Source organism: Occultella gossypii, from assembly GCF_019947135.1.
GTDB classification, from domain to species: domain Bacteria; phylum Actinomycetota; class Actinomycetes; order Actinomycetales; family Beutenbergiaceae; genus Occultella; species Occultella gossypii.
This window is the reverse complement of sequence record NZ_JAGSHT010000027.1, coordinates 1-57,671: the sequence shown is the minus strand read 5'-3', so window position 1 is coordinate 57,671 and position 57,671 is coordinate 1. Positions and strand designations below refer to the sequence as shown.

The window sequence follows — 57,671 nt, the reverse complement described above, 5'->3', positions numbered from 1 at the left end:
CCAGCTCCGGGTCCAGCCGGACGGTGACGGCGCCGTTGGAGCAGACCGCCCACCCCGTCGCCAGGCCCAGGTGCGCCAGGACCGGGGTGACGGCCTGCAACGACCGGCCGGTCGCGAGCACGACGTGCGTGCCGCTCGCGGCGACGTCACCGACCGCGGCGATGACGGCGTCGGACATCGTGTTGTCGTGACCGAGGATGGTGCCGTCGATGTCGAGGGCGACGAGCAGCTGCGGCCCGGGACTGAGGTCCGCCAGCGCCTCCGGCGTGAACGCGACGCTCATGCAGTGACCGATCCGCCGGCCGGTTCGAGGACCTCGAGCCCGCCGAGGTAGCCACGCAGGCCCTCGGGCACCCGCACCGAGCCGTCGGGCAGCTGATGGTTCTCCAGGATCGCGACGATCCAGCGGGTGGTCGCGAGCGTGCCGTTCAGCGTCGCGACCGGACGGGTCTGGCCCGACGGCGTCCGCTCGCGCACGCCGAGGCGGCGGGCCTGGAACGTGGTGCAGTTCGAGGTGGACGTCAGCTCCAGGTAGCGGCCCTGGGTGGGCAGCCAGGCCTCGCAGTCGAACTTGCGGGCGGCGCTGGTGCCGAGATCCCCGGCTGCGGTGTCGATGACCCGGTACGGCAGGCCCGCGGCGGCGAGCATCTCCTCCTCCCAGGCGAGCAGGCGGGCGTGCTCGGCCTCGGCCTCCTCGACCGGCACGTAGGAGAACATCTCCACCTTGTGGAACTGGTGTACCCGGATGATGCCGCGGGTGTCCTTGCCGTAGGAACCGGCTTCCCGGCGGTAGCACGCGGACCAGCCGGCGTACCGCTTCGGACCGGCGCTCAGGTCGAGGATCTCGCCGGAGTGGTACCCGGCCAGGGCCACCTCGGAGGTGCCCACCAGGTACAGGTCGTCGGCCTCGAGGCGGTAGATCTCGTCGGCGTGGGCGCCGAGGAACCCGGTGCCGGCCATGATCTCCGGCTTGACCAGCGTGGGCGTGATCATCGGGGTGAAGCCGGCACCCACGGCCTTGTCGATCGCGGCGTTCAGCAGGGCCAGCTCGAGGCGGGCACCGATGCCGGTGAGGTAGTAGAACCGGGCACCGGAGACCTTCGCGCCGCGCTCGGTGTCGATCGCGGCAAGCAGTTCGCCGATCTCCAGGTGGTCGCGCGGGGTGAACCCCTCCGCGGCGAAGTCGCGCGGGGTGCCCTCGGTGCGCAGCACCACGTAGTCGTCCTCGCCGCCGGGCGGGACGCCGTCGAGGACGATGTTCGGGAATCCGGCGAGCAGCCGGTCCAGGTCGTCGCGAGCACGGTCGGCGTCCGCCTCGGCCGCCTTGACGTGGTCGGAGAGCTCCTTCGCCCTGGTCAGGATCGTCGGGCGCTCCTCGGGCGTGGCCTTCCCGACCGAGCGGGAGACCTCCTTCTGCTCGGCGCGCAGCTGCTCGAACTCGGTGAGCAGCGAGCGCCGCTTGGCGTCGGCATCGAGGACCTTGTCGACCAGCGCGGGCGACTCCCCGCGGGCCCGCTGGCTCGCTCGTGCGACGTCCGGATCCTCGCGCAGGCTCTTCAGATCAATCACACGCACGAGCGTATCGGTCCCGAGCACCGGAGCGCGCGGGGCGGATCGGGCCGGGCCGCGCGGTCGGGGCTACCGTGCAGCCATGACGTGGGAACAGGTGGTGAGCGTCGTCGCGCTCGTCCTGGCGGTCACAGCGGTGGTGGTCGGCCTGGTACTGCTGCGCCGCATCTCCGAGCGCAACCAGCGCGTGCCCTCCCTCGGCGCGGGCACCACCGAACCCACTCGGCCCACCGGGCCGCCCGCCTTCGTGGTGAACCCGATCAAGGTGACCGACCCCCGCAAGCTGCGCACCGCCGTCGAGCAGGTCTGCGCCGACGCCGGCCTGCCCGAACCGCTCTGGTACGAGACCACCGTTGCCGATCCGGGTCTGGGTCAGGCACGGCGGGCGCTCGCCGACGGGGCGTCGGTGGTGGTGGCCGCCGGGGGCGACGGCACCGTGCGCGCGGTCGCGATGGCGCTGGTCGGCACGAGCACACCGATGGGGTTGCTGCCGCTCGGCACCGGGAACCTGCTCGCCCGCAACCTCGACCTACCCGTCGACGGCACCCGCAGCCTGATCCGCACCGCGCTGACGGGCACCGACCACCCGATCGACATCGGCTGGGTCCGGCCGGACCGGTTACGCCCCGCCCGCGAGGACCAGCCCGGATCCGGCTCTGACGCTGCGATCGACCCGGCCGTGGACCCCGAGGAGGACGAGCACCTGTTCCTGGTGATGGCCGGCGTCGGGTTCGACGCGGCGATGGTGGCCGGTGCGGGCGACGAGCTCAAGGCCCGGGTGGGCTGGTTCGCGTACTTCCTGGCCGGCGCCAGGCACCTGCACGGGCGCAAGGTCCGGCTCCGGATGACCGTGGACGAGGCGCCGGGCCAGCACCTGCGGCTGCGCAGCCTGCTGTTCGCGAACTGCGGCCGCCTGCCCGGCGGGATCGTGCTGCTGCCGGATGCCCAGATCAACGACGGCTGGCTGGACATCGCTGCCCTGGACACCCGGGGCGGGCTGTTCGGCTGGGCGTCGCTGTTCGGGCAGGTCGTCGGGCAGGGCATCGGGATCCGACGGCAGTTGCCGAACAGTCCGAGCACGATCGAGTTCTGGCGCGGCAAGCAGGTCCGGGTCCTCATCGAGGAGCCCGCGCACGTCCAGGTCGACGGCGATCTCATCGGTGAGGCGGTCGGGCTGCGGGTGCGGGTGGAGCCGGCCGGGCTGTACGTGCGGACCAACAATGTCGACGAGTCCGGTTCGGGCGCCACGTCTGCCCCGAACGCCTCGCCGTCGAACTGAGCCGAGCCGGGCCGCCGCCGTCGTCCATTGCGCCGAAATGCGCGAAGCGCACCACCCCCGAGGGGATGGTGCGCTTCGCAGAGTTCGAACGGGGGGCTCAGACGGCCCCGCGAGTCAGACTCAGACGGGACGGATGTCCGAGGCCTGGGGACCCTTGGGGCCCTGCGTCACCTCGAACTCGACACGCTGGTTCTCCTCGAGCGTGCGGTAGCCGCTCGTGGCGATGGCGGAGTAGTGCGCGAACACGTCGGCGCTGCCATCCTCGGGGGCGATGAAGCCGAAGCCCTTCTCGGCGTTGAACCACTTCACGATTCCGGTAGTCATAATGTTCTCCTTCGGGAGTGTTGTCGCGGGCCCGCTTGTCGAGCTCGCGGCCACGGTGTCGTTCGTCACTCTCCGGTAAGAAGAACGACGCCGACCTGCTAAGGCCGACGTCAAGACGTGCGATGCACTGCAACCTCAAGCCGTAACAGTACCGGACGGCTCCCACGCACGCTAGAGCCGATGTCCGCGGATCGCCGAGAGCGCAATCACACCCTGGGCGAACGAGGGCCCCGATGGGGGCCGGGCGCACGAATTCCCCGCACCCGGGCACGATTCCTCCGCATCACGCCTCTACGCTGAGCCTCGATGACCTCGAGCACTCCGAACCCGGCCGCCGCGACGACACGGGCACCGAGCGCCCGCACCGTGGCGCGCCTGGGGCGCGCCCTGGTGGTGACACTGTGCGCCGTGGTGCTGCTCATGCTCGCCCCACCGGCCGGCGCCGGTGCAACGCCCGACGGCGCAGGGTCGCCTTCGCCGGTCGCGGCCGGTTCCGGCGGACTCACCCCGGCGATCGAGCCCGCGCCGGCGGGCGCGGCACCGCGGGAGGTCGGATCCGACCGGCCCGTCGTGGTGATCGGCGTCGCCGGCCTGGCCTGGGCGGACGTGACCCCGATGACCCCCGCCCTGTGGTCGCTGTCCCAGGACTCGGTCGGCTCGCTCGTGGTCCGCAGCGTACGGACCAGCTCCTGCCCGGCGGACGGCTGGCTCGCGATCTCCGCCGGAACCCGTGCCGCGGACGCATCGGGGCCGTGCCGGGACCTCCTCGAACCCGACCCGGATGGGTCGGTGCCGGGCTGGGCCGACTACCGGGCCGCGGCCGCCGAGGAGAACTTCGATGCCCGGCTCGGGCTGCTCGGAGACGCGGCGGTGGGCACCGAGACCCCCGCGACGAGCATCGGCCCGGGCGCCGCGATCGCCCTCGCCGACGCCGCCGGTCACACCGCCGACCACATGCGCCGGCCCACCGGCGCGCAGGAGTGGACCGTCCAGACCACCATCGCCCTGGAGCGGTCCCGGCTCGTCGTCATCGACGCCGGCGAGATCCAGGACGCGCCCGGACCGGTCACGACCCAGCAGTACCACGACAACCAGGTCCAGGTCGCGGACGAGCACGTGGCCGCCATCATCCAGGGGATCCGCGACTCCGGGACCGACCCGGTGATCATCCTGTCCGGGATCTCCGACTCCGGGTCCGGCCCGGGGCTGCGGGTGTTGGCGCTCAGCGGCGCGGATCAGGAGCAGGCGCTGCTCACGTCCTCCTCCACCCGGCAGGACGGCTATGTGCTCGCCACCGACCAGCAGGCCACGATCACCGGCCTGCTCGGCATCACCGCGGCGATCCCCAGCGGCGTCACCATCGGCGCACCGGCGCGGGCCCTGCCCGATGCGAGCACCGCGGCCGAGCGCATCGACGTCCTGCTCGACGACGAGCTGCACGCGCAGGCCGTCCGTCCGCTGGTGGCGACCTACTACCTGATCCTCGTGATGCTCAACCTGGTCCTGTTCGCGGCCGTGGCACTCGGTCTGAAGCGTCCGGCCGCGACCCGGATCCGCGCGTTCATGGCCCGGCGTTTCCCGCGCCGGCGCGGCCGGGCGGACGAGAACCTCGTGGTCGCCAGGTCCGGGGTGCTTCGCCTGCTCCGGGTGGTGGCGCTGTCCATCGGCGCGCTCCCGGTCTCCTCGTTCCTGGCGAACCTGCTGCCGTGGTGGCGCGCCACGCCACCGGCGCTCGGCCTGGCCGCGATCACGCTCGCCTGGGTGGCCCTGATCGTCGCGATCGCGCTCGTGGGCCCGTGGCGTCGGCGCGTCCTCGGCCCGGCCACCTGGGTCGCCGCGGTCACGGCGGGGGTCCTGACGGTGGACGTGATCACCGGGGCCACCCTGCAGATCTCCGCCGTCATGGGCGTGCCGACCCTCGTGGCCGGCCGGTTCTACGGCATGAACAACACCTCGTTCTCACTGTTCACCGTCTCCACCCTGCTGGTCACGGTCGCCATCGCGAACCCGTTGGTGCGGGCCGGACGGCGCAAGCTCGCCGGGGTGATCGTGCTCGCGATCGGGGTGTTCGCGGCGGCCATCGACGGCGCCCCGGGGATCGGCGCGGACTTCGGCGGGCCACCGGCGCTGCTGCCGGCGTACGGGCTGCTCGCACTGATGGCGGCGGGCATCAGGCTCACCTGGAAGCGGGTCCTGGGGGTCCTCGCGGTGGCCGCGGCCGCGACGATCGGCCTCGCGTTCATCGACTGGTTGCGGCCGACCGATGACCGGACCCATCTGGGCCGGTTCTTCCAGACGGTGCTCGACGGCGGCCTGTGGCCGGTGATCGCCCGCAAGCTGGACCAGAACATCACGATCCTGTTCGGGAACCGGCCGCTGACGATCCTGGCGATCTGCGGCGTGCTGACCGTCGTGTTCGTGCTGGCCCGGCCGATCCGCGGCGCGATCACCTCCCCCGGTGGTGGCGGGTACGACTGGCTCTCCGCCGGCACCCCGATCTCCAGGATGGGCCGGGACGCCCCGATGCTGCCGCCGGGCATCATCGCGATCGGCGTGGCCCTCGGCCTCGGCCTGGTGGTCAACGACTCCGGGATCGCCATCCCGGCCATCGGGGTGTCCGTCACGGTGCCGCTGCTGCTCGCGGCGTGCGCCACCTGGATGCTCGCCCTGGAACCGGCCGACCTGATCCGGTCCAACCAGGAGCCGCGAGAGCCGGTCAGGACTCCGGCGGCTGCGCCTGCCCGGCCTGCCCTGAGGGTCCGGGTGCCTCGCCGGGGTCGTCCCGGCTGACCTTCTGCTTGTAATGGCGGAAGCGGCGTGCGGCCACCGCCATCGCCACGTCCCGGTACTGCGCCGCCCGGTGCAACTGGCCCTTCAGATCGCTGCCGGAGGCCCGGTGCCGTAGGTCGCAGGGCACCTCCACCACGGCGAAGCCCTGCAGCAGCACGTCGATCGTCATCCCGGTCTCCACACCCCAACCGCGGGCGAGCGGGGTGGCCGCGTCGAAGGCGGCCCGGGTCAGGCAGCGCTGCCCGGAGAGCGGCTGGGCCGGCGCCCACCCGGTCGCAGCGTGGATGGAGCGGCGAGCCAGGCCGGTGACGATGCCCCGGCCCGCGGCGCCCGCCTGCTTCGGCAGGGTCGCGATCGACATGTCCGCCTTGCCGTGCAGCACCGGCGGTACCAGTGGGGCGGCGTTGACGGCGGTGGCGCCGAGGTCGGCGTCGACGAACAGCAGCAGCCGCGCCGGGCCGGTCTCGGCGTCGCGCATGGCCACCACAGCGGCCCCGGTCTCCATCGCGGAGGCCTTGCCACGGTTGTGCGAGTGGCGGACCACCACGGCCCCGGCGCCCCGGGCCAGGTGCTGGGTGTCGTCCTCGGAGCCGTCATCGACCACGAGCACCAGGTCCACGTGCGGGATCGCCCGCACCGCGCGCACGGTCGCGGCGATCCGCTCCGCCTCGTCCTTCGCGGGGATCACCACGGCCACTCGCTGCTCGTCCGACGCCGACGGCACGGCGCGCCGTGAGATCTCCGGGGCGCGGCGGCGGATCACGCGTAGGGAACCACTGCCCCCGGCCGACTCGCTGCTCACTTCTTTACCCTAACGCGATTGGAGCGTTCAGACCCATTGACCCTCCCACTACCGGAGCGTCACCTGCCGAGACACGATCCCGGCCCGAGCCCGACGCTCGTCCGCGTTCAGCGGCTCGCCGACCGCGAGCGCCGCGACGAGTCGTTCCTGGTAGGGCCCGAGCAGGCCCTCGATCTCCTCCGCCTCGGTGCCCCGGGCAAGCTCCCACACCGGCACCACGAGCCCACTGGAGCGGAACGCCCCGATGAACCGGGCGTCGGAGTCCAGGCCGGACTCCCGCTTCGCGTGCAGCCGGGCGAGCGCGTCGAGCAGCTGCTCCTCGTCCTCGGTCCGCGACCAGCGCAGGAACTCCCGGGCGCCCATCCGGCACCAGTATGCGGCCTCCACGCCGGGCACCTTCACCGTGGGGATGGTCAGCTGGGCGAACTCCTCCAGCGCGGCCTTCAGCTCCGGCTCCGGTTCGACGCCCTCCGGCACCACGAAGTCGAAGCCCTCGTGCACGGTGACCTCGAACGGGTGGTCGGTGTCCAGGACGTCCTGCAGGCGCGGGCCCGGGCCGGGCAGTTCGAAGTGGTCGAGGCTGGTGCCGGGCTCGGTCTCGAGGATCTCGATGAGCGCGGCGGCGACGTCCCGGCTCGGGTCGCCGCTGGTGGACGGGGTCTGCAGCGCCACCATGATCACGCCGTCGGTGCGGTGCAGCGCCGGGAGCATGCCCGGTATCAGCGAGGCGACCACGATGTCCTTCGAGCCGTACTCGGCGTTCGTGCGCGCGGTCGCCGTGGCGGCCGGCACCACCTCGCGCATCGCGACCCAGTCGGCCTCGCCCGGCAGAGCGGCGAACGCGCGCCGGACACCGTCGTCGGCAGCAGTCGGGCCGCCCGCGGCGTTAGCCGCCTGAGCCGCCTTGCGCGCGGCGCGACGGGCCGCGACCTTCTCATTGACGCCGTCGGACTTCTTGCGTTTGGCCATGGCGGCCACCCTACCGAGCGACGGGGCAGGCGATCGACCCGGCGCCGAGCCGGGACCCGACCCGGCAGCGCACCCGGTCGCTCGCCAGCCCGCCCTGGCGGTGGCAGGATCAAGGGCATGCATGAGCGCGCTGGGCAGGTCGCCCTACCCGAGGACCTCATCGACGTCGACGCCGTCGTCTCCGCCTACTACGACCGGACCCCGGACCCGGACGAGGTGAGCCAGCAGGTGGTCTTCGGCACCTCCGGTCACCGGGGGTCGAGCCTGGACACCGCGTTCAACGAGGCGCACATCGTCGCGATCACGCAGGCGATCCTCGAGTACCGCACCGCGCAGGGCACCGACGGCCCGCTCTACCTCGGCCGGGACACCCACGCCCTCTCCGAGCCGGCCACCCGGACCGCGCTCGAGGTCCTCGCCGCCGCCGGCGTGGATGTGCGCATCGACGCGCGCGACTCCTACACCCCGACCCCCGCCGTGTCCCACTCGATCCTGCGGCACAACGGCGCCGGCTCCGCCGAGGGGGTCCGCACCCACGGGCCGGGCCTCGCGGACGGCATCGTGGTGACGCCGTCGCACAACCCCCCGCGCGACGGCGGCTTCAAGTACAACCCGCCGCACGGCGGCCCCGCCGACTCCGACGCGACCGGGGCGATCGCCCGCCGCGCGAACGAGCTGCTGCGCTCCGGGGTCGGTGCGGTCGCCCGGGTGCCCTACGAGCGCGCCGTCTCCTCCGAGACCGTGCACAAGCACGACTTCCTGCTCACCTACGTCGACGACCTCGACTCGGTCCTGGACCTCGACGCGATCCGCTCGGCCGGCATCCGGATCGGCGCGGACCCGCTCGGCGGCGCCGCCGTGGACTACTGGGCCGCGATCGCGGACCGGCACAGCCTGGACCTGACCGTCGTGAACCCGGTGGTGGACCCGCGCTGGGCGTTCATGACGCTCGACTGGGACGGCAAGATCCGGATGGACTGCTCCTCGCCGTCTGCGATGGCGTCCCTCGTGCACATGATGCGCGCCGACGGTGCGGCCGCGCCGTATGACATCGCGACCGGCAACGACGCGGACGCCGACCGGCACGGCATCGTCACCCCGGACGCCGGCCTGATGAACCCGAACCACTACCTGGCGGTGGCGATCGCGTACCTGTACGCCCACCGCGAGGGTTGGGGTCCGAACACCGGGGTCGGGAAGACGCTGGTCTCGTCCGCGCTGATCGACCGGGTCGTCGGGGGCCTGCGCCGCACGCTCATGGAGGTCCCGGTCGGGTTCAAGTGGTTCGTGCCGGGCCTGCTGGACGGCTCCGTCGGGTTCGGCGGCGAGGAGTCCGCGGGGGCCTCGTTCCTGCGCCGGGACGGCTCCGTGTGGACCACGGACAAGGACGGCATCCTGCTCGCGCTGCTCGCCTCCGAGATCCAGGCCGTGACCGGCCGCTCCCCCAGCCAGCTGCACGACGAGCAGGTCGCCGAGTTCGGGGAGAGCTGGTACGCCCGGGTCGACGCGGCGGCCACCCGGGAGGAGAAGGCCAAGCTCGGCGCGCTCTCCCCCGAGGCGGTGTCCGCGACCGAGCTCGCCGGGCAGCCGATCACCGACCGGCTCGTGGCCGCGCCCGGCAACGGCGCCGCGATCGGAGGGCTGAAGGTGACGACGGCGGACGCGTGGTTCGCGGCCCGGCCGTCCGGTACCGAGGACGTCTACAAGATCTACGCGGAATCGTTCGTCTCCGCCGAGCACCTCACCCAGGTGCAGCAGGCGGCCAAGGACGTGGTGGGCCAGGCGCTCGCCGACTGACCGTACTGAGCCCGGCCGACCGTGGACTTGTTGGCTCCTACACACGCGAGCGGGCCAACAACCTCGCGTTCGGCGACGGTGAGCGTTCGAGCGGACCCGGCCACCGCCGTCGGGCATTCTGCTAGACCTCGAGGAACTCCCCGACCGCGAGCGCGTCGTACCGACCGCCGGCCGCCTCGGCGGCTCCGCCGACCAGCCGGCCGGCCAGTTGCTGCCCGACGGCGGAGGCGTGGGACTCGTGGATCGGCACCACGTGCGCGGCTGCGACCGCGGCGACGAGGTCCATCACCTCACCGGTCTTCAGCCACGGCCCGCTGATCGGGGCGGCGAGCACCGGCACCCCGGTGACGGCTGGCTCCACCGAGTCGCCCGGGTGGTAGAGGACGTCGTTCACGCTCACGCCGACGTTGTCCGCGGCCGGGATGGAGGAGTGGATCCGGGCGTGCACGCCGCCGTGGAAGGTCAGGTCGAAGGGGCCGACGCGCAGCGACTGCCCGGCCTGCACCACCTGGACGGGGGTGCCCGCGATGGCGGCCGCGACCGCCGGCGGGCCGAGGAACACGGCGTCGGGGTAGGCCTCGTGGAGCGCGGTCATGTGTTCGGGGTGCGCGTGATCGGCGTGCGCGTGGGTGAGCACCACGGCCACGACGGGGCCGATCCCAGCCAGGTCCGGCAGGGTCGAGAACGAGCCGGGATCGATGACCAGCGCGGCGCCGTCGGACTGCACGATCAGGCAGGAATGTTCACGCTTCGTGATCCTCATCACCGCACCGTACCCCGGCGTCAAATCCGGTTGGGCGTCGGTGCAAGAATCAGGCGTGCTCGCCCCCTACCGCCGCGTGCTGAGCAGGCCCGGCGCCCTCGCCTTCTCCACCGCCGGTGTCCTCGCCCGGCTCCCCATGTCGATGGTGACAATCTCGATCGTGCTGATGATCTCCACCGTCTACGACACCTATGGGCTGGCCGGGCGGGTGGCCGCCGCATACGCGCTGGCCCAGGCGGTGTGTGCGCCGCAGATCGCCAAGCTCGTGGACCGGTTCGGGCAGGCGAAGGTGATGCGCAGGTCGCTGGCGGTCGCGATGGTCGGCCTGATCACGATCACGGTCGTCGGCAGCATCCGCGCGGACGAGGTCTGGCTGTACCTGGCGGCCGTGCTCAGCGGCGCCACCGTGGGTTCGATGGGCGCGATGGTGCGGGCCCGATGGAACCGCGTGGTGACGAGTCCGCGTGAGTTGCACACCGCGTACTCGCTGGAGTCGGCGCTGGACGAGCTGGTGTTCGTGGTCGGGCCGGTGCTCGCCACGTTCCTGGCCACCTCGATCAGCCCGACGGCGGGACTGGTCACCGCGATCGTCGCCGCCGGCGCCGGCGGGTTCTGGTTCCTGTCCCAGCGGGCCACCGAACCGCCGCCGTCCGGCCGCCCGCCGCACGGCGAGCACCGCTCGGTGATGCGCTCGTGGCCGATGGTCGTGATCGCGCTCGTGTTCGTGGCGATGGGGATCATCTTCGGCGCCTCGGACGTGGCCACGGTGGCGTTCTCGGAGGCCCACGGCGCGAAGGCATGGGCCGGCGTGATGCTGGCCGTGATGGCGGCCGGGTCGCTGCTGTCCGGCCTGCTCTACGGCGCCCGGGAGTGGGTCTCGCCATTGTGGAAGCGGTTCGTCGGCGGCGTGATCCTGCTCGCGTTCGGGGTCTCGCTGTTCGTGTGGGTGGACTCCCTGTTCGTGCTGGCACCGGTGATGTTCGTGACCGGGTTCGCGATTGCGCCGACGATCATCACCGGGAACGCGCTCGTGCAGGCCCTGGTGCCACGGTCCCGCCTGACCGAGGGCCTGACCTGGGTGGGCACCGCGATCGGGCTCGGCTTCGCCTTCGGGACGTCGCTGTCCGGGCAGGCCATCGACTCCTTCGGCCCCCGCGGCGGGTACTTCGTGGTGATGGGGGCGGGCATCACGGCAGCCGTGGTCGCCCTCGCCGCCAGCGCGACGATGCGGGCGGCGGAGCAGTCCCGGCCGCTGCCGGCCCCGGAGGACGACCGGCTCTGAACGCAAGGGCCCTTGCGGTGTGGTTGCGACGTACCCGGTACGTCGGAGCCGCACCACTAGCGCTGAGCGGAGTCCGCGCAGAGGCTCAGGTCTCCACCCCGAGGTAGGCCTGCACCACCCGGTCGTCGTCCAGGAGCTCGGCGGCCGGCCCGCTGTGCACGATCTCCCCACCGGCCAGGACGTACCCGTGATCGGCGGCCCGCAGCGCCCGGCGGGCGTTCTGCTCCACCAGGACCACGGTGGTGCCGGAGGCGCGAATCTCGCCGATCACTCCGAACACCTCGTCCACGACCCGGGGCGCCAGCCCCATCGACGGTTCGTCGAGCAGGATCAACCGGGGCCGGGTCACCAGGGCGCGCCCGATTGCGAGCATCTGCTGCTCGCCGCCGGAGAGCGACCCGGCCTGCAGTCGCCTCCGCTCGGCCAGGACCGGGAACCGCTGGTAGACCTCGGCGATGCCGCGTCGGCCGGGCGAGCCGAGCTGGAGGTTCTCCTCCACGGTGAGCGTCCCCAGGATCTGCCGGCCCTCGGGGACCTGGACGAGCCCGGAGGCGACCAGCCGGTGCGCGGGGGTCCGGGTGATGTCCCGGCCCTCGAACGTGATCCGGCCGCCGCGCGGGCGCACCATGCCGGAGACGGCGTTGATGATCGAGCTCTTGCCGGCTCCGTTGGCGCCCACCAGCGTCACCAGCGATCCTGGGGCCGCCTCGAAGGTCACCCCGCGCACCGCCTCCACCCGGCCGTACCGGACGCGCAGGTCGTCGACCGTCAGGATCAGTTCGGTCACCGTGGCTCCTCCTCGGTCTCGGCGCTGCCCAGATAGGCCTCGACCACCTCGGGGTTGCCCGCGATCTCCTCCGGTGTGCCGGTCGCGAGGACCTCCCCGAAGTTCAGCACCACGATCCGGGTGCAGGTGCGCATCACCATCCCGACGTTGTGCTCGATCAGCAGGATCGTCAGCCCGTCCCGCCCCAGTGCGCCGATCAGGTCGGAGAGCTGCTCGGCCTCGACCCGGTTCATGCCGGCGGCGGGCTCGTCCAGGATCAGCAGGGACGGGTCCGCGGCGAGCGCCCGGGCGATCTCCAGCCGTCGCTGGTCGCCGTAGGACAGCGCCGAGGCCACCACCGCGCCCTTGTCCGCCAACCCCACCCGCTCCAGGCACCGGGCCGCGTGCTGGAGCGCCTGCCGCTCGTCGTGCCGGGCGGACGGCAGCCAGAGCAGCCGGCGCAGGAAGGTGGGCCGGGCCACCACATGGCTGCCCACCAGGGTGTTCTCCAACGCCGTGAGCCGCGGGAACAGCCGGGAGTGCTGGAAGGTGCGGCTCACCCCGGCGGCCGCGATCCGGTGCACGGCGGTGCGCCCCGGCCGCACCCCCAGGACCTCGACCGTTCCCGAGGTGCCGCGGACCAGGCCGCTGATCATGTTGACCAGGGTGGTCTTGCCCGCCCCGTTGGGGCCGATGAGTCCGACGATCTCACCACCGGTGACCTCGAGGTCCACGTCGCGCACGGCGTGCACGCCACCGTAGTCCTTGCTCAGCCCGCGCAACCGGACCACCTGTTCGCCGGCGGCGGGGTGCCGCCGGGGGTCCAACCCGGCCACCGCACTGCCGAGGTCGGTGCCCGTGATGGCCGGCATCCGCACCCGCCGCGGGATCAGGCCGGCGAGACCGCCCGGTAGGAACAGGATCACCAGGAGCAGCAGCAGGCTGGCCAGGAACGGGCGGATCCAGCCGGCGTCGATCCCGATCGCTCGTTGCAGGTCCGGCACCAGGGTGAGGAAGACGCTGCCGAGGATCGGGCCGACGAAGAGCGTCGACCCCCCGACCACGGCCGTGACCAGGCCGTCGATCGCCGTCGTGAAGGAGAAGTCCTCCGGCGCGATCAGCCGCACGAAGTACGCCCAGAGCACGCCGTAGAGCCCGGCCACGGCACCGGAGGTGACGAACGCCTGCAGGCGGTGCCGCCCGACGTCGATGCCCATCGCCCGGGCGGCCAGCTCGTCCTCACGGATCGCGGCGAGCGCCCGGCCGTACCGGGACGGACCCTGCCGCCAGAACCAGTAGGCCACCAGCACCAGGAACACCCAGGCGATCGCCGGGGTGACCACCTTCGGCACCGACATCCCCTGAGCGCCGCCGAGCGACTCCGTGTTGATGATGAGGATGCGCACCGCCTCCGCGAAGCCGAGCGTGGCGATGGCCAGGAACACCCCGCGCAGATGCATGGTGGGAAGGCCGAGCACGATCGACGCGAGCGCCCCCACGGACATCCCGATGGCAACGGCGATCAGCAGTGCCGGGATCTCCCCGACCTCCGACGGCGCCGGCGCGAGGCTGGCCGAGCCGAACGCGGCGATGGCGGCGAAGCCGGCCTGGCCGAGGCTGAGCTGCCCGGCGACCAGCACGGCGTAGAAGGAGAACGCGAAGATCCCGCCGATGGCGATGAACACGAGGGTGGCGTCGCCGGGCATCAGACCTCCCGGACCTTCCGGGTCCCGAACAGGCCCTGGGGCCGCGCCACGAGGATCAGGAACAGCAGCCCGAAGGCCACCAGGTCGCGCCAGCTCGAGCCGATGTACTGCACGGTGAAGACCTCCGCGAGACCGAGCAGCAGGCCTCCCACCAGCGCGCCGGGCAGTGACGCCATCCCGCCCACCACGATCACGGCAAGCCCCTTGAGCTCGATCGCGCTGCCCATGCCCAGCTGCGCGCTGTTGACGTTCATGGCGAACAGCGCGCCCGCGACCGCCCCGAGCGCGGAGGAGATGGCCAGCGTCGTCGCGCTCACCCGGTCCACGTTGATGCCCACCACCCGTGCCGCCGTCGGGTTCTCCGCGGTCGCCCGCATCCCGCGGCCGAGGCGGGTCCGGCCGACCAGCAGGTGCAGCCCGACGGCGAGTACGACCGTGATCAGCAGGATCGCGACCTGCACCCCGGTGACCTGGGCGCCGAGGACCTTGTACGTGGTCTCCGGGAAGGACTCCGCGGGGAACCGCTTGGTGTCCGGTCCGTAGCGCCACTGCAGCAGCGCGATGAACATGCCCGCGAGCGCGATCGAGGAGATCAGGCCCGCGAAGTGGGCATCCGGCCGGCCCTTCAGCGGCCGGAACGCGACCCGCTCGATCACCAGACCGAGCAGGCCGCCCACCACGAACACGACCGGCAGGGCGGCCCAGATCGAGAGCCCACCGACCTCCACCAGTTCGATCCCCACGAAGGCCGCCACGGTGAAGACCGCCGGATGCGCCAGGTTCAGGCGGTCCAGGACGCCGAAGACCAGGGTGAAGCCGATCGCGAACAGGGCATAGATCGAGCCGATGAACAGCCCGTTGAGGAGCTGCTGGATGTCCATCGGAACGGGGTGCCTCAGCCGAGGACGGCGAAGGCGCCGTCCTGGACCACCTGGACGACCGCCTCGTGCTCGGCGTCGCGGTCGTCGTTGATGGTCAGCGTGCCGAGCACCGTGGGCAGGTCGACGATGTTGTTCAGCCCGTCCTGGATGTCGTCGCGCTCACCCGAGCAGTTGTGCCGCACGGCCACGTCGATGATCGTCATCGCGGCGTACGCCTGGGCGGCGAACTGGTCCGGTGCCCGGCCGAACTCCTCTTCGTACGCCGCGAGGAACTCGACGTTCTCGGGGATGTCGGAGGTGGAGTTCCAGGCGGCGCCGACCACCACGCCCTCGGCCGACGCGCCGGCGTCGGTCATCAGCTGGGGGTTGTTGAAGCCGTTCCCGCCGATGATCGGCACGTCGATGCCGAGGTCGCGGGCCTGGGTGACCAGCGGGATGGCCGCCTCGATGAGACCGGACACCACGAGTGCGTCGGGCTCGGCCGCGAGGGCCTCGGTGAGCAGCGGCCGGAAGTCCGTGTCCGAGACCGAGAAGGTCAGGGTGTCGCTGACCTCGACCCCTTCCTCCTCGAGGGAGGAGGCGAACACCTCGTACCCGGACTCGGTGAACGCGTCGTCGTTGCTGTACATGACCACCACCTGCTCCAGGTCGTAGGTCTCGGCGGCCAGCGCGATGGTCTGTGGGATCACCTGCGCCTCGGTCAGGGAGTCCCGGAAGATGTAGTCACCCTGCTCGGTGATCCCTGCGGCGGTGTTGGAGATGGCCAGCACCGGCACCCCCGACTCCTGCGCGATCGGCTGGGCCTGGAAGGCGCCGTTGGACAGCGTGGGTCCGATGATGATGCTGGTGTCGTCGCCGACGAAGTTCTCGAAGACGGTGATGCCCTGGCGCGGGTCGGTCTGATCGTCCTCGACGGTCAGCTCGTAGGTGATGCCGTCCTGCTCGTTGAGGTGCGCCACGGCCAGCTCCAGGCCGTTGCGCTGCGACTCGCCGTAGCTGGCGGCTCCCCCGGTCAGCGACAGCGCAGCCCCTACCGGCACCGCCGCGTCGATCTGGCAGTCCGCCCCGCTGCCCTCGCCGACCAGGGCCCCGTCACCCGATCCGGTGTCCTCGTCGCCCGAGCCGCAGGCGGCAACGGTGAGCGTGAGTGTGATCGCGGCGGTTGTCCCGATGATCCTTGGTGTGCGCATGATTCCTCCCCGTGTCTGCGCAACCGGGTCCGTACCCGGCCGGTGTTCGCGGGGGTTCCTTGCCGGCGTGGCCCAGGCCGCCGTCAGTCCCGAACGGATCCGCCGACATCGGTGCCGCCGGACCCTGGTCTCCCCCGTTAGAAGGCCATGGGAGGCGACGATAGCCCGGGGCGCGCCGAGGCCGAAAGCAATTCTCGGACATCGACCCGAACCCGCCGGTGGACCACCGCGGGTGCGCCACACCCCGGCGAGGTGAGACGGTGGAGCATGGCGAATCGACTGGCCGCAAGCACCTCGCCCTATCTCAGACAGCACGCGGACAACCCGGTGCACTGGCAGGAGTGGGGTCCCGAAGCCCTGGCGCAGGCGCGGGAGCGGGACGTGCCGATCCTGCTGTCCGTCGGCTACGCCGCGTGTCACTGGTGCCACGTGATGGCGCACGAGTCGTTCGAGGACGACGCCGTGGCCGCGGCGATCAACGAGCACTTCGTCGCGATCAAGGTGGACCGCGAGGAGCGCCCGGACATCGACGCCGTGTACATGCGGGCCACCCAGGCGATGACCGGCGCCGGCGGGTGGCCGATGACCTGCTTCCTCACCCCGGCAGGCGAGCCGTTCCACTGCGGCACCTACTACCCCAGGCCCCAGTTCCTCCAGCTCCTGCAGGCCGTGACCGAGGTGTGGCGGGACAACCGGTCCGCGGTCGTGGACGGCGGCGCGAAGATCGCCGACGACCTGCGCGCGTTGGCCGACGTCGGCGCACCCATGCCGATCGAGGAGTCCCAGCTCGCGGACGCCGTCGCGCACCTGCGGCTCGACTTCGACCCCCGCCGGGCCGGCTTCGGCTCGGCGCCGAAGTTCCCGCCGTCGATGGTCCTCGAGTTCCTGCTCCGGCACGCCGCCCGGACCGGATCGGAGCGGGCCCTGGCGATGGTCGAGGCGACCTGCACCGCCATGGCCCGCGGCGGCATCTACGACCAGCTCGCCGGCGGCTTCGCGCGCTACTCGGTCGACGCGGCCTGGGTGGTGCCGCACTTCGAGAAGATGCTCTACGACAACGCCCAGCTGCTGCGCGTGTACCTGCACCTGTTCCGGGCCACCGGCTCCGAGCAGGCCCGGCGGGTGGCCTCCGAGACTGCCGAGTTCCTGCTCCGAGACCTCGGCACCGCCGAGGGCGGCTTCGCCTCCGCGCTGGACGCGGACACCGACGGCGAGGAGGGCCTGACGTACGTCTGGTCGCCTGCCGAGGTGGAACAGGTCCTCGGGCCCGACGGCGTCGCTGCGGCCGAGCTGTTGGGCGTCACTGCCGAGGGCACGTTCGAGGCGGGCCGCTCGACGCTGCGGTTGCTCGGCGAGCCGCCGGAGCAGTGGCCCGCCTGGCGGTCGGCGCTGCTCGCGGCCCGGTCCGCACGGCCGCAGCCGGCCCGCGACGACAAGGTGGTCACGAGCTGGAACGGCCTGGCGATCGCGGCGCTCGCCGAGGCGGGTGCGCTGCTGGAGCGGCCCGAGTGGGTGGCCGCTGCGAGCCGGTGCGCGGACTTCCTGCTGGCGGTGCACGTGGTGCCGGGCGAGCCGGACGCGGCGAGCGCCGGTGCGGCCGACCCCGCGGACCCGGCTGCGCCGACCGCGGGCTCCCGGCTGCTCCGGACCTCCCGCGACGGCGTCGCGGGTCTGGCCGCCGGGGTGGCCGACGACTACGGCAATCTCGCCGAGGGTCTGCTCGCCCTGCACCAGGCCACCGGCGAGCGGCGCTGGCTGGACGCGGCCGACGCGCTCCTCGCCACCGCGCTGACCCACTTCACCGACGGCGCCGGCGGCTTCTTCGACACCGCCGACGACGCGGAGCCCCTGGTCATCCGCCCGCGTGGGCTGGGCGACAACGCGGAGCCGTCCGGCACGTCGGCCCTGGCCGGGGCGCTGCTGACGTTCTCCGCGCTCACCGGCCGGTGGCGGGCCGAGGCCGATGCGGCGATCGCGGCCGGTGGCGAGGTGGCCCGGCGTGACGCCCGGTTCGCGGGCTGGACGCTCGCCGTCGCCGAGGCGGCCGCGGCCGGTCCGGTCCAGGTCGCGGTGGTCGGCACCGATGACGTGGCCGCGGAGATGGTCCGGCTCGCGCGGGCCGGCACGTCTCCCGGCCTGGTGCTCGCGTACGGACCGCCGGAGGTCTCCGGCGGGCAGCCGGCAGACGGGTCCGCAGCCCCGGCGGCCGGCTCCGCCCCGCGGCCCCACCCGCTGCTCGCCGACCGGCCCCTGCTGCGCGGCGGGTCCGCGGCCTACGTGTGCCGCGGCTTCGTCTGCGACCTGCCCGTCGGCACCACGGCGGACCTGCGGGACGCGCTCGAGGCGAGCACCGCCGTCGGGCCCTGACCGACCGGGGGCCGCCGCCCTAGACTCGCGACCGACGCCCAGCGAAGGAGCCCCACGGTCATGACCGCCACCACCCACGACTTGGTCCACCTCGACGGCGGCACCTTCCTGATGGGTTCCGAGGAGTTCTACCCCGACGAGCGCCCGGTGCACTCCCGCGAGGTCGGGCCGTTCTGGATCGACCGGTACGAGGTGACGAACGCCGCGTACGCGCGCTTCGTCGAGGCGACCGGGTACGTCACCGTGGCCGAGCGCGAGATGGACCCGAAGGACTTCCCGGGCGCGGACCCGGCGGACCTGGTGCCGGGCGCCATGGTCTTCACCCCGACAGCCGGGCCCGTCGACCTGCGGAACTGGCGGAACTGGTGGCGCTGGCAGCCGGGCGCGTCCTGGCGTCGGCCGTTCGGCCCGGACTCCACCGTCGCCGGCCGCCCGGACCACCCGGTCATCCACGTCAGCTTCGAGGACGCCACCGCGTACGCGACCTGGGCGGGCCTACGGCTGCCGACCGAGGCCGAGCACGAGTACGCGGCGCGCGGCGGCTCGGACGGCGAGCGGTTCGCGTGGGGTGACGAGCCCTACCCGGACGGCGTCGCACAGGCGAACACATGGCTCGGGCGCTTCCCGTACGACAACCAGGGCGTCGGGGACGCCGCGCCGGTCGGCTCCTACCCCGCGAACGGCTACGGCCTCTTCGACATGATCGGCAATGTCTGGGAGTGGACGTCGGACTACTACACGCCGCGGCACCTGCGCCTGTCGGACAACCCGGTGGACCCGGGCAAGCGCACGAACCTGCTCGCGACCGCGAGCGCGCAGGAGGGGTTCGCGATCCCCCGCCGGGTCCTCAAGGGCGGGTCGCAGCTGTGCTCGCCGGAGTACTGCCTCCGGTTCCGGCCCGCGGCGCGCTCGCCGCAGGCCGAGGACACCGGGATGTCCCATATCGGGTTCCGCTGCGCGAAGGACGCCTGAGCCGGTTTCTTGCGAATGCCCGACGGCGGAACCCGGCTCGTGCGGCCGGCTCGCCTCAGGCCTGCTGGTCGCCTGCCGGGAACACCTGCGACCAGTCGTCGCGGACGCTGACCACGGTGAACCCGTGTGCCGGCGCCGCCTCGATCGCCTTCTCGGCGCCCTTGGCGTAGGGGATGTCGCCGCGGTCGGTGTCGTCGTCATGGTTGACGAGCAGGGCGAGGCTGCGCGGGTTGCCCTGGGCGAACCGGAGCATCGGGATGTCCCCGTTGGAGTTGCCGGCGGCCAGGATCGGCCGCCGCCCGGTGCGCATCCAGATCCGCACCGGCTTCTCCGGGCCGTCGTCGAAGAAGGACAAGGCGCCCTTGTAGCGCACCACGTTCTGCTCGGCGTCGTACTCCATCCCGAGCCCGGTGCCGACCACTCGCTGCGTCGGGATCCCGTAGTAGTCCTGCGCGATCTGCCGCATGAAGTCACGCTCCCCGCCGGAGACGATGTAGGTGCGGAAGTCGTGGGCATCGAGCAGCCGGACCAGCTCGACCATCGGCTGGTAGACCGTGTGGGCGTAGGAACTGCCGAGGGTCAGGTGGCGCGCCTGCCGGAAGAACGCCGCCACCGAGGCTTCGTACTCCTCGACGCTCGTTCCGGCGCTGGCGGCGGACACCGCGGCGATGATCGCGCCGAGATCCGAGTCGTCCCCGGCGTAGTGCTTGTCGACCGCGGCACCGAGCCAGGCGAGGTCCCCGGTGACGGCGGCCCGGTACGGCTGCGTCTCGGCGAGGGTGGGATCGGCCTCGGCGGCGACCTTCCACTGCTCGAGCAGGTAGTGCAGCTGGACCAGCATCGGCTTCTCGGTCCAGAGCGTGCCGTCGTTGTCGAAGACCGCGACCCGGCCCTCGGGTGGCACGAAGTCGGGGCCGTCCTCGGCCGTGACGGCAGCGATGAACTCGCTGATCGCCGTCCGGGTGGGGGTGTCCCGCCAGGACGGCAGAGCAGGCAGGGAGTCGGTCACCGTGGGTGTCCTTCCGTCCGGGACGGATCCTCCGGCCGCCCTCGGTCGCCGACGCTACGGGTGCCCGGCGGGGCCCGGGCTCACCCGGCACGGATGATCTGTGCGGCAGCGTGCGGTGATTCGATCGGGGTGGGACTTTCCCGCCGACGATCCGAGGGAGCACACCGTGGCAGACAAGCCGAACATCCTGATCATCTGGGGCGACGACATCGGCATCACCAACCTCAGTACGTATTCCGACGGGCTGATGGGCTACCGCACGCCCAACATCGACCGCGTCGCCGACGAAGGGGTGAAGTTCACCGACTACTACGGCGAGCAGAGCTGCACCGCCGGCCGCGCCGCGTTCATCACCGGGCAGAACCCGTACCGCACCGGCCTGACGAAGGTCGGCATGCCCGGCGCGAACATCGGTCTGCGCGCGGAGGACCCCACGATCGCCACCGCGCTCAAGGCCCAGGGCTACGCCACCGGCCAGTTCGGGAAGAACCACCTGGGTGACCGTGACGAGTTCCTGCCCACGATGCACGGCTTCGACGAGTTCTTCGGCAACCTGTACCACCTCAACGCCGAGGAGGAGCCCGAGCACCCCGACTACCCCTCACCCGAGGAGTTTCCCAACTTCCGTGACCGGTTCGGCCCGCGCGGCGTCATCCACTCCTGGGCGAACGGAGACGGGACGCAGCGGGTGGAGGACACCGGCCCGCTGACGAAGAAGCGGATGGAGACCTGTGACGAGGAGTTCCGGGACGCCGCGTCCGAGTTCATCCGCGCGAAGGCCGAGGATGACACGCCGTTCTTCGTGTGGTTCAACGCGACCCACATGCACTTCCGGACGCACGTGCGCGAGCAGGACAAGGGGCGGGCCGGCCGCTGGCAGTCGGAGTACCACGACGCGATGCTCTATCACGACGACATCGTCGGGAACCTGCTCGACCTGATCGACGAGCTCGGCCTCGCCGAGGACACGATCGTCATGTACTCCACGGACAACGGCCCGCACATGAACACCTGGCCGGACGGCGCGATGACCCCGTTCCGGAACGAGAAGAACTCGAACTGGGAGGGTGCCTACCGGTCGCCCGCCATGGTGCGCTGGCCCGGGCACATCCCGGCCGGGACCACCCTCAACGGGATCGTCAGCCACAACGACTGGTTCGTCACCCTGCTCGCCGCGGCCGGCGACCCCGACATCGCCGAACGGCTGGCGGCCGGGACCGAGTTGAACGGCACGAACTATCACGTGCAGCTCGACGGCCACAACCAGCTCGACTACATCACCGGGGCGGCACCGGAGAGCCCACGCAAAACATTCTTCTACGTCTCCGACGAGGGTGACCTCACGGCGTTGCGCTTCGACAACTGGAAGATCGTCTTCCTCGAACAGCGCACGGAGGGCACGCTCGCGGTATGGGTCGACCCCTGGGTCGAGCTGCGGGTGCCGAAACTCTTCAATCTGAAGACGGACCCGTTCGAGCGTGCCGATCGCACCTCCAACACCTACTGGGACTGGCTGTTGGACCGGATCTTCCTGTTCGTACCGGCCCAGGCGTTCGTGGCGTCGATGCTGAAGACGTTCCTCGAGTTCCCGCCCCGGCAGGCACCGGCGACGTTCACCATCGACAAGGTGATGCAGAAGCTCAAGAGCGTCGCCGGCAACTCCTGACCCGTCCCACGCCTCAGTCCGCCGCGGCGGCCAGTCCGTCCTCGACACTGTCGTGGACGCGGCCGGCTGCCGCGACCTGTTGGTACCAGGGCACATGCCGAGCGACCTCGACGGCGGAGCCCGGCAGCCGGGCAAGGTGCAGTTCGATGCCGTGGCCCGCCAGCTCGCGGTCGAGATCGGCGAGGGCGTCCAGCACGGTCATGGTGACCACGTCGAGGCGTTCGACGTCGAGGACGAGCGCGCGCACCGGTTCGTCCTGGGACGTGGCCAGGTGCACGAGTGCGCGCTCGTTCGCCAGGGCGTTCGCCGTGTAGAGGCCCTGACCGAGGTGGACCGCGAGAGCGCCGCCGCGCCACTCGGTCACCTCCAGCCGCGGGGTGTTGATCTCTCGGAGCACCAGCGCGAGGGTCGCGACGACGCCGACCCCGACGGCCGCCAGCAGGCCGGCCGACAGGCCGACGACGGCCACCACGAACGCGATCCAGAAGTCGGGTGGGCTGATCTGCGACCACCGCACCAGCATGGGGACGTCGATCAGCCCGACGACGGCGACCACGACCATGGCGGCCAGCGTCGCCTGTGGGAGCAGGCTCAGGACCGGGGCCAGGAACAGCGCGACGGCGACGGCGAGGGCGACCGTGACGAGGCCGGAGACCTGCGACCGGGCACCTGCGCCCCGGTTGATGGCGCTCTGGGAGAACCCGCCCGCGGCCGGCATCGCGCCGAACAGGGCACCGGCAGCGTTCGTGGCACCCGCGGCGAGCAGTTCCGCGTCGCTGTCGATCGCCGGCTCAGGCGCCCGGCGGATCCCCCGGGCCACGGCCGCGGACTCCAGGAACGCCATCACCGCGATCGCGAGCGCACCCGGCAGGAGGGCGCCGAGGTGGGTGAGCTCGGGAAGGGTCGGCCGCGGCAGCCCGGACGGGACCGGATCGATGAGCCGCAGCCCGGCGGCCTCGGCGGAGGTGACCGCGACGATGACGATGCCCGCCGCGACGACCAGGAGCGGCCCCGGGACCCGGGGCGCGAACCGCTTGAGCAGGACCAGGGCGAGGATCGACGCGAGCGAGAGCACCGCCGTCGGGCCGTTGACGTCGTTGAGCGCCCTGCCGACCGCGACCAGTGCGCGCAGGAACCCGGCACCGGAGACGTTCTCGGTCTCGCCGAGGAGCGTCGGCAGCTGGCCGACCGCGACCGTGGCCCCGACCCCGATCTTGACGCCGAGCACGGTGGCGCCGCTGATGTTCTCCACCAGGGCGCCCAGCCCGAGCAGCCGCGCGGCCAGCAGCACGGCACCGACCAGCAGGGTCAGCGTCACGAGCGAACCGAGGGCGGCATCGGGGCCGCCGGCACCGGTCGCGATACCGGCGGCGACCAGTGTGGTCGCGGTCAGCGTCGCGATCGTCGACGTCGTGGAGACGCTCATCGCCCGGCTGCCGCCGAGCAGTGCGTACACGGCCGTCGGGACGATGCAGGTGTACAGGCCGACCTGGACGGGCAGGTTCGCGACCGTCGCGTAGGCCATCGCCTGCGGCACCACGACCGCTCCGGCGGACAGGCCGGCGACGACGTCCCGGCCGAGCCAGCGCCGCCGGTACCCGGCGAGCGTAGGCAACAGCCAGGACGGCCGACCGGTGGTCGCGGAGGTCATAGCGGCGGACTCTACGCGCGGCCGCGGCGCTCAGACCTCACCCCGTTCGGGGTAGTGCTCCCGCCGGCCGGCGGCCGACGGGGGCGCGTTCGCTACCCTTGCTGGCGCAGTGTGAAGCCGGTGCCCTGCTCGGTGGTCGCCGCATCCAGTTCCTGCTCGGCGAGCAGGGCCGCGGTCTCGGTGGGCACGAAGACGCGGGCCCCGGCGTTCTCGATGACGTCGTCGCCGGCCGCGGGTTCCGGTGCCAACGCCATCTCGAGCTCGGTGCCGCTCTCGGCCATGGAGATCCGGACCCCGCCGTCGTCCGGCAGGCCTGCTTCGGTGGCGATGGTCTTGATGGCGGACTGGGCGTTCTCGGTCAGGGTGAGCATTGGGGCTCCCTCTCGTGACTTCGATGGGGGCGCTCGACGGCAGCGGAGAACCGCACGCGTGCGCCTCGGTCCGTTCCACCGTTACGCAGGCCGGCCGGCCATGCAAGTCGGGGAGTCCCCGGTCGGCCGACGGGTCAGGCCGGGGCTTCCTCGCGAGAGGCGACCACCTGGGCGAGGACCCGGTCCCGTGCCTGCTGCAGGTGGTGCGCCATCTGCTCGCGGGCCGCCGCCCGGTCGCCGTCCTCGATCGCCTTCAGGATCAGCGCGTGCTCGGCCGCCACCGTCGACGGGGCGGTGCGCCGGTGCGCCTTGAACTGCCCCATCGTCAGGTGCACCTCTCCACTGACCATCTCGTACACCCGGGACAACCTGGGGCTGTCCACGGCGTTGATGAGCGCCCAGTGGAACTCGATGTCCGCCACGACCTGATCGTCGAAGGCCTTCGCGCGGACCGCGGACTCGATCGCCGTCTGCGCCTTGCGGGCCGCCTCCGGCACGGTCCGGGCCTGCGCCAGCCGGTCCGCCGCCGTGCACTCGAACATCTCGCGGGTGAAGAACAGGTCGGTGATGTCGACCTCGTCGAGCTCGGGCACCACGGCCGTCTTGTGGGCGGACCGGCGCAGCAGACCGAGCGCGGTGAGCCGCTCCAGGCAGGCCTTCGCGGTCGGACGCGCGACCCGGTAGTCGTCGGCGATCCGCTGCTCGGTGAGCTTCTCACCGGGGGCGATGTCCCCGCTGATGATCCTGCTCCGGACCGACTCGTAGAGGGCATCGGTGAGCGAGGACGGACCCAGCTGGAACTGCCCTGCGCTCATGCGATCCCCTCGGGAGATTGTCTGACGATGAGACGAGTCTAGGGATCGGCCACCCCGCCGTCCGGAGCCACTGTAGGGGATGCCACCGCCGTTCACGGGCGAACCCACGCCAGCGAGTCCGCCGTGGACCCGGTGGGCCGGTACTCGGCGGCGACCGGCCCCGCGAAACCGGCCGCCCGCAGCGCGGCGAACACCTCGTCCCAGGCGAGGTCACCCGATCCGGGCTCGCCGCGGCCCGGGGCATCGGCGATCTGCACGTGCGCGATGTGTGCCGCGGACCGCCCGGCCGCCGCGACCACGTCGACGCCGTTCATGGCCAGGTGGAAGGTGTCGAACAGCAGACCGACGCCTGCCACGCCCGCCAACGGGCCGTCCAGCAGGGCGATCACGTCCTCGTGCGTGTGCAGCGGGTAGGCCCCGTTCAGCCCGGCGGCCAGCGGCTCGATGAGCACCAGCCCGCCCCGGTCGGCCAGGGCCGCGGCCGCGATGGTGACCGCCTCCTGCGCGGTGGCGTGCTGCGCCGTCGGGTCCTCGTCGTCCGCCAACTGGCCGTAGAGCAGATTGAACCGGTCACAGCCGGTGGCCTCGGCGATGCGCTGCACCGCGGCGATGTTCGCGATGAGCTCCGCCCGCCGGGCTGCGTTCGTGGCGATCCCCCGCTCGCCCGCGGGCATGTCCCCGGCGAAGAAGTTCAGCCCGCGCAGGCGCACCCCGGCGGCCTCGATCGCCCGCAGCAGCTCCGCCTCCTGCACGGCGGTCGGCTCGGCGCCAGGGAACGGCCACCAGGTCTCCACCGCGCCGAAACCGGCGTCGGCCGCGGCGGCGAACCGATCGAGGTAGTCATGCTCGGTCCACAGCAGGGACACGTTGGCACTGAGGTCGTAGCCGAGGTGCTGCACGTCTCACACTCCAAGACTCTGGGCAGTACATGTTGTACTTGCTTTCTTGTCAGACAATACTACGAGGACGCCGAACGAGAGGTCGCAACGATGCTGACAACGGATCACGAGCCCGGGCTCGACCCCCTCCCGCAGAACCCCACCGCCGAGCGCTCACTGGACTGGTTCCGCACCGCCACCCGGTGGACCCAGCTGACCTTCGTGGAGGACGATCCGCTGCATTTCGACCCGGAGTTCTGGATCTCGGTGATGCGCCGGTCCCACTCCAACGCGCTGTGCCTGAGCGCCGGCGGCTACATGGCGTTCTACCCGACCCAGATCCCGTTCCACTACCGCAGCAAGTACCTCGGGGACACCGACCCGTTCGGCGAGCTGGTCGACGGCGCCCGCGACCTGGGCATGCACGTGATGGCCCGGGTGGACCCACACGCGATCCACGCCGACGCCGCGCAGGCCCACCCCGAGTGGCTCGCGCGCGACGCCGACGGAAACCCGATCCCGCACTGGGCGTTCCCGGACATCTGGCTGACCGACCCGTTCAGCAGCTACCACCGCGAGTTCATCACCGACGTCGCCCGTGAGATCGTGCGCGACTACGACGTGGACGCGGTGTTCGCGAACCGCTGGGAGGGGCCCTCCGCGATCTCGTACTCCGAGGGTGCCGAACGCCAGTTCTTCGACGACACCGGCCTGCACCTGCCGCGTACGCAGGACCGCACCGACCCCGCGTGGCGCGCCTACACCACCTGGCGCAGCCGGCAGCTGTCCGAGCTCGTGGTGCTCTGGGACGACGCGGTGCGCGAGGTCCGCCCGCACGCCCGGTTCATCCCCAACCGCGGCGCGATGCTGACCCGGGACCTGGTCCGCGACCTGGTGGACGACCGGTATCCGATGTTCTTCATCGACAAGCAGGGCCGGTCCGAGAACGAGGCGCTGTGGTGGTCGGGGCGGATCGGCAAGCGCAGCCGGGGCATGTTCCCGGACCGCCCGGTCGCGCTGATCACGTCGGTCGGCCCCGAGCACGGCGAGTACCGGTGGAAGGACTCGGTGGCCGACCCGCACGAGATCGTGACCTGGATGGCCGACGGGTTCGTGCACGGCGCGCTGCCCTGGTACACGAAGTTCAACGCCAACGTGTTCGACACCCGCTGGGTGGCGCCGATCGTGGACGCGTTCACGCTGCACGAGCGCGTCGCCGGGGTGTTCTCCGGCATGGAGATCACGAGCGAGGTCGCGGTCCTGGACAACGTCCGCCTCGACCCGACGAACCCGTGGGCGAGCTACACCGCCGGCAGCGCCGACGAGGACGGCTTCTACCAGGCCCTCGTCGAGGCGCGGGTGCCGTTCGACTACATCGCGGACACCGAGCTCACCCCCGAACGGCTCGCCCCGTACCGGGTCCTGATCCTGCCGAACTGCCGGGCTCTCTCCGACGCGCACTGCGCGGTGATCCGCGCGTGGGTGGCCAGCGGCGGCAGCCTGGTGGCCGCCCACGAGTCGTCCCTGGTCACCGACGGTGCCGGCGGCGTCGACCTCGCCCTCGGCGACGTGCTCGGCGTCCGCCTCACCGAGGCCCCGCGCGGGCCGGTCAAGAACAACTACATCGCGCTCGACCCGCAGCACCCGGTCGCCGCCGGCTTCGACGGGGCCACCCGGGTGGTCGGCGGCACCCACCTCGTCGGGGTCGAGCCGATCGAGACCCCGACGGCGGCCGGTGCGTCGGGCGGTGGCCTCACCTCGGTCCCGTTCCGGTTCGTGCCGGACTACCCGGACTTGCCGATGGAGGAGGTCTATCCCCGCGGTGGGGAGGGCTCCGCCGCGGTGGTCTGCCGCGAGCAGCCCGGCGGCGGGCGCAGCGTGTACCTGGCGTTCAACGTGGGCGAGATCCTCTGGGCGGCGATGCAGCACGATCACGCTCGGCTCATCCAGAACGCCGTCGCCTGGGCGCTCGGCGGCGCACCCCGGGTGCGCATCGAGGGCCAAGGGCTCGTGGACGTGGCCGTCCGCACGGACGAGACGTCGATGGCCGTGGCCCTGGTGAACCTGAACAACCCGATGGCGATGCGCGGGCAGAACCGCGAGACGATCCCGCTGCCGCCGCAGGAGATCTCGGTGGCCCTCCCGCCCGGCGCCACCGGTGCGACCGCGCGGCTGCTCCTCGCCGACACCTCGACGCCGGCGCACGTCGCCGACGGCCGGGTCCACGTGAGCGTGCCCGCCGTCGACGTCCTCGAGGTCGCGCACCTCACCTGGACCTGACCGCACCCCGCCCGGACCTGACCTGCCCGAGCGGGCCCACCCCATCGAAGGAGACACACGTGCAGATCGGATTCATCGGACTCGGCGTCATGGGCGCCCCGATGGCGGCGAACCTGATCGCCGCCGGCCACACCGTCCACCTCCACCGCGTGAAGGAGTCCACCGAACACCTCGTCGAGGCCGGCGGGCGCCGCGCCGGCTCCGCCGCGGACGCGGCCAAGGAGGCCGAGGTCGTGATCCTCATGCTCCCGGACACCCCGGACGTCGAGGAGGTCCTGTTCGGGGCCGACGGCGTCGCCGGGTCGCTGCGCCCCGGCGCGCTCGTCATCGACATGAGCTCCATCTCGCCGGTCGCCACCCGCTCCTTCGCGGAGCGGATCACCGGTGCCGGCGGCGAGTACCTCGACGCCCCGGTGTCCGGTGGCGACGTCGGTGCCCGCGCCGGGACCCTGACCATCCTGGCCGGCGGGACCGCGGCCACGTTCGAGCGGGCCACGCCGCTACTGGAGATCCTCGGCGCCACCATCACCCACGTCGGCGACGTCGGCGCCGGCCAGACGGCGAAGGTGGCCAACCAGATCATCGTCGCCCTCACCATCCAGGCCGTCGCCGAGGGCCTGACGTTCGCGGAGGCCGCAGGGGTCGACCCGGCCGTCGTCCGGGACGCCCTGATGGGCGGCTTCGCCTCCTCGCGCATCCTCGAGGTGCACGGGCAGCGGATGGTCGATCACAGCTACGACCCGGGCTTCCGGATCCGGCTGCACCGCAAGGACCTCGGCCTCGCCCTCGGCTCGGCGCGGGCGATGGACCTGCCGCTGCCGCACACCGCCTCGGCGCACGAGTTCATGAGTGCCGCGATCGCCCAGGGCCTCGGCGACGCCGACCACTCCGCCCTGCACCGGGTGCTCGGCCACGCGGCCGGCCGGGTCACGACATGACCGCGACCGACGCCAGGTCCGCCCGGGCCGGCGACCAGGCTGCACCGGCGAGCCCGGGGGCCGAGTGGTGGCGTGCGCCGTTCCGCACGTTCCAGACGAACCTTCGTGAGATCGACGCCGATCTGGACGTAGGCGAGGTGCTGGACTTCCTCGAGGCCTTCGGCGCGAACGTCTGGCTCCTGTCGGTGGGTGGGATCGTCTCGAACTACCCGACGGCGCTCGCGAGCCAGACCTCGAACCCGGCCCTGGCCGGGCGCACCTCGGGCGACCTGGTCGGCGACGCGGTCCCGGCCGCGGCCGAGCGCGGCATCAGGGTGCTCGGCCGGATGGACTTCTCCAAGGTGGACCGGCGGCGCGCCGAGGAACACCCGGAGTGGCTGTTCGTGAACGCCCACGGCGAGAACCAGGTCTACAACGGCCTGGTCAGCGTGTGCCCGAGCGGGCCGTACTACCAGCAGCAGGTGTTCGAGGTGATCACCGAGGTGCTCACCCGCTACGACATCGCCGGCTTCTTCCTGAACTGGATGTCCTTCAACGAGGTGGACTACTCCCGCACCTACTGGGGCGTGTGCCACTGCCTGGCCTGCCGGGAGGGCTTCGCCGCGTTCGCGCCCGGGACCCCGCTGCCGCAGGAACCCTCCTCCCCCGGCTACCGAACCTGGCAGGACTACGCCCGGCTCACCCTGGACGACCTCACCGCCCGGCTCCGGGCCCACATCCGCTCACTCGCACCGAGTGCGGCGCTGATCCTCGGCGACCGCGCGGACATCGTCTTCCACGAGGCGAACAACGGGGTGGGGCGTCCGCTGTGGCACCACCTCACCGCCGAGCACGTCTCGGCGGCGAAGGCGTACCGGCCGCAAGTGCCGGTGCTGGTCAACGCCGTCGGGTTCGTGGACATGCCGTACCGGCTCGCCGGCGAGGAGCCGAACCACTTCGCCCAGTTCCTGATCCAGGCGATCGCGCACGGCGCGGTGCCGTCCACCTACGTGATGGGCCGCCCGAGCGACAGCCCGTACGCGAACCTCACGGTTGCCGGCGAACTCACCCGGTTCCACCGCGACCACGCCGACGTCTACGCCGGGCTGCGGCCCGACGCCGACGTGCTGCTGGTCCGCGGCGACCGGATCGAGCCGGACCGCGCCGAGGGCGTCCGCTCGGAGTTCGAGGGCCTGTACCTCACCCTCACCGAGTCCCACCTGCCGTTCGACGTGCTCAGCAGCACCCGGATCGCCGACCTCGGCTCCCCTGGCGACGGCGTGGGCTCGCTCACCGGGTACCGCGTCGTGGTCCTGGCGGACGTGGGCGAACTCGCGCCGGCGGCCGTGACCGCTCTGGACAGGTTCGTGGCCGTCGGCGGGTCCGTGCTCGCCACCGGTTCCTCCGCGCTGGCCGCGGGCGCCGGACAGCTTGCCGCCTCGCCGGTGCGTCGCCACCTCGCCAGCCTGACCTCGGTGGAGACGACCCGCGCGGCGTATGTGCGCCTCGACGGCACCACGCCGTCCGGGCACCCGTGGGGCCGGCCCGCGCCGGTCATCGGCGCCCTGCACATCATCGAGCCACATCCGGACGCCTCGGTCGCCCTGCCGACCCTCGGCCGGGCGCCGTACGGCCCACCGGAGAAGTGCTACGGCCACACCGAGGCCGATCATCCCGGCTACGCCGAACGGACCCTCGACGGCGGCACGGTGGCCCACCTGCCGTGGACCGTCGGGCGCGTCTACCGGGAGCAGGGACTGCGCGCCGTGCGCGACGAAATCGCGACGAGGATCCGCACCCTCGGCGCCCGCCCGATCGGTACCGGGATCCCCGAGCAGCTCGAGGTGGTCCGCGGCCGTTCGGACGCGGGCACGGTCGTGCATCTGCTCAACCGCAGCGGTGACGCCGTCCAGCGGTTCCTCGATCCGGTGCCGATCGCGCCGGTCGAGCTGAGGCTGCCCTGGACCGGCCCAACGCCACGGGCCCGGGCGCTGGTGGCGGGAGTGGAGGTCCCGGTGTCCGCCACGGAGGACGGGATCCGGGTCACGACCCCGACCATCGGTGGGTTCGAGGTGCTCGTCCTCGACTAGAACTCCTCCAGGAGGGTGATTGTCAAACAAGTTTGCATGATTCATTGACGGTCAAGTGTGCCGAAACTAGCATCAGTTCAACCGACGGTCCCGACGACGGGGCCGCCGTACTTCACCGATGAGGGAGACGCAACGATGCGTGAGATGAGCCGTAGGAACATGCTGAAGTTCGCCGCCGTCGCGGGGATGGCGGGCACGGCCGCCGCCTGCTCGGGCGTCGGTGGCGGCAGTGGTGGCGGAGGTGGCGGCGGAACGGATGCCGGCGGCTCCGCCACGCTGCGCTACGCCTGGTGGGGCAACAACGTGCGCCAGGAGAACTACACGAACGCCCTGAACGCCTTCATGGAGGACCACCCCGAGATCACGATCGAGACGGAGTTCGCCGAGTACACCGCGTTCCAGGAGCGGATGACCACCCAGATGGCGGCGCGCAACGTCCCGGACCTGTTCTGGGTGCCGTCGGCGCAGGTGATGACCTATTACGCCAACGGGCTGTTCCACGACCTGGACGGCGTCGGCACCCTCGACCTCAGCGACTACAGCGACGCGGACATCGACGGGCTGCGCCTCGACGGCGTGCACAACACGATGGCCCTCGGGATCTTCGTGCCGGTGGTCCGGTACAACGCCACGATGGCGGAGGAGGACGGCGTGACGCTGCCGGAGGGTGAGGACTGGAGCTGGGACGGCTTCACCGAGTTCGCGATCGACTACGCCGCGAACAACCCGAACGGACGCTGGGCCGTCAACTACGGCCCGGACCACGACCTCACCCTGGAGGCCTGGCTGCGTCAGCGCGGCGAGCAGTTGTGGACCGAGGACGGTCAGATCGGGTTCACCGCGGACGGCATCGCGAGCTGGCTCGACTTCTGGGAGAACCTGCGCCTGGCCGGTGCCGCGCCCTCCCTCTCGGAGCAGGACGGCGTGGGCGCGGACTGGTCGCTGATCGGCGAGCGGGTGCTGAGCTACTTCGGCAACTCCAACCACATCATCGACGACGCCCAGTTCTTCCCCGAGGCCACCTTCCTGCTCCGGAACATGCCCGTGGCCGCGGACGCGACCGCCGGGCATCCGTACCTCTACACCCCGCGGCTGGCGATCTACGGCGACATCGACGAGGCCAACCTCGAGGCAGCGGGCACGCTCCTGAACTACAGCGCGAACAACAGCGACATGCTCCGGATCACTGGCCTGACCATGGGCGCGCCGGTGAACCCGCGGGTCGCGGAGGAAGTCACCGAGTTCGCCTCGCCGGACGAGCAGCAGATGCTCGACGCCGTCTCCCATGACCGGGCGCTGGAGCGCAACCCACGCTACGAGGCCCCGGCCGGCTCGAGCACGTGGCGCACCATCCTCACTCGGGTCTCCGAGCAGGTCGCCCTCGAGCAGTCGACCACGGTCGACGCCGCGACGGCCATGATCGCCGAGCTCCAGGCCGCTATCGAGCGCGCGGCCTGACAGGCGACCTGGGACTCGGAGCTCATCCATGGCCACCGCAACGACGCCGAGCCGGCGCAAGAGTCGTCTGAACCGGCAGGGGCGGGCAGCGCACGTCTTCATGCTGCCCTGGCTGGTGGGGCTGGTCGGCATCACCGCCGTGCCGACCCTCGCCTCCCTCTACCTCGCGTTCACCGACTACAACGTCCTGTCCACCCCGGAGTTCATCGGGCTCGCGAACTTCGAGCGGATGTTCGCCGACGAGCGGTTCTGGCAGTCGGTGCGGGTCACGCTCACCTACGTGCTGGTCTCGGTGCCGCTCCAGCTCGCCTTCGCACTGCTGCTCGCGCTGATCCTGGACCGGGGCATGCGCGGGCTGACGTTCTACCGGAGCGCGTTCTACCTGCCCTCGCTGCTGGGTTCGAGCGTCGCCGTGGCGGTGCTCTGGCGTGAACTGTTCGGCCACTCGGGGCTCGTCAACTCCGCGCTCGCGCTGGTGGGGATCGAGGGGTCGAGCTGGCTGCAGAACCCGCAGACGGCGCTGGGCACCCTCGTGGTCCTGAACGTGTGGACGTTCGGCTCGCCGATGGTGATCTTCCTGGCCGGACTGCGCCAGATCCCGGAGGAGCTCTATGAGTCCGCGCGGGTGGACGGCGCCTCGGTGCTGCGCCAGTTCGGCTCGATCACGGTGCCGCTGCTGACCCCGATCATCTTCTTCAACCTGATCCTGCAGACGATCGGGGCGTTCCAGGCGTTCACGCAGGCGCACGTGGTCAGCGGCGGCTCCGGCGGCCCGGTGGACTCCACTCTCTTCTACACGCTCTACATCTACCAGCAGGGCTTCACGGCATTCGACATGGGCTACGCCTCCGCACTGGCCTGGGTCCTGCTGGTCTTCATCGGTGTCATGACCGCGGGCCACTTCCTGCTGTCCAAGTACTGGGTGTTCTACGGAGACTGATGATGACCACACAAACCGTCACGCCCACCGCTCCGCCCACCGGCGCCGCGGCCGCCTCGACCACCCGGCGCCGGCCCCGCCGGCGTGGGCGGTCCGTCGCCAGGCACGCGGGCCTCGGAGTGTTCGTCGCGTTCATGCTCTATCCGCTGGTCTGGATGGTCACGAGCGCGTTCACACCGGAGAGCGAGATCCTCACCGGCCCGCTCATCCCGGAGGAGTTCACGCTCGAGAACTTCATCAACGGGTGGAACTCGCTGACCCGCCCGTTCTGGGTGTTCTACGGCAACTCGTTCGTGGTCACGATCAGCTCCATCGTGGGCAACCTGTTCTCCTGCTCGCTGACCGCGTACGCCCTCGCCCGGCTCACCTTCAAGGCCCGCAACGTGTACTTCGGGATCGTGCTGGTCTCGGTGATGCTGCCGATGCACGTCCTGGTGATCCCGCAGTACATCATCTTCTCCCAGTTCGACCTGGTGAACACGTTCGTGCCGCTGGTGCTGCCGAAGTTCCTGGCCACGGACGCGTTCTTCATCTTCCTGATGGTCCAGTTCATCCGGGGCATCCCGCGCGAGCTCGACCAGGCCGCCGCGATCGACGGCGCCGGGCCGTTCCGCACGTTCTGGTACGTCATCTTCCCGTTGATGCGCCCGGCCCTGGTGACCACCACGATCTTCACGTTCATCTGGACCTGGAACGACTTCTTCACCCCGTTGATCTACCTGACCGATCAGTCCGTGTTCACCGTGCCGGTGGCGCTGAGCTCGATGGTCGACGCCGAGTCCAACAGCGGGATCGGCATGCTGCTCGCGATGTCCGTGCTCTCCCTGATCCCGATCATGCTGTTCTTCGCGTTCGCGCAGAAGTACCTCATCCGGGGCATCACGACCACGGGGCTGAAGGGGTAGGCATCGCGGATCCGGGTTCGCCGGTGCCTGCAGTCGGGGAATGCCCGGACCCCGGCTATGGTTACACCACAGACCGGCGAGACGCGCACCATTGATGGCTGCGCCGCCGGCACCCCTCCAACGCGGCGGATACGCCCGGGCAGCACGCGCGACATTCCACGCGCGAGAACCCCGGAGCCGTGCGCCGCGCGAGACATCGGACGCGGCCGACCGCCGTCGCCGGTTGGGTGCCGCCGCCGGACACCGAACCTAGGAGACACCCATGACCACCATGCTCGAAACAACCACCCACACCACCGATCCCACCGTCGCCGCCGTCAGGGACGCCGTCGACGCCCTCGCCGAGGCGACCACCTTGCCGCGGCGACCCGTGCCCGTCGCGTTCCTCGACGACGGCCGCCGCGTGTTCCTCGTGACCGACTCGGTCCGAGGGCAGCGCCTGCGCTCGTGGGGGCTCGAGATCCGCACCGATGACGACCTCATCGGCGCCGACCAGTCCGTGCATCTCGCGGTGCGCTCGACGCAGACCCCGACGGCGGACGCGGCCGAGGCCGCCGCGCGTTACCTCCTCGCGGCGACGGTTCCGGCCCAGCGCCCGGTCTGAGGACCTCGTACCGCCCACCGCCCCGCAACGGCGTCCGCCGGGTCGGTCCGCAGTCCAGCGGATCACCCGGCGGAGCGCAGCACCTCGGAGATCAGTTCCTCGACACGACCACGCATGCCGGCCAGGTCGACCGGGATGCGACCGCCGACCTGGAGCGGGATGAACTCCGTCCACGCCGGCGAGAAGTCGAGCAGTTCGGACATCAGCCAGCCCGGATCGACGCGAGTCCCGGTGATCGTTTCGTAGCGCTCCACGAACCGCCCGGCCCGATCCGGCCCGTACAGCACGGCGAGGTTGAGGGCACAGTGGCCGACGTCCCGACCCGCGTCGGCCACCCCACTCATCGTCCAGTCGACGACCCCGCTGAGCCGTCCCTGCGTCCAGAGCAGGTTGAAGTGCTGGTAGTCGCCGTGGCCGAACACCTCCCGCACGGGAGCGGTCGCGCCGCGTGCGAGGGAGAGGGCCTCGTCGCCGTACGGCAGGTCGGCCAGCCAGGCTCGTCGATCCCGGTCGTCCAGGTCGACCCACCTCGGGCTCGGCTGCTGCCGCGGATCGCGTGGCTGATCATGGATCAGCGCCAGCCGGGCGGCCACCTCGCCGGTCCACCCCGCGATGTCGGTAGGACGTAGCTGACCAGCACCGGGCAGGTGGGTCATCAGGTTGGCGGGGCGACCGGTCCACTCCCCAGCCGGGTCCGTGGCGATCAGCTCGGGGGTTCCGACTCCGCGGCCGCTGAGCAGGCTCAGCGCGGTCGCTTCCCGACGCGCGGAGTCGCGCTGCCAGTCACCGTCGCTCGGCCAGCGCCTCAGGACCACGGCGCCAACGTCGGCGCCGGTGAGCTCAAGGCGGAACATCGCCTCCGACAGGCCTCCGGTCAACGGGATGGTGGCGACGATCCGGACCTCGCGGCCAAGGGCGTCCCGGACCCAGGTCAGAACTCGTTCGTCGTCGGAACTCGTCACGGCTCGGCTCGACGGCCGGGACGGGGGACGCGTCATCGGGCCACGGTAACAAGGCCTTCGCTCCGGCTTGCCGCGCGACGACGAGTGCTCGACGACGTCGACGCCGGGCGCCGCGAGCCCCGAGCTGCCGCTGCGGAACCTTCCACCGCCGGGACCGCCGCGAACCCGCCGGGCACCGCCTATCCTCGGAACCACGTGCGCCGGGCCGACGGCGCCGGTCCGGGGAGGGGGTTCGCGTGTCCGACGACGACTGGGCGCCCGCGGCCCCGCGCCCGCTGGCGGAGGCGGTCGGCGCGATGTCCGGCCGGAACCCCGGACCTGCGGGGCCGAACGAGCCCACCCGCACTGCTGGGGGCCCGGTCGACCGGCGCCCGGCGACGCCGTCCTCGGTGTCGGTGGCCGGCTACTCCCACCTGGTCGAGGTCGCGACCGGCGGCGACAGCGTCGTGTACCGGGCGCGCCAGGACAGCCTCGACCGGGACGTCGCGATCAAGGTCATCAAGGCGGAGCCATCGGCGGCCGCCCGGTTCGAGCGCGAGCTCGCCATCACCGTGTCCCTCGGTCGCCAGCACCCGCACATCGTCAACGTGCTGGACACCACCACGACCTCCGACGGCGACCCCTGCCTGATCATGGACTTCCACGATCTCGGGTCGCTGCACGACCGGGTCCGTGCGCACGGTGCCCTGCCGGTCTCCGAGGTGGTGGCCGCCGGCACGGCCGTCGCCGACGCCCTCGCGTTCGCGCACGCGCGCGGGGTGCTGCACCGGGACGTGAAGCCGCAGAACATCCTGCTGCTGCCGACGTCCTACGTGCTCAGCGACTTCGGCATCGCGCGGATGGCGGACGCCGGGCACACGGCCTCCGTGGAGCGGTTCAGCTACCGGCACGCCTCCCCCCAGGTGCTCGACGGTCTGCCCCCGACCGAGGCCGACGACGTCTGGTCGCTCGGCTCCACCCTGTTCACGCTCCTCGACGGACGGGCCCCGTTCGCCGCGCTCGACCCCCACGACGACACGGCGCTGTCCTACCTGCGCCGGGTCCGCACCGGCGCGCGCCGGCCGCTGGACCGCGGCGACCTCCCCGCCGGGCTGCGCGACCTGATCGAGGCAGGCCTGCACGCGGACCCCGAACGTCGACCCGCTGCGGCGGAGGCGCTGGACCGGCTGCGCTCGATCAGGACCGAGGACCGGTCCTGGGACCCGGAGTCGGCCGGGGCGGCGGCCGTGCCTGCCACGACTGCCGAACCGTCCGCGGCCACGTCCTCGGCCGAACCCCAGGGCGCAGCGCTCCCGCGGGCTCCCGACGCCACCTTCCCGACGGCACCGCCGTCGGCGGCCTCCAGCCGGACTCCACCGGTCGCGCAGCCGCCGGCCGCGTCGGATCCCGCGGCGCAGCCCTCACCGTTGGCGCCGTCCGTGCTCGCGCACGTCGGGCACCAGCCGGCACCCGCGACGGTCGACGACGACGCCACCGGCATGGCCCCGGAACCTGAGCCGGAGCCGTCTGACGCCGGCCCGTCCAAGTCCCGTGAGGGTTCCGGCACCACCTGGCGCCGGATCGTCGCGTTCGTCGGCGGCGCGCTGCTTGTCGGCGCCGCCTTCGGGATCGGGTCGGCGCTGCTCGGTGGCGAGGAGGAGCCGGACCCGACGCCCACGGAGTCCGACGTGGTGGTGCCGGTGGATCCGACCGACGTCCAGACGGGTGACGCCCCGCCGCAACCCACCGTCGGCAACCCCGATCTCGCGCCGGTCAACCCCGTGCTCACCCCGCAGGGCACATCGGTACTGCTCACGTGGGCTCCCCCCGCGACCGAGGTCGACTACCTCCTCGTCGTGAGCGTCCAGGCGGATGGCTCCCCGGCCGCCGTGCTCCGCCAACTCACACCCGACGCGGACGAGTTCGTCGTCGAGGGCCTCGACCCGGACGCCACCGGCGACTGCTACGCCGTCGTCGGCTACGCCATCACCGAGACCGGCCTGGAAGCAGGCTCTACCGACGCCCTCTGCCGCTGACGGCACCCGTTGGTCGCGTCATCCCGCTGAGATCGCACCGGTCACGCTGAGATCGCACCGTTCGACAGTGCGGTTTCAGAGCGACAGGTACTAAGTCAGCGGCGCGGCGCCGCAGCCGCGCGGAGCCTGGACGGCTCAGGGCCGGCTCAGTACCAGATGCTGAGGGCCGGCGGCTGGGCCGGGCGAAGCGCCGCATCGAGGGCGGCGACGGCCGCGGGCTCACCCGCGATCCGGCCGGCCGCGAGCAGGCCGGTCAGGGGCGTGCCACCGAGGTAGGCCGCGGACAACTCGGCGATGCCGAGACGCACGTCGGCCGTACCGGTCGCAGTCGACTCCGCCGACGGCCCCGAAGCCCCCGCCTCTGTCGACGTAGCCGAAGCACCCGCCTCGGCCGTCACGCGCGACACTTCGGCCCCGTCGTCGAGCGCGGTCCGCACCCGCCAGGTCCCGCTGGTCAGCCCGAGCGGATCGGTGACCTCGAGCGTCACGTCCGCGGTCGCCGAGTACGTCCGCGCCCGGAGCGCCTGCGGAAGGTCCAGGATCCGCAGCCAGCCGTGGTCCCGGATCGTCTGGACCGCGCCGCGCTCGTCCCGGACCAGCCAGCGCACCGGGTCGTCGACGGGTCGCAGCGACGCCGTGACCTCAGCGACGAGAGCATGCTGCAGGGCGTACCCCCACAGCGCGGCGGCCGCGTCCGGGGTCTCGGTGACGAGGACGCCGACGTCCAGCCGGGACCGGGTGAACTCGCGCTCGTTCCCGATCACGCGGTAGGAAAGGACGCCGCGGACCTCGCCGTCTGAGTCCACGTAGCGCACGCCGCGGACGTGGTCGCCGTCCTTCACCGACGTCGACAGGCCCGCGGCCTGGCGCCACCGCCGGGGCCACGCCGCGATCTCCCCGCCCCGGCGCGTGCGCACCCGTTCGTGCACCTGCCCGAGGTCGCTCGCGAGCTGTTCCCGGGAGATGAACTCGACGCGGCCGTCGACGTCCGGCCCGGCCCACCCGGCGCGGCGGGTGTCGATCGTCCAGGTACTCATCGGCACGGCCGCACCGAAGCCGTACCGCCCGTACAGCGTGGTCTCGGTCACCGTGAGGCCGGCGATGGCGAGCCCGGCGTCGGCAGCCGCGCGGACCTCGCCCTCGAGCATCGCCCGCGCGATCCCGCGTCCCCGGTGCGTGCCGGCGACTGTGACACCGCTGATGGCCCACATGTCGAGCTCGCCGCCGGGCACACTCAGCGGCGTGACCCAGGAGTCGATCGTCGCGACCGGCACCTGCGGCTGCGCGATGCCGGCGTCGAAGATGCCGAGGTAGCGCCGGCCATCCTCCGGCTCGGACTCCTCGGCGACGGCTGCGCCGGTGATCTCGGGTCCGAGGAACCCGCGCGTGACGGCCTGCATCGCGCTCAGGAACGCGTCGCGATCGGCGGTGTCGACAGTGCGGTAGTCGAGACCCCTCGCGCCGAGGCGCTCCTTCGAGGTCGGGTCGGCCGGGACGCTGAGAGCGCTGAGTCGGGTCACCCGGACAGCCTAGAACCCGCCGGATCGGCCGGCACACTCGCCGGTCCGGCGGCAGCCGAGTCGCGGGGGCTCGCTACCGGTCGGCCCGGTCGGCCCTGCGGCCACCGAACACGGCCGGCGAGACCCACCACACCAGACGCCGCCACGGGCTCGTGCCCGCACGGAGGTCACGCTCGATGGCTGTGGCCAGCTCCCAGTCGGACCTCGCCTCCGCCGGTGCTCCGGCCGGGGCCGAACGCCCGAGGGCGGTGCTCACCACCGCGGTCGGCTCCGGCCCGAAGGCGGCTCGCTCGGCCCGCCCGGCGAGCACCCGTGCGGGAGCCCTGCCGGAGAGTGCGAGTGCCGCGTCGGGTGCCGCGCTCGAGGGTGGCACCGGCCGACCGGCGAGCACGGCGGCGTCGAGCACCTGCGCCCAGGCGCCCACGGCTCCGGCGGCCCGCCACCGACCCCGACGCGTCGCGCGGGCGATGGCCAGCCCGGCCACGGCCAGCACCCCGAGCAGCGCCAGCCCCGCCAGCACCGTCAGCCAGGCCACGGCGTCCATTCCGGTCCGGGTCTCGGCGTCGTCACCGGGCTCCGCGACGTTCTCCTCGGCGTCCTGGTCGTCCTCGGCGCCGACGTCCTCCGGCTGATCGGGCCGGTCGTCGCCCGTCGGCGGTTCCGGGAGGTCGCCGGTGTCGGTGCTGGTGGCCGGGCTCGGGTCGACCGCCACCCAGCCGGCGCGTGCGAAGTAGACCTCGGCCCACATGCGCGCGTCGTCGCCGGTCACCGTCACGGACCCGTCGGCGCCGGCCACCGCGTCGGTGAGGTCGAAGCCGATCACCAGGCGAGTGGGCAGGCCCGCGGCCCGGGCGAGAACCGCGAAGGACGCGGCGAACTGCTCGGACGTGCCGACCTGGCCGCCGTCGGCCGCGGGCAGGAAGAGGAACTCCTGGATGCGCCCGTAGGACGATCCCGATGGTGCCCCGACGTCCAGGGTCCGCTCGCCGCGGACGCCCTCGGCGATCGCGAGCGCCTGCTCCCAGCGGGAGTGCGTGCCCTCGGTCAGCGCGGCCGACTCCTCGCGCAGGGACGCGGGGATCCGGGGCAGTTCGAGGTAGCGGGTGGCGACCTCGGCCATCGGCGTCCCGGCCCGGCCGATCTCGGTGTCCGTTGGTGCGTCGACGAGTCCGCGGATCGTCACCGGGTCGGTGCCGAGGCCCTCGGGGGCGACGAGCACACCGGTATCGGTGTCCATCAGTACGTCGGTTCCGGATACGGCCTGCGCCATTCCCGCGGACGGCACCCACACGCCACCGAGGGCGGAGTCGGTGAGCACGTAGGCGACCTCCCGCTGCCGGGTGCCTGGTTCGAGGTCGGGTTCGTCGACGACCCCTACGGCACGGAGCCGGGCGTCGATCGTCCAGGCGGCGCCGTCGAAATCGGGCAGCGCGGCGATGGTGAGCCGCTCCGGCAGCCTTGCGCCGTCCGGGCTCACGCTCAGCACCGGGGTGTCCGGCCGGGCGTTCCACAGGGACAGGTTGGGGATGGGGTTCGTGGCGGCCAGCGGGAGCTCCGGCGGCGGCACCAGCGTGCGTGGCTCGAAGGAACGTGCGGTGGGCACGGCCGCGGCGGTGAGGGCGAACGACGCGAGGATCAGGGCGGCGACCGCGGGCACCAGCAGGCCGCGAGGCGCGGGCGACGCAGCCGCCCCGAGCCCGCTCGCCACGGAAGGTGCAGCCGTTGGGTCGGCCTTCGTGGCCTCCCCACCCACCCGGGCCGAGACCCGCGCCTGCGAGGGCAGCAGCACCCAGCCGAGCAGGAGCACGACGGCGGTCGCCAGCGCGACCGCGCCGCTGGGATCCGCGCGCCCGGCGGTGAGCAGGCCACCGGCCACCTGCAGGGCCACGGCACCGACGAGCGGGGCGGCGGTGGCACGGGCGCGCCCGACCGCCACGACGGCCACACCGAGCGCGACGATCCAGACGAGCAGCGCGGTCGGCACCAGGTAGCCCACGTCCGCCGGTGCCGGTCGGGGCGCGGTGAGCAACCGTGGCACGGAGTCGATCAGTGGGCCGAGCACGCTCAGCGCCGGGCTGGCGCGCCACCCGGGCACCACCTGGGCCTCGGTGTCGACGCCGTCGAGCAGGATCAGGGCGGCGCTGACCGCGAGCACCGTGCCCGCCACGGCCACCCAGCCGCGGCCGACCTTGACCACCCGGCCCAGGGCAGCCACGCCGAACGGCACGATCGCGCAGCCGATCAGCACCCCGATCGCGACCGGCGACGAGTACCCGGCGGCGAGCGGGAGGGTGGACAGCGCCACCACGAGCGCGGACCAGGCCGCCGCCGCGAACCTGCTCATCGGGCCACCGCCGTCCGCCAGCCGTGCACGAGCTCCTCGGCGCGCGGGCCGCGCAGCACCAGTACGCCCTGCTGGGCGGAGACGAGGGTCTCGGGCCGCGGGTCCACAACGAGCACCACGCCCGACGGCGCCCCGGACGCCGTGAGCAGGAGGTCACCCAGGTCGCTGCGCGGGCCGGTGATCACCGCGAGCACGTCCGGGGAGCCTGCGAACAGGCCGGAGCCGTGCTCGCCGTCGCTGGCCTCGAGCCGGGCGAGGGCGCCGAGCACGTGCGGATCGAGCCCGGCCGGACCGGTCGAGGGGGCCGGCGCCGGGAGCTGCTCGTCGAGGCCGGCGCTGACCGTGACGACGCGGGCCGGGCTCTCGACCCCGGCGGCGGCGGCGAGCAGGCTCGCAGCGACGTCGACGGCCTCCTCGAAGTCCTCACCGTCGTAGGACCCGGCACGGTCGTCGAGAAGCACCGTCAGGTGCGGCGCCGAGGGGTCGGCGTCCTCGCGGACCATGAGGGTGGCACGTCGGGCACTGGTGGCCCAGTGCAGCCGGCGCAGGTCGTCACCGGCCACGTACTCGCGCAGCCCCACGAGGTCCGTGCCGCCGTGGGCGATCCGCTCATCCGCGCCGATGTGCCCGCGGCGCGCGCCGGCCGGGAGCCCGAGGGCGTCCAGGATCCGCGGCTCGACGAGCACCGAGGCGCTGTCCCCGTGCTCCTGGCCGACCTCGATCAGGTCCAGGAACGAGAACCGGTGCAGCGTCAGTGGGCCGAAGTCGATCACGCCGCGGTGAGTGGTCGGGATCGGCACATCGGTGCTGACGGTGGCGCCGGGCGCCATCCGGGGAAGAAGGAACGGGGTGCGCCGGCCGCCGACCAGGTCGTGCCCGGTGACCGACTGGGCCAGCCACGTCGAGGCGTTCGTGACCTCGACCGTCGCCGAGCACTCCTCCAGGCGGGCCACCCGCGGCGGGCGTACCCGGCGCCGGATCCGCAGCGGCGCGGGCACCATGACGGTCACGAGCGCGCACACCAGCGCGACGGCGAGGACCGCACCGAGCCCGACGAGACCCGGATACCGGGCCCACAGCCCGAACCCGAGCAGCACCGCCGTCGAGATCAGCACGGCCCACCCGCGGCCGGTCAGCCTCATGCGGGCACCGGGCGGGGTGCCTCCACGCTGCCGACGGCGTCGGTCACCACGGCCTCGGTGGTGTCCCCGGCGAGCAGGGCGTCCCGGGTGGGCACGAGGCGGTGGGCGAGCACGGGACCGGCGAGGCGCTGCACGTCGCTCGGGACCACGAAGTGGCGGCCCTGCGCGGCGGCGTAGACCTGGGTGGCCGCCACGAGGCCACGCAGGGCCCGGGTGCTCGCGCCGAGCCGGAGCCGGTCGTCGGCACGGGTGGCCGCCCCGATAGCGCGGATGTAGGTGAGGATCGGCTCGGCCACGTGCAGGTGCCGCAACTGCCGGGAGGCGGCGGCGACGGTCTCGGGGTTGGTGACCTCCGGGACCTCCTCGACCACACCGGCCCGCGAGCCCGGCCGCAGCACCGCCAGCTCGTGCTCGACGTCCGGATAGCCGAGCGTGATCCGCACCAGGAACCGGTCGAGCTGGGCCTCCGGGAGCCGGTAGGTGCCGTCCAGGTCGATCGGGTTCTGGGTGGCGATCACCACGAACGGGTCCGGCACGGTGTGGCCGATCCCGTCGACGGTCACGGTGCGCTCGGCCATCACCTCGAGCAGTGCGGACTGGGTCTTCGCGGCGGCCCGGTTGATCTCGTCGGCGAGCAGCACGTTCGTGAACACCGGGCCGGGGCGGAAGTTGATCTGGCCGCTGCCGGGCTCGAACACCGAGGTTCCGGTGACGTCGGCCGGGAGCAGGTCCGGGGTGAACTGGATCCGCCGCGAGGAACCGCCGAGTGCCGCGGCGATCGCCCGGGCCAGGGTGGTCTTACCGGTGCCGGGCACGTCCTCGAGGAGCACATGCCCGCCCGCGAACAGGGACACGGTCGCGAGCTCGATGACCGGCCGCTTGCCCTGCAGGGCCACGGACACTGCGTCGACGACCTGGTCGTGGAGCAGGCGGAACCGGGCGACGTCGGCCTCGGTGGGGGCCATGGGGTTCTCGGTCATCGGGGTTGGTCTCCGGTCGGGTCGGGGAGGTCATGGACGACGGCGGTCGCGGCCAGGGTGGTCGCGGTAGCGCTGGTCAAGGGCTGGGTTCCACTCACGCTGGTGACAGCCGAGTTGATGACGGTGCTCGTGCCGGGCGTGGGGACATCGGCGAGCCGGCGCTGGGTGCGCAGCAGCCCGGCGGCGCCGAGCAGGCCGAAGCCGGCGGCGAACACGGGCGGGCTGGGCACCTCGGGCGGGGTCCAGGGTGCGGGGATCACCTCGACGTCGGGATCGTCGGGGTCGAAGGACTTGGGGTCGTAGCAGATCCCCTCACCATTGCAGTACCCCCATGTGCCACGGTCCGGCAGCGTCTCGCTGACGGTGGCGGAGCTCGCGTTCACGCCGCCGCCGGTCGCGGTCATGTAGGCGTTGATGGTCGTGTTCCCGTTGGCAGCGCCACCGTAGACGTAACCACTGGCGTTGCAGGCGACGGTGCGGGTGTCATTGATGGCCCCCGAGATGTACAGGGTGCAGGTGCCTGGGTGCGCGGCCCAGCCGGCGGGCGCCGAATAGTTCACGCTGAACGGAATCTGCTCGTCATACAGCCCAGGCCGCGATGAGCTGACCGACACCACCGAGTCGCCGTTCGCGGGCGGCGGGGGCGGTGGCGCGGGCACGCTCGCGGACGCCGACGACGCGGGCCCGGAGCCGATCGCGTTCGACGGGGTGACGGTCACGTCCAGGGTGCCGCCAGCGGCGCACGGTGACGCACCGGAGCAGTTGATCGTGATCGGCGTCGAGGTGCCCGTCGTGGTGAGCGAGCCGCCGGTGTAGGCGACCGTGTAGGTCACCGCGGCGCCGTTCGCGGCAGCGGCGGACCAGGACACGTTCGCCTGCACCCGGGAGCCGTTGTTCGTCACTCCGCTGATGGCCGGCGTTCCCGCCGCTCCGGGCGCGCCGGCCACGGTCACCGCGTTGCTCGCGGCGGACGTCGCGCTGGTGGCGTCGAGCTGGGTGGTGACGGTGAACGTGTACGTCCCGGGCGCCAGGGTCAGCGTCGCTGAGGTTCCGGTCACGGATGTCGCGGCGCCGCCGTTCGGCGAGACCCGGTACTCGTCCGCGCCGGAACTGGCCGCCGTCCAGGACACCGTGACGGTGTTGTTGGCGTTCAGGGTGGCGGTGACGTTCGTCGGGGCGGTCGCTTGCACGGTGGGCGGCGGCGTTGTCGGGCAGTCGGCGGTCCGGGCGCTCGCCGTCGTCTGGCCGGTCTGCCCACCGTCGTGGTTCGCGGTGATCGTGAACGTCAGCGTGCGGCCGCAGGTGAGGCCGGACAGGTCCACGGACGTGACGCCGGCGGCGACCATCTGGCTGGCCGCGCCGTCGGAGCTCGTGACGCGGTAGTCGTTCGGCGCGACGGCGGGCGCGGTCCAGCTGACCCGCACACTCTGGTCCGCGCGCAGCGCCGCGCTCGCCCCGGTCGGGGCCAGGTCGGCCGGGTCCACCGCGCACGCCGCGGTCGCGGCGGTGGCGCTCGCTGCGCCGGTGATGCCGCCGTCGTGGTGGGCGGTCACGGTGAAGGTGAGGGTGCGCCCGCAGGTCAGCCCGGTCAGGTCGACCGTGGTGGCGCCGGCAGCGAGCGTCTGGTTCGCGGTCCCGTCCGAGCTCGTCACCCGGATCTCGGCCGCGGGCTCCACCGGGGCCGTCCAGGTGACCCGGACGCTCTCGTCGGCGCGCAGGGCCGCCTGCACGTTGGTGGGTGCCAGGTCGGCCGGGTTCACTCCGGTCACGCAGTCGGCGGTGCGGATCTCGGTGGAGCCGACGCCGGTGCTGCCGTCGGAATGGGTCGCGGTCACGGTGAGCGTGATCATCGAGCCACAGGACAGGCCGGGCACATCGAGAGACGTGGCATCGGGCGCGGCCGCCTGGTCGGCGACGCCGTCCGAACTGGTCACTCGGACCGACTCGGGCGTGGTCACCGGCGGGGTCCAGGTGAGCGTCACCGTGCCGTCGGCCCGCAGCTGTGCGGCGAGGTCGGATGGCGCCTTGTCCGCGTTGTTCGCGGCGCCGCCGTTCCCATCATCGGTCGGGTCGTCCGTCGGGTCGGTGCCGGGGGTGTTCGGGGGCACGTTCACCGGCGGGGTGTTCGCGGGCGGGTTCGTCACCGGTGGGATGTTCACCGGCGGGTTCGTCACCGGCGGGGTGTTCACAGGCGGGTTCGTCACCGGTGGGTTGTTGACCGGTGGGTTGTTCACCGGTGGATTGATGACCGGCACCGTGGGCCGCACCGGCGGGGGCCGGTCCACGGCCTGGACCGGGACCTCGGCCGCGGCGACGTCGACCATCTGGGTCGACCCGTCCGGCTGGACCACCACGATCCGGCCGTCCTGCGGGGTGCTCACGTAGAGCCGCCCGTCGTCGACCACGAGGGTGGGGTCGCCACCGCCGGGAACCACGATGTCCGCCCCGGCTCGGGCACCGCTGGAGTCCAGCACGATGACGCGTCCGTTGCCCAGGCAGGGCACGTAGACCTTGCCGGCGAACACGGCGGGGCCGCCGGGCCGCTCGCAGCCGAGGCCGCCGACGTCCACGTTCAGGATCCGCCCATCGGTGAGCAGGAACACCCGGCCGAGCTCCTCCGCGGAGGCAGGCACCAGGTCCGCCGGGGCGTAGTCCGCCTCGGCGACGGTGCCCTCGAGGGCCGCGACGCTGACGGCGAGATCCCGCCCGGCGCCGACCTGCACCACGGAGCCCTGATCTGGAGCGAACACGGTCACCCCGGCGGCATGCGGCACCAGCCTGGACTGCGGGCCCGCCCCGGCCACCGGCCGGGACATGGACGTGACGAACTCGGCGGCGTCCGGGGAGTAGTCGAGCTCGGTCAGGGTGCCGTCGACACCGATGATCCAGACCGACCCCTCGTCGTCGATGACGGCGTCGGCGAGGTCATCGGTGCGGAAGGGACGGCCGAGGTCGCGCAGGGTGAGCGGGTCCACGGCCCGGACGGTGCCCGGCTCGAGGTCGACCAGGACCACCTGCCCGCCTCCGACGAGCACCTCGGTGTCCGGGTCCACTCCGCGGGCGCCGCTGGCGACGAGGCTGGCGAGGTCGACCGCGGTGATCATCCCGGTGGTCAGGTCGGTGACGATGAGCTGGCCGTCCCGCTGGGACACCTCGAGCTCGCTGCCGGGTTCGCCGATGATCAGGCGCCGCTCGGGCTGACCGGTGGCCGGGTTGATCTGCACCACGCGGCCGTCGTCGTCGGCGAGCCAGGTCTGCCCGTCCGACATGTCGATCAGCGCGGCGGCCACCCCGTTGCCGACGACGGCGCCGACCACGAGCAGCCCACCGGCCGCGGCCACGCCGGCCTCCACGAAGCCGCGGTCACGGCCGCGGCCCGCGGTGCGTGAACGCCACCAGCTCATCGGACTGCGCTTGCTCCGTGCCATCATCGGACCCCCTCCACCGACGCCGATACTAATTGGAGAACGTGCGACGATCCGCCGTTCACGAGGAGCCCTCGACCGGCGCCGGTCAGCGGCTCGTGGCTGTTCATCGGGATCTGCGCCGCCACCAGCGAACCGTCGCCCATCTCCGGGGACAGCAGCACCGCGCGGCGCGAGCGCCGCAGCAGGGCGATCAGGCCCGGGATGTGCTGGCGGGAGCGGGCGTCGTCCGGGTCGGCAACGCCGACGACGGCGGTGCTTCCGCCAGGCAGGGACGTCAGGTGGGCGGCGAGCGCCTCGAGCGCGCGCCGTTCGGCGCCGCCTCCCTCCCAGGCGCGCTCCCACTCGTGCAGGTCGTCCAAGAGAAGAAGAATCCACGGGTCGACGTCGCCAGTGGCCGCGTGGTCGGCCGCCGCGGCGTGCAGCCCCGCACCGTTCGCGGCTGTGCGCATGCCGCCACCCTCCACCCAGGCGAGCAGCTCCTCGGGAGTGGCCAGGACGTCGTCGGACACCTCCGCCGCGGACAGCGTGCCGCCAGGCACCGCCACGACGGCCTGCGCGCGCGGCCCGGCGAACACGATCCGCGCCGGCGGCACGCTCGAGCGGCGCGCGAGCTGCGCCACCCCGAGCAGGGCGCTGGTGCGACCGGACCGGGCCCGGCCGGTGATGAGCAGCGGCGCCGCCCGCAGGGCCAGGTTGACCGGGGCCACGAAGCTCTCCTCCGCGCCGAGGCAGAGCTCGTCGGCGGTGGGCGCGGGCAGGAGGTGCTGCGGCAGCCGGGTCGGCAACACCGGCACGGCGGCAGGCGGTTCGCCGGCGTACCGGTCGGCCACGACGGCCATCAGCTCGTCCAGACGCTCGGCCTGCAGCGGGGTCCCGGCGCCGCCGAGGGTCGCGATCTGAACCTCGTCCTTACCGGACAGCGCCCGCCCGGCCGGGGACTCGCCGTCGAGCACGTTGGCGGGGACGCCGAGCATGGCGTAGTCGTCGGTCACGGTCATCCGCATCACGAGGCGCTGGCCGAAGGCGGCCTGCAACTGGCTCGGCAGACCGGTGCGCTGCGGGGCGGTCGCGGTGATGTGCACGCCGGCGCGGCGGCCCTCCTGGAGGATGGTGAGCAGCTGCTCGCCGTGCTGGCGCCGGACCGCGCCGCCGCCCTCGAGGGCGTCCATCACGGCCGGCAGGTTGTCGATGAGCAGGTGGATGCGCTGCAGGTCCACCCCGGTCGCGGCGAGCGCCGCCAGGTCCGCGACCCCGCGGGAGGCCAGCGCGGCGTTGCGCTCGGTGACGGTGCGGTGCAGCATCCGGATCAGTCGGAGCATCCGCTCGAGCTGCTGCTCCACGACCACCGAGCCGACCCAGCCGAGCCGCTCCAGGACGGTGAGCCCGCCACCACCGGCGTCGATGCCGTAGACGCAGTCTGAGACGGCCGCCGCGCCGTGGGCCCCGGCGGTGACCGAGGCCGCCAGGGTGCGCAGCAACTCGGTCTTCCCGGCGCCGGAGGAGCCGAACACGAGCAGGTGCCCGGAGCGGGCGTAGTCCACCACGAACGGGACCTGTGACTGCTGTGCGGGGCGGTCCACCATGCCGAGGATCACCTGGCCCGGGGCCTGCACCGCGCGGACCACGTCCGTCGCGCCACCGGCCACGAGGGCCTCGTCGCGGGCGCCGGCGCCGAGGGCGAGCTCGCCGGGCGCGGTGCACACCATCGGCAGTTCCGGCGCGATCGGCGGGATCCACGGCTTCTTCGGGGCCCGGCGGCCGGTGCGCAGGAACGCGGTGGTGGCGGTGGCCACGATCCGCTCCAGGTCGGTGCTCGGGTGCATCCGGGTGCCGCCGGAGCGGGCCGGGCCGGGCAGGTCCCGTGCCGTGAACGGGGCCACCCGGACGGCGTCACCGAGCTCGTGCAACTCCTCGTGGGCGCCCACGAAGGCGACCTGGACGAGTTCGCGGGTGCCGTGGCCGGTGCGCCGCAGCCAGGCCCGGCCGGGGGTGCGCCGGGACAGGTGCGCGGCGTCGGGGGCGTCGATCACGTCGGTGGAGTCGTCCGCCGACGCCACCCGCAGCGCGATCCGCAGGTCCGTGTTCGCCTTGATCTGCGGGGTGACCACGCCGGCGGGGCGCTGGGTGGCGAGCAGCATGTGCATGCCGAGGGACCGGCCGCGCTGGGCGATCGAGACCATGCCGTCCACGAACTCGGGCACCTCGGCGAGCAGGGCGGCGAACTCGTCGACGCAGATCAGCATGCTCGGCGGCGCCGCCTCGGGGTGGCTGCGCTCGAGGGCGATCAGGTCCTTCGCGCCGTATTCGGCGAGCAGGTGCTCCCTGGCGGTGAGCTCGGCGTGCAGGGAGGTCAGCGCCCGCTGCACCAGGGCCGGGGTGAGGTCGGTGATGTAGCCGACCGAGTGCGGCAGCTCGGCACATTCGCGGAACGCGGCGCCGCCCTTGTAGTCGACGAGCAGGAACGTGATCCGCGAAGGCGGGTTGTTGATCGCGAGCGAGGCGATCAGGGACTGCAGCAGCTCGCTCTTGCCGGCGCCGGTGGTGCCCGCGACCAGCCCGTGCGGGCCGTCCTCGCGCAGGTCGATGGAGATGACGCCGTCGGCGCCGGTGCCGAGCTGGGCGCGCAGCCCGGTGCTCGCCGCCCAGCGCTCGATGAGGCGCTCCACGTCGTCGGGGTCCGCGAGGTCCCCGGTGAGCCCGGGCAGCCGGACCTGCTGCGGCAGCATCGACTCGGCGGCCACGACGGCGGCCTCGTCCTTGTAACCGGACAGCGCCCGCGCGGCCCGCCAGGCCGTGGTCAGGTCGAGCGCGTCGCAGCGGGTGAGCTCCTCGACGCCACCGCGGGAGGCGCGCTGCAGGGTCGAGCTGGTCAGGTCGACGGCCAGGTCGGTGGCGGCCGGGACCTCGGTGAGGCTCTCCCCCATCCAGATCAGGTGCAACCGGCGGTCCGGGTCCTCGGCGACGCCGGCCACCGCCTCGACGAGACGCCGGGAGACCTGGGCACCGCCGTCGACCAGGAGAACGGTGTGCAGGCCCGCCGGTTCGGCGACGGCGAGCTCCTCGAGCAGACTCTGCCCGTCGCCGGCGCCGACGCTCACGCACGCGGTGCCGCCGGCTAGCGGAGCGGCGTGCGGCAGCCAGCGTAGCCAGGACTCGACGTGCGAGCGGTCCGCGCCGAGCACGGCGGCCAGGCGCACCTCGTTCGGGGAGTGGGTCACCGCAAGGCGCACGACGGCGGCGCGCACCCAGGCGTCGACGTCCGCCGTCGCGCCGACGACCGCCGTCAGCGCTGCCTGAGCGAGCGGGACCGGCACCGGCTGGTCGGGCAGGGTGGCGCGTCCGCCGATGGCCGCGGCTGCCTCGGCGCGCAGCACCCGGTCGCCCTGGGTGCCCGGCAGCTTCGCGGTGACCAGGGCCGGGCGCGGGCCGCGGCCGGCGCGGACGGTGAGGAAGTCGGCGTCGTCGCGCTGACGGGTCCAGAGCCGGTGGTCGCGGGCGGTGGCCCGGGCCAGGACCACGTCGAGCTCTGGCTCGTCCTCCTCGGCCTGCTCGGCCTGGGCGCGCGCCGAGGTATCCATCAGGCTGAGGATCCCATCGACCTCCTCGCGCCAGATCGCGGCCTGCTCGGCGTGCTCGCGGCGGGCCGTGCGCACCTGCATGAGGTAGTTGACGCCCATCATCGTGGGGAACCCGAGCATGAAGATCAGGGAGAACGGGTTGCGCATCAGCGCGAACATCGCGCCGCCCATGAGCATCGGCATCAGCATCATCGGCCAGGGGACGCCGATCTTGCGGACCGGGGCCGGTGCCGCCGGGACCTCGTGCTCGAGGGCCTCGACCCGGACCCCGAACCGGGGCGAGCGCAGCACGCCGCGGTCGGGGGCGCCGTCGGGCTCTACCTGACCGGCCCGACCCGATCGGCCCTGCCGGACCACGAGCACCGAGGATCCGACCGTGATCTGCTCACCCCAGGCGAGCGCCTGCGGCCGGTTCACGACCCGCCCGGCCACGCGGGTGCCGTGCGCGGAGCCCTGGTCGACGACGACGGGGGTGTCGGTGAGCAGGATCTGGGCGTGGCTGCGGCTGACCAGCGGGTCGTTGAGGTGGACTCCTGCGTCGGCGGAGCGACCGATCGTGACGACCTCGCCGACGACCGGGATCTGGGTGCCGGCGTCGGGGCCGGCGACCACGTGCACGACGGCGCGGGCGGCGCCGGCGCGGCCGGGCCGGGTCAGCCACTCGGCCGGGACCGAGGTGACCTCGAGGACGTCGCCGTCACGCAGCGGCGCCTGGGACAGCGGGGTGTCGGCGGACCAGGGCCGTCCGCCGGTGGTCGGGGCCAGCAGCAGTTGACCGGCGCCGCCGCCGAGGTGTGTGCCGAGGCTCGCGGCCAGGTCGCCGACCTTGCCGCCGGCGTCCGCGGTGACCACCACGTCGACCGGGGAGAGCTTGCTCTCCGCGCTCGGTCGCACACTCACTCGCCACACGGCGGGCTCCTCATCATTGGCCGGATCTGTCCTGCCGATGACGCTATGAGGGCCCGGGACGTCGGTCCAGGCACGGTGGGGTGGAAACTTCCGCCGCGTGCGGACCTGCGGCGTCCGGCCGGTGAGCGGATGGTGCTCGATGAGGTCGCCCGCCGTGCACCTCCGAGTGCCGCCAGTGCACGATGGAGTCCGGGCCAAGCCGCCGGCATCGGTCACCCCGAGGTGCATCGATCAGGAATCGAGAAGCACCCCGTCGGCCGCAGTCCCTAGCGTGGGGACAGGCAGCAGACCGCGACGATCCCACCGAGCAAAGGAGAAGTGATAGCGAGCAAGTCGAGCAGTGGCGCACAGGGCAAGGGCGGGAGCACCGCGGCAGGCCTCTCCGAGCTGGAACGGGCCGCGGTCAAGGAGCGGGCCGCAGAACTGAAGACCCAGGCCAAGCGTGGCAGCGGCACGGACCAGGCGGCCGCCGACGAGGCGGACGTGCTGGCGAAGATCGCCGACATGCCCGAGTCCGATCGATTGCTCGCACAGCGCGTCCACGCAATCGTGGCCGAGGTCGCGCCGGACCTGGCACCGAAGCTGTACTACGGGCAGCCCGGCTACGCGCGCAAGGGGAAGGTGCTGTGCTTCTTCCGCAGCGGCCAGCAGGACAAGGAGCGGTACTCGACGCTCGGCTTCAGCGTGCAGGCGAACCTGGATGACGCCAGCGGTCTCTGGCCGACCTCGTTCGCGCTCACCGAGCCGACGGACGCGGCCTGGCAGGACCTCGCTGACCTGATCAAGAAGGCTGCGGGCTGAGGTGCCGGCTCGACTGCCGCGGACCCACCCGAACACCACACGATGACGAAGGATGGTCCCCGCATGAGACTCACGCTCGACACGATCGTCCTCGGTGTGCCCCGGGTCGAGGACGCGAGGGGCTTCTACGCGTCCGCGTTCTCGCTGCCCACCCCGAGCGATGGCGCCGCCCTTGATCTGCACGGCGCCGGCCACCTCGCCGTCCAGCAGATCGACGCCCTGGCCGCCGTGGTCGGGGCGACCCCGGCGACCTCGGGCTTCCGGGGCTTCGTTGTCGGCGCCATCCTCGAGCAGCCGGGCGCGGTCAGGGACCGCCTGGACGCCGCGAGCGAGCATGGTGCGGAGATCGTGAAGCCGGCGAAGAAGCAACTCTTCGGTGAGTTCACCGCCGCCTACCGCGCGCCTGACGGTGCCGTCTGGAAGCTGGCGGCCGCGTCCAACAAGGACGCCGGCACGGTCCCGAGCACTCCCAAGCCGACCGAAACCGCCATCTACCTCGGGGTCGCCAGCCCGAAGGCCGCGAAGTCCTTCTACGAATCGCTGGGCATGGGCGTGGACCGTGACTACGGCGACAAGTTCGTCGACTTCACCGTCACCGACGGGGTGTCCCGGCTCGGTCTGCTCCCGCGCAAGGGCATCGCCAAGGACGTCGGGGGCGACAGCCAGGGCGACGGTTTCGCCGCTGTCGTCCTCACCCACACCGCCCCCTCCAGTGAAACCGTCGACGCGCTCCTGACCGCCGCAGCGGCGGCCGGCGGCCGGATCGTGTCGGAAGCGATCCGGACCGACGGCGGTGCCTACGCCGGGTACTTCGCCGACCTCGACGGGTTCCATTGGAAGGTCACCACCGGTCGATAGCCCGCCGAACGCCCGACGGCCGGCTCCCTCGAGAGGGAGCCGGCCGTCGGCGTGTGCGCCGTGCTCGACGGCGCGGGGTCGGGTCAGGAGGAGGCGCGCTCCTGGTCGTCGGCCTGCTGGCTCAGGATCGTCGCGTTCTCCTGGAGCGCCTGGACCACGTTCTGCAGGGCCGGCACGTACTGGCCCTGCCAGTCGCTGGTGAACCGCTGCGCGTCCGGGCCGTACCAGGGCGTCGCCTCGAGCTGCTGGGTCAGTTGCGCCGTCAGCTGGTTGATCACATCGGCGTCGGAGTTCATCACCCGGACGAGGTCGCGTGCGGCGGTGATGTCCATCCCGTAGACGGTGGTGCTCATGGTGTGTCCCTTCGTAGGTGCTGAGTCGCTCAGCGGTTGGTTGGTTCGTGCTGGTCAGTGCTGGTCGGAACTGGTGATTGCTGGTGGTACTGGTCACTGCGGGTCGTGCGGTCAGGTCGTGGGATCAGTCGTCGTCGTCGACGAGGCCCTCGGGCAGATCACCGTCCTTCCGGCGCAGGGCACCCAGTGCCGCGGTGCCCAGTCCAGCGAGCCCGAGGGGGGCCGCGAGGAGAGCAGGGTTGGTCGACGAGCCGCCGGTCACGGTGTCCGCGCCGAGCAGCGGGGGCGAGCCGCCGTTGGCGGTGCCGATGCTGGATCCGCCTGCGCCACCGAAGGTGACCGGGGCCGACGTCGTCGCCGGGTCGCCCGCGGCGATGCTGGGGCCACCACGGCCGAGGGACCCGGAGCCGAGACCCGCGCCGCCGGAGCCCGCCGCGCCGCCGGATCCGCCGGATCCGGAACCGTCGGAGCCGGAGCCCGAACCCCCGGAACCGGCCGACCCGAGCCCGCCCGAGCCGAGCCCGCCGCCACCGGAACCGATGCCACCGGAACTCGTGCCCGAGCCTCCGCCGAAGCCACCGCCCGAGCCCGACCCACCGCCGGTGCCGCCGGACGAACCCGTGGCACCGAGCGACCCTGACCCGAGCGACCCAGCGCCGAGCGAGCCCGACGAGCCGGAGCCGCCGGACGCCGTCGGGCCGGAGCCTGAGCCGCCCGAGGTGAGCGCCGCAGCGGCCACCGGGGCGATCGCCCCGGCTCCTCCACCGACCGCGGCCGAGGCCGCGCCCTCGGATGAGATGGTGGCAGGCAGGCTCGTCGCGCCGGCCGCCGAGCCGCCCGTGGACAGACCGAGCGTGCCGGTGCCGTCCCACCGGATGGTCAGCCCGTCCGGGGTGATGATCGTGGCGCCACCGCCGCTCGCGCCCGTGTTGTCCAGCGAGCTGGACCGGGAGCCGACACCGGTCGGCGTGATCACCACGGCCCCGTCACCGACGGCCCCCGTGGGCATCTGCCCGTTCGAGATGGCCGGCAGCGGCGCGGACAGCATCGGCGGGTTGACCGCCGTCGTCGCCGGCATGTTCGGGCTGGTGTAGGCGCTCGCCGGGATGGAGACCGACGGCGAGTCACCGCTGACGGCCTTCTGCAGGGCCGAGGCGGCCTTGAGGATGTTCGCGAACCGCTCGAGCGCCTCGCCCGTGGTCTCGATCCACGGGATCACGGTGAACTCGAGGTAGTTGGCGAACGCGGCGGCCCAGCCGGTCCAGCTCATCGCCCGGAGCGCCTTGACCACGAGCTTGAGCGCCTTCGCGATCATCTTCGCGTAGTCGGCACCCTCCTGGGCCTTCTGGGCCATCTCGTCGAGTGCGCTGACGTCGGCGCCTTGGAACCCGGTCATCGTCGGTCTCCTTTCTGCTTCTGGAAGTCGGTCCGGTCTGTCGGAACCTGCTGGTGGTGCTCGGCCCGGTGGTGCTGGTGGCCGGTGCTGCTGGTCGATGACGCTAGGCAGTCGATCGCTGCCGGGGCCAGCGCCATGGGGGTGGAAACTTCCGCCCCTGCGGTGGCCGGCGACCTCAGCTGGAGACCTCGTCCTGGAGGTCGGCGCGGCGGCGCAGCTCGGCCGCGTTCTCGCTGAGGGAGTCCGTGGCGGCCTCGAGCTCGGGGCGCAGGGAGCCGTCCCAGTCCTGCTTGAACTTGCTCGCGGCAGGCCCGATCCAGAGCACGGATTCGAGCATGGCGGAGACGTTGCCGACCATGGACTTGAGGTCCTGGGCGCCGGTGTCCATGTTCCGGGAGGCGTCCCGGGAGTACTCGGTGTCGATGCCGTAGAACTGCGAGCGGTCGTACGTCATGGTGTCCTCCTGAGGGCTTCGTCGACGCCTTGTCGACCTGCCTTCGACGCTAGGAGCGCCGTCGCCGCAGAAGCCAGCGAACAGGGGGTGGAAGGTTCCGCCGCTACGGCGCGGTCGGAGCCTCAGGATTGAGGCCGGCACCCCTCGACCGGGCCTCGTGGACGGCCTCGAGGTCCGCCGTCGTCACCAGTCGCACCTCCGCGGCACGGCGCCCGACGGCGAACCTCACGTTCTGCACGCGGCCCTCAGTCACGGTGAAGGGATCGTCGTCAGGGCCGAACGCGAGGCGGGCCACGGAGCGGATCGCGTCGTCCACGCGCTGCGCGCGTTCGAGGTTCCAGGCGTGGCCACGCCAGTGCAGGATGCGCTCGTAGATCTCCCGGTTCGACGGCGGCCGGGGGTAGTCGTCCGCGCCGGTCAACCAGGGCTCGGCGAGGGCAAGGGCGACATACCACTCGCGCGACCAGCGCTCGAGGTGCGGGGCGTCCGCGGTGGCGGCGCCGTCCGGGTCGCCCTCGGCGACCAGAGGTACCTGCGCCGGCTCGTCGCGGACCTCCTCGACGTCCACGACGAGGACGAGGTCGGTGAAGGTGCCCGTTGGAGTCTGCCGTCCGCGCAGGAGGAGCAGGTGGTTCTCGCCCTCGTCGAGCAACGCGGCCATGCCCTCCGAGAGGGCTACCCGGCGCGCGCCGCCGGGGGCGTCGAAGAGGGAGGAGAGCTGGGCGCCGGTGCTGCCGCGCCAACGGAGCCGGACGACCTCCTCGCCGACCTGGACCTCACCGACCACGCGCGACACGTGCGGTGCGACGCGGGGTAGGGCAAGGGCCGTGAGATGCAGCTGGGCGTCCGCGTCGACCTCGGGCAGCGCGCTGTCCGGCGACCGGCCCACGAGCAGAATGTCGCCGGTCCCGAGCACCACGGTCGGCACGCCCGACCCCCGTAGCGTCACCCGTAGCATCGCCCAAACCCCCGCTCTTTTAGGTCAGCCTAAGGGATGGTGCGGACCGGGCGGTCGAGTGCGGGTGGGTGCCGTACGAGCACGGTCACCCGATTCGGTTTCGTGACTTCACATGCGGGTCGCGCGCGACCCCGCCGGATCCGCTGAAGAAGCCTCGTCCACAGGGTGGATGCTGATGTCTCGGTATCCACATTTTCGTTGGTATCTTGCGGATTCTCGAGCATGGATCTAGGATAGAACGCATGTACGGAACAGGTGGTGGTGGGGTCGGGGACGGGATCGGGACCCCGCCCTGGGACGTGGCCGAGCTGGCCACGGACCCGGCCTGGCTGGAGGCCTCCTACGCCCTGTTCGACCGGGTCGAGGAGTTCCCCGTCGCCGATGCCCACCACCCGGGATCCGGGGACGCCTACGAGGGGATTCCTCCGGTCGATTTCGAGGCCCTCGCCGAGCGGCCACGGGTGGATTCCTTCACCCTGGCCGAGGTCGAACGGGCGCTGGGTGGCGATCGGGACCTGTCCGGGATCAATGAGTACGACCTCGTCGAACTGGCCGCGCTGTGGCGGCGGCTGGAGTCCGCGTGCGCGGCCGGGGTCCGGGCCGCGTCCGCCGAACTCGCCGGCCGGGTCCCGATGAGCATGGACAAGCCGGCCGTGCTGGACCGTAGGACGAACTTCCGCTCCAGCATCGCCGCCGAGGAGATCGCACCCCGGCTCGGGTGCTCCAAGCGGGAGGCGAACCGGCTCATCAATGTCGGCAAACTCCAGGACACGATCGCCGCACCAACCGGTGACGCGTTGGCCGCGGGGCTCATCGACGCCGCCAAGGCGGACCTGATCGCGACCGCGGTCGCGGTGCTGGACGCCGAACCAGCCCTGGAGGTCCAGGCCGAGATCCTGCCCAAAGCACCCGGGTGGACCCGGCACCGCCTC

The 57,671-nt window shown here is 72.4% G+C and carries 43 protein-coding genes and 1 pseudogene (1 of these 44 running past the window's edge); 18 read left to right on the top strand and 26 right to left on the bottom strand.

The window, feature by feature from the left end; all coding sequences use genetic code 11:
- Together KCQ71_RS24785 and serS are read right to left on the bottom strand one after the other, a co-directional pair.
- A protein-coding gene (locus KCQ71_RS24785; RefSeq protein ID WP_223411376.1) for an HAD family hydrolase crosses the window boundary here: on the bottom strand, positions 1–283 show its beginning. The gene continues 569 nt to the left of window position 1, outside the view; only the first 283 of its 852 coding nucleotides appear in the window; it begins with the start codon at positions 281–283; its stop codon lies beyond the left edge, outside the window.
- Entirely contained in the window at positions 280–1,569 is a 1,290-nt protein-coding gene (gene serS, locus KCQ71_RS24780) for a serine--tRNA ligase (protein WP_223411375.1), read from the bottom strand. Before serS ends, KCQ71_RS24785 begins: the two co-directional genes overlap by 4 nt.
- Positions 1,570–1,651: 82 nt before the next feature.
- Here serS and KCQ71_RS24775 point away from each other — a divergent pair, with 82 nt between their 5' ends.
- Complete coding sequence (locus tag KCQ71_RS24775; protein WP_223411374.1) at positions 1,652–2,848, top strand: diacylglycerol/lipid kinase family protein; 1,197 nt, start codon at positions 1,652–1,654, stop codon at positions 2,846–2,848.
- Positions 2,849–2,968: 120 nt separating this feature from the next.
- Here KCQ71_RS24775 and KCQ71_RS24770 read toward each other — a convergent pair whose 3' ends face one another.
- Complete coding sequence (locus tag KCQ71_RS24770; RefSeq protein WP_154792686.1) at positions 2,969–3,172, bottom strand: cold-shock protein; 204 nt, start codon at positions 3,170–3,172, stop codon at positions 2,969–2,971.
- A 306-nt stretch (positions 3,173–3,478) separates the two neighbouring features.
- Here KCQ71_RS24770 and KCQ71_RS24765 point away from each other — a divergent pair, with 306 nt between their 5' ends.
- Positions 3,479–5,962: a hypothetical protein gene (locus KCQ71_RS24765; protein ID WP_223411373.1), complete on the top strand. Its 2,484-nt coding sequence runs from the start codon at positions 3,479–3,481 to the stop codon at positions 5,960–5,962.
- Here KCQ71_RS24765 and KCQ71_RS24760 read toward each other — a convergent pair.
- The gene (locus KCQ71_RS24760) at positions 5,889–6,701 is read right to left on the bottom strand and encodes a glycosyltransferase family 2 protein (protein ID WP_223411399.1); all 813 of its coding nucleotides are present in this window, start codon (positions 6,699–6,701) and stop codon (positions 5,889–5,891) included. The two genes, KCQ71_RS24765 and KCQ71_RS24760, sit on opposite strands and share 74 nt — an antisense overlap.
- Before the next feature lie 111 nt (positions 6,702–6,812).
- Positions 6,813–7,733: a DUF5926 family protein gene (locus tag KCQ71_RS24755; RefSeq protein WP_223411372.1), complete on the bottom strand. Its 921-nt coding sequence runs from the start codon at positions 7,731–7,733 to the stop codon at positions 6,813–6,815.
- A gap of 117 nt (positions 7,734–7,850) precedes the next feature.
- Here KCQ71_RS24755 and pgm point away from each other — a divergent pair, with 117 nt between their 5' ends.
- Complete coding sequence (gene pgm / locus KCQ71_RS24750) at positions 7,851–9,530, top strand: phosphoglucomutase (alpha-D-glucose-1,6-bisphosphate-dependent) (RefSeq protein WP_223411371.1); 1,680 nt, start codon at positions 7,851–7,853, stop codon at positions 9,528–9,530.
- Positions 9,531–9,651: 121 nt separating this feature from the next.
- Here pgm and KCQ71_RS24745 read toward each other — a convergent pair whose 3' ends face one another.
- Positions 9,652–10,293 (bottom strand): MBL fold metallo-hydrolase, encoded by a 642-nt coding sequence (locus tag KCQ71_RS24745; protein ID WP_223411370.1) that lies wholly within the window; start codon positions 10,291–10,293, stop codon positions 9,652–9,654.
- Between the two features lie 55 nt (positions 10,294–10,348).
- Between KCQ71_RS24745 and KCQ71_RS24740 the strand changes: the two genes are divergently transcribed.
- Positions 10,349–11,575 carry an MFS transporter gene (locus tag KCQ71_RS24740; RefSeq protein ID WP_223411369.1) on the top strand — a complete coding sequence of 409 codons (1,227 nt, stop codon included), beginning with the start codon at positions 10,349–10,351 and terminating at the stop codon, positions 11,573–11,575.
- Positions 11,576–11,660: 85 nt separating this feature from the next.
- Here KCQ71_RS24740 and KCQ71_RS24735 read toward each other — a convergent pair whose 3' ends face one another.
- The 4 genes from KCQ71_RS24735 to KCQ71_RS24720 are packed head-to-tail and all read right to left on the bottom strand — an operon-like array spanning position 11,661 to position 16,118.
- Positions 11,661–12,362, bottom strand: coding sequence for an ABC transporter ATP-binding protein (locus tag KCQ71_RS24735; protein ID WP_223411368.1), 702 nt, complete (start codon positions 12,360–12,362; stop codon positions 11,661–11,663).
- Positions 12,359–14,047 carry a branched-chain amino acid ABC transporter ATP-binding protein/permease gene (locus KCQ71_RS24730; RefSeq protein WP_223411367.1) on the bottom strand — a complete coding sequence of 563 codons (1,689 nt, stop codon included), beginning with the start codon at positions 14,045–14,047 and terminating at the stop codon, positions 12,359–12,361. The genes KCQ71_RS24735 and KCQ71_RS24730 overlap by 4 nt, the downstream gene beginning before the upstream one ends.
- A complete protein-coding gene (locus KCQ71_RS24725; protein ID WP_223411366.1) occupies positions 14,047–14,928 on the bottom strand; it encodes a branched-chain amino acid ABC transporter permease in 882 nt (293 codons plus the stop codon). Before KCQ71_RS24725 ends, KCQ71_RS24730 begins: the two co-directional genes overlap by 1 nt.
- 14 nt (positions 14,929–14,942) lie before the next feature.
- Positions 14,943–16,118 (bottom strand): ABC transporter substrate-binding protein, encoded by a 1,176-nt coding sequence (locus tag KCQ71_RS24720; protein ID WP_223411365.1) that lies wholly within the window; start codon positions 16,116–16,118, stop codon positions 14,943–14,945.
- 267 nt (positions 16,119–16,385) lie between these two features.
- Between KCQ71_RS24720 and KCQ71_RS24715 the strand changes: the two genes are divergently transcribed.
- Positions 16,386–18,485, top strand: a complete 2,100-nt coding sequence (locus tag KCQ71_RS24715; protein ID WP_223411364.1) for a thioredoxin domain-containing protein — start codon at positions 16,386–16,388, stop codon at positions 18,483–18,485.
- A gap of 60 nt (positions 18,486–18,545) precedes the next feature.
- Positions 18,546–19,457, top strand: a complete 912-nt coding sequence (locus tag KCQ71_RS24710; RefSeq protein ID WP_223411363.1) for a formylglycine-generating enzyme family protein — start codon at positions 18,546–18,548, stop codon at positions 19,455–19,457.
- A 55-nt stretch (positions 19,458–19,512) separates the two neighbouring features.
- Here the strand turns inward: KCQ71_RS24710 and KCQ71_RS24705 are convergent, their stop codons facing one another.
- Positions 19,513–20,466, bottom strand: coding sequence for an HAD family hydrolase (locus KCQ71_RS24705; RefSeq protein WP_223411362.1), 954 nt, complete (start codon positions 20,464–20,466; stop codon positions 19,513–19,515).
- Positions 20,467–20,632: 166 nt separating this feature from the next.
- Between KCQ71_RS24705 and KCQ71_RS24700 the strand changes: the two genes are divergently transcribed.
- Entirely contained in the window at positions 20,633–22,132 is a 1,500-nt protein-coding gene (locus tag KCQ71_RS24700) for an arylsulfatase (protein ID WP_223411361.1), read from the top strand.
- Positions 22,133–22,145: 13 nt separating this feature from the next.
- Here KCQ71_RS24700 and KCQ71_RS24695 read toward each other — a convergent pair whose 3' ends face one another.
- The 4 genes from KCQ71_RS24695 to KCQ71_RS24680 all read right to left on the bottom strand — a co-directional run bounded on the left by KCQ71_RS24695 (position 22,146) and on the right by KCQ71_RS24680 (position 25,868).
- Positions 22,146–23,783 carry a SulP family inorganic anion transporter gene (locus KCQ71_RS24695; protein WP_223411360.1) on the bottom strand — a complete coding sequence of 546 codons (1,638 nt, stop codon included), beginning with the start codon at positions 23,781–23,783 and terminating at the stop codon, positions 22,146–22,148.
- Between the two features lie 92 nt (positions 23,784–23,875).
- Positions 23,876–24,154: a HesB/IscA family protein gene (locus tag KCQ71_RS24690; RefSeq protein WP_223411359.1), complete on the bottom strand. Its 279-nt coding sequence runs from the start codon at positions 24,152–24,154 to the stop codon at positions 23,876–23,878.
- A gap of 134 nt (positions 24,155–24,288) precedes the next feature.
- The gene (locus KCQ71_RS24685; RefSeq protein WP_223411358.1) at positions 24,289–24,969 is read right to left on the bottom strand and encodes a GntR family transcriptional regulator; all 681 of its coding nucleotides are present in this window, start codon (positions 24,967–24,969) and stop codon (positions 24,289–24,291) included.
- A gap of 92 nt (positions 24,970–25,061) precedes the next feature.
- Positions 25,062–25,868, bottom strand: coding sequence for a TIM barrel protein (locus tag KCQ71_RS24680; protein WP_223411357.1), 807 nt, complete (start codon positions 25,866–25,868; stop codon positions 25,062–25,064).
- A gap of 90 nt (positions 25,869–25,958) precedes the next feature.
- Between KCQ71_RS24680 and KCQ71_RS24675 the strand changes: the two genes are divergently transcribed.
- The 7 genes from KCQ71_RS24675 (at position 25,959) to KCQ71_RS24645 (ending at position 35,041) form a co-directional block, all read left to right on the top strand.
- Positions 25,959–28,127: an alpha-amylase family protein gene (locus tag KCQ71_RS24675; protein ID WP_223411356.1), complete on the top strand. Its 2,169-nt coding sequence runs from the start codon at positions 25,959–25,961 to the stop codon at positions 28,125–28,127.
- Between the two features lie 59 nt (positions 28,128–28,186).
- Complete coding sequence (locus KCQ71_RS24670) at positions 28,187–29,065, top strand: 2-hydroxy-3-oxopropionate reductase (protein WP_223411355.1); 879 nt, start codon at positions 28,187–28,189, stop codon at positions 29,063–29,065.
- A complete protein-coding gene (locus KCQ71_RS24665) occupies positions 29,062–31,134 on the top strand; it encodes an alpha-amylase family protein (RefSeq protein ID WP_223411354.1) in 2,073 nt (690 codons plus the stop codon). The genes KCQ71_RS24670 and KCQ71_RS24665 overlap by 4 nt, the downstream gene beginning before the upstream one ends.
- A gap of 144 nt (positions 31,135–31,278) precedes the next feature.
- Entirely contained in the window at positions 31,279–32,592 is a 1,314-nt protein-coding gene (locus KCQ71_RS24660) for an ABC transporter substrate-binding protein (RefSeq protein WP_249423502.1), read from the top strand.
- Positions 32,593–32,620: 28 nt separating this feature from the next.
- The gene (locus KCQ71_RS24655; protein WP_223411352.1) at positions 32,621–33,532 is read left to right on the top strand and encodes a carbohydrate ABC transporter permease; all 912 of its coding nucleotides are present in this window, start codon (positions 32,621–32,623) and stop codon (positions 33,530–33,532) included.
- A 2-nt stretch (positions 33,533–33,534) separates the two neighbouring features.
- Complete coding sequence (locus KCQ71_RS24650) at positions 33,535–34,437, top strand: carbohydrate ABC transporter permease (RefSeq protein ID WP_223411351.1); 903 nt, start codon at positions 33,535–33,537, stop codon at positions 34,435–34,437.
- 262 nt (positions 34,438–34,699) lie between these two features.
- On the top strand, positions 34,700–35,041 hold the full coding sequence (locus KCQ71_RS24645; protein WP_223411350.1) for a hypothetical protein: 342 nt from the start codon (positions 34,700–34,702) through the stop codon (positions 35,039–35,041).
- A 62-nt stretch (positions 35,042–35,103) separates the two neighbouring features.
- On the opposite strand, the gene KCQ71_RS24640 is transcribed toward KCQ71_RS24645, so the two are convergent.
- Complete coding sequence (locus KCQ71_RS24640; RefSeq protein WP_223411349.1) at positions 35,104–36,039, bottom strand: phosphotransferase family protein; 936 nt, start codon at positions 36,037–36,039, stop codon at positions 35,104–35,106.
- A gap of 200 nt (positions 36,040–36,239) precedes the next feature.
- Here KCQ71_RS24640 and KCQ71_RS24635 point away from each other — a divergent pair, with 200 nt between their 5' ends.
- Positions 36,240–38,018, top strand: coding sequence for a serine/threonine-protein kinase (locus KCQ71_RS24635; protein ID WP_223411348.1), 1,779 nt, complete (start codon positions 36,240–36,242; stop codon positions 38,016–38,018).
- Between the two features lie 146 nt (positions 38,019–38,164).
- Here KCQ71_RS24635 and KCQ71_RS27815 read toward each other — a convergent pair whose 3' ends face one another.
- The 6 genes from KCQ71_RS27815 to KCQ71_RS24605 all read right to left on the bottom strand — a co-directional run bounded on the left by KCQ71_RS27815 (position 38,165) and on the right by KCQ71_RS24605 (position 51,919).
- The gene (locus KCQ71_RS27815) at positions 38,165–39,538 is read right to left on the bottom strand and encodes a GNAT family N-acetyltransferase (RefSeq protein WP_223411347.1); all 1,374 of its coding nucleotides are present in this window, start codon (positions 39,536–39,538) and stop codon (positions 38,165–38,167) included.
- A gap of 73 nt (positions 39,539–39,611) precedes the next feature.
- Entirely contained in the window at positions 39,612–41,882 is a 2,271-nt protein-coding gene (locus tag KCQ71_RS24625) for a transglutaminase-like domain-containing protein (protein ID WP_223411346.1), read from the bottom strand.
- Entirely contained in the window at positions 41,879–43,024 is a 1,146-nt protein-coding gene (locus tag KCQ71_RS24620) for a DUF58 domain-containing protein (RefSeq protein WP_223411345.1), read from the bottom strand. Before KCQ71_RS24620 ends, KCQ71_RS24625 begins: the two co-directional genes overlap by 4 nt.
- A complete protein-coding gene (locus tag KCQ71_RS24615) occupies positions 43,021–44,004 on the bottom strand; it encodes an AAA family ATPase (RefSeq protein WP_223411344.1) in 984 nt (327 codons plus the stop codon). The genes KCQ71_RS24620 and KCQ71_RS24615 overlap by 4 nt, the downstream gene beginning before the upstream one ends.
- On the bottom strand, positions 44,001–47,435 hold the full coding sequence (locus KCQ71_RS24610) for a fibronectin type III domain-containing protein (RefSeq protein WP_223411343.1): 3,435 nt from the start codon (positions 47,433–47,435) through the stop codon (positions 44,001–44,003). Before KCQ71_RS24610 ends, KCQ71_RS24615 begins: the two co-directional genes overlap by 4 nt.
- Positions 47,432–51,919 (bottom strand): type VII secretion EssC family protein, encoded by a 4,488-nt coding sequence (locus KCQ71_RS24605; RefSeq protein WP_223411342.1) that lies wholly within the window; start codon positions 51,917–51,919, stop codon positions 47,432–47,434. Before KCQ71_RS24605 ends, KCQ71_RS24610 begins: the two co-directional genes overlap by 4 nt.
- A 318-nt stretch (positions 51,920–52,237) precedes the next feature.
- Here KCQ71_RS24605 and KCQ71_RS24600 point away from each other — a divergent pair, with 318 nt between their 5' ends.
- The gene (locus KCQ71_RS24600) at positions 52,238–52,720 is read left to right on the top strand and encodes an iron chaperone (RefSeq protein ID WP_223411341.1); all 483 of its coding nucleotides are present in this window, start codon (positions 52,238–52,240) and stop codon (positions 52,718–52,720) included.
- Between the two features lie 63 nt (positions 52,721–52,783).
- The gene (locus KCQ71_RS24595; RefSeq protein ID WP_223411340.1) at positions 52,784–53,578 is read left to right on the top strand and encodes a VOC family protein; all 795 of its coding nucleotides are present in this window, start codon (positions 52,784–52,786) and stop codon (positions 53,576–53,578) included.
- Between the two features lie 83 nt (positions 53,579–53,661).
- On the opposite strand, the gene KCQ71_RS24590 is transcribed toward KCQ71_RS24595, so the two are convergent.
- From KCQ71_RS24590 to KCQ71_RS24575, 4 genes are all read right to left on the bottom strand, one after another.
- Positions 53,662–53,931: a hypothetical protein gene (locus tag KCQ71_RS24590; protein WP_154792652.1), complete on the bottom strand. Its 270-nt coding sequence runs from the start codon at positions 53,929–53,931 to the stop codon at positions 53,662–53,664.
- A 124-nt stretch (positions 53,932–54,055) separates the two neighbouring features.
- On the bottom strand, positions 54,056–55,327 hold the full coding sequence (locus tag KCQ71_RS24585; RefSeq protein WP_223411339.1) for a hypothetical protein: 1,272 nt from the start codon (positions 55,325–55,327) through the stop codon (positions 54,056–54,058).
- A gap of 175 nt (positions 55,328–55,502) precedes the next feature.
- Positions 55,503–55,781, bottom strand: a complete 279-nt coding sequence (locus tag KCQ71_RS24580; protein WP_154792650.1) for a hypothetical protein — start codon at positions 55,779–55,781, stop codon at positions 55,503–55,505.
- A gap of 103 nt (positions 55,782–55,884) precedes the next feature.
- A complete protein-coding gene (locus KCQ71_RS24575) occupies positions 55,885–56,739 on the bottom strand; it encodes a hypothetical protein (RefSeq protein ID WP_223411338.1) in 855 nt (284 codons plus the stop codon).
- Between the two features lie 242 nt (positions 56,740–56,981).
- Between KCQ71_RS24575 and KCQ71_RS24570 the strand changes: the two are divergent.
- Positions 56,982–57,671: pseudogene (locus tag KCQ71_RS24570) on the top strand (hypothetical protein); the annotation flags it as partial.

Bases quoted from the DNA above. Each gene is read 5' to 3' on its own strand.
- KCQ71_RS24775 (WP_223411374.1), top strand. From the start codon at position 1,652: ATGACGTGGGAACAGGTGGTGAGCGTCGTCGCGCTCGTCCTGGCGGTC.
- KCQ71_RS24770 (WP_154792686.1), bottom strand. From the start codon at position 3,172: ATGACTACCGGAATCGTGAAGTGGTTCAACGCCGAGAAGGGCTTCGGC.
- KCQ71_RS24765 (WP_223411373.1), top strand. From the start codon at position 3,479: ATGACCTCGAGCACTCCGAACCCGGCCGCCGCGACGACACGGGCACCG.
- KCQ71_RS24755 (WP_223411372.1), bottom strand. From the start codon at position 7,733: ATGGCCAAACGCAAGAAGTCCGACGGCGTCAATGAGAAGGTCGCGGCC.
- pgm (WP_223411371.1), top strand. From the start codon at position 7,851: ATGCATGAGCGCGCTGGGCAGGTCGCCCTACCCGAGGACCTCATCGAC.
- KCQ71_RS24745 (WP_223411370.1), bottom strand. From the start codon at position 10,293: ATGAGGATCACGAAGCGTGAACATTCCTGCCTGATCGTGCAGTCCGAC.
- KCQ71_RS24730 (WP_223411367.1), bottom strand. From the start codon at position 14,047: ATGCCCGGCGACGCCACCCTCGTGTTCATCGCCATCGGCGGGATCTTC.
- KCQ71_RS24725 (WP_223411366.1), bottom strand. From the start codon at position 14,928: ATGGACATCCAGCAGCTCCTCAACGGGCTGTTCATCGGCTCGATCTAT.
- KCQ71_RS24720 (WP_223411365.1), bottom strand. From the start codon at position 16,118: ATGCGCACACCAAGGATCATCGGGACAACCGCCGCGATCACACTCACG.
- KCQ71_RS24715 (WP_223411364.1), top strand. From the start codon at position 16,386: ATGGCGAATCGACTGGCCGCAAGCACCTCGCCCTATCTCAGACAGCAC.
- KCQ71_RS24710 (WP_223411363.1), top strand. From the start codon at position 18,546: ATGACCGCCACCACCCACGACTTGGTCCACCTCGACGGCGGCACCTTC.
- KCQ71_RS24695 (WP_223411360.1), bottom strand. From the start codon at position 23,783: ATGACCTCCGCGACCACCGGTCGGCCGTCCTGGCTGTTGCCTACGCTC.
- KCQ71_RS24690 (WP_223411359.1), bottom strand. From the start codon at position 24,154: ATGCTCACCCTGACCGAGAACGCCCAGTCCGCCATCAAGACCATCGCC.
- KCQ71_RS24685 (WP_223411358.1), bottom strand. From the start codon at position 24,969: ATGAGCGCAGGGCAGTTCCAGCTGGGTCCGTCCTCGCTCACCGATGCC.
- KCQ71_RS24675 (WP_223411356.1), top strand. From the start codon at position 25,959: ATGCTGACAACGGATCACGAGCCCGGGCTCGACCCCCTCCCGCAGAAC.
- KCQ71_RS24665 (WP_223411354.1), top strand. From the start codon at position 29,062: ATGACCGCGACCGACGCCAGGTCCGCCCGGGCCGGCGACCAGGCTGCA.
- KCQ71_RS24660 (WP_249423502.1), top strand. From the start codon at position 31,279: ATGAGCCGTAGGAACATGCTGAAGTTCGCCGCCGTCGCGGGGATGGCG.
- KCQ71_RS24655 (WP_223411352.1), top strand. From the start codon at position 32,621: ATGGCCACCGCAACGACGCCGAGCCGGCGCAAGAGTCGTCTGAACCGG.
- KCQ71_RS24650 (WP_223411351.1), top strand. From the start codon at position 33,535: ATGACCACACAAACCGTCACGCCCACCGCTCCGCCCACCGGCGCCGCG.
- KCQ71_RS24645 (WP_223411350.1), top strand. From the start codon at position 34,700: ATGACCACCATGCTCGAAACAACCACCCACACCACCGATCCCACCGTC.
- KCQ71_RS24640 (WP_223411349.1), bottom strand. From the start codon at position 36,039: ATGACGCGTCCCCCGTCCCGGCCGTCGAGCCGAGCCGTGACGAGTTCC.
- KCQ71_RS24625 (WP_223411346.1), bottom strand. From the start codon at position 41,882: ATGAGCAGGTTCGCGGCGGCGGCCTGGTCCGCGCTCGTGGTGGCGCTG.
- KCQ71_RS24620 (WP_223411345.1), bottom strand. From the start codon at position 43,024: ATGAGGCTGACCGGCCGCGGGTGGGCCGTGCTGATCTCGACGGCGGTG.
- KCQ71_RS24615 (WP_223411344.1), bottom strand. From the start codon at position 44,004: ATGACCGAGAACCCCATGGCCCCCACCGAGGCCGACGTCGCCCGGTTC.
- KCQ71_RS24610 (WP_223411343.1), bottom strand. From the start codon at position 47,435: ATGATGGCACGGAGCAAGCGCAGTCCGATGAGCTGGTGGCGTTCACGC.
- KCQ71_RS24595 (WP_223411340.1), top strand. From the start codon at position 52,784: ATGAGACTCACGCTCGACACGATCGTCCTCGGTGTGCCCCGGGTCGAG.
- KCQ71_RS24590 (WP_154792652.1), bottom strand. From the start codon at position 53,931: ATGAGCACCACCGTCTACGGGATGGACATCACCGCCGCACGCGACCTC.
- KCQ71_RS24585 (WP_223411339.1), bottom strand. From the start codon at position 55,327: ATGACCGGGTTCCAAGGCGCCGACGTCAGCGCACTCGACGAGATGGCC.
- KCQ71_RS24580 (WP_154792650.1), bottom strand. From the start codon at position 55,781: ATGACGTACGACCGCTCGCAGTTCTACGGCATCGACACCGAGTACTCC.
- KCQ71_RS24575 (WP_223411338.1), bottom strand. From the start codon at position 56,739: ATGCTACGGGTGACGCTACGGGGGTCGGGCGTGCCGACCGTGGTGCTC.